Here is a 57,671-nt window from a genome sequence, read left to right as displayed (position 1 = left end):
TGATTTTTCTGAATTATTTTCTGAAGAAAAACTGATGATTTCCAAACTAAAGAAAACATTTTTAATGGTTGCCGGTGCAGCACTTCAAAAATATGGTCCAGAAATAGAAGAACATCAGCAATTATTACTTGCAGCTTCAGATATTTTAATTGAAATTTATATGGCAGAATCTGCTATTTTAAGAACAGAAAAAAACGTAAAACGCACTAGTGAAGAAGCACAATCTGTACAGATTGCCATGTCTAAATTATACTTATATCATGCAGTAGATATTATTGAAGAAAAAGGGAAAGAAAGTATTATTTCTTTTGCCGAAGGTGATGAACAGCGTATGATGTTAATGGGATTAAAACGTTTTACGAAGTACCAAAACTACCCAGATATTGTAGATTTACGTAACGAAATCGCAGAAAAAGTAAAAGCAGAAAATAAATACTGCTTCTAAAAACTCTTGATGTCAAATTGAGTTTGTCGAAGTTTTCAAATTCTTCTTCAAACTCAACTGACTATCATTATATAATAAAAATTTAATCTTACTTTTAGGTTAAAAATTAGTTGTTTGTTGTAAAAACCATCATTTTTTTTGATGGTTTTTTTTATACCCTAAACATTCATAGAATAATTAAAATTATATTAATTTTGAAGTACTTTAGTATTTACAAAACATAATTTATAATGAAAAATAAAATATTTTTTTCTCTTTTTGCTGCATTCATCTTTTTAGGATGTAAAACTCAGATTACCACAATTAAACAACAAACTATAAATAATACTCCTATTAAAGAGCATACCATACAATCTTTATTATGGGTTCAAAATGCTGCAGAATACAAAGCGTTAACTTACCAAGCATATAATTTAGCACAACTTAGATTAGATCAAATTCTTGCCAATAATGATTCTGAAAAGCCAATAGCTATTGTAACAGATATAGACGAAACTCTTTTAGACAACAGTCCGTATTCTGGTAAACAAATTGAGTTAGATGAAAACTACACATCAGATAGATGGGCAGAATGGGTAGCACAGAAAAAAGCAAATGCAATACCAGGAGCACTCGCTTTTTTTAAGTATGCAAAAAGTAAAAATGTAGCTGTATTTTATATTTCTAATAGATCTGCAGCACAGACAAAAGAAACCATCGAAAACCTACAATTAAAGGATTTTCCTTTTGCTGATGAAACTCACGTACTTTTAAAAACCAATAGTAGCGAAAAAGGAACAAGAAGAAGTCACGTAAACAAAACCCATGAAATTGTATTATTATTAGGTGATAATTTGTCTGACTTTTCATCAATATTCGAAAATAGCACTACTGATAAGAGGAATAAAAACACTGATAGTTTACATACTTCTTTTGGGAATAAATATATTGTTTTACCAAACCCAATGTATGGAGATTGGGAAACAAAAGGTATTTATGAAGGAAACTATAATTGGACCGATTCTCAAAAAGACTCTATTCGTCATAAAAAAATCACTTCTTATTAAAGTGATTTTTTTATCAATCATATAAAAAGTGATTTAAGAACCTCCGTTTTAAAATATTAATCAGATACAGAATATCTATTAAACAAACTTCTTTGTATTGCTTTTTTAGCATCACTTAGAAGTTTTTCTATTTCTGGAATTGACTTTTTCTGTATTTCTGCAATTTCCTCTATTTTTAATTTTTGATTTGTAAATAAATAGAAAACAATACGCATCGCAACAGGCATATTGTGCAGTACTAATTCTATATGTGCATTCACCTTATCTTCCCCTAATTGTGTATCTAATTTATCTACCAAATCTTTCTCATCATCTTCTACAAATACATGATCTAAGCTATATTCGTTATCTGAATAAGTAACATCATCTATTTCTTCTAACAGTAATAAATCTCCCTCTCCGTCTATGCTAAATTCTTCTTGCATTTCATCCCAATCTGGTTTAGAATAATCATCAATGTTTTTGAAAAACAATTCATTAAACTCTTCTTCAACAATAACGTCTTCTAATAAATCATTCGTTTTTTTATACAACCATAAATAGAAATCACCTTCATTTTCTACTTCATCAATAGTATCATAAATAGTAATAAAAAGTTGATCTATAATATCATCTGCTTTATATTTTTTTTTAGAAAAGTGACCTTTTTTTATCGCTGTATTTAATCTTTGATTTACATACTTTCTAATTTCAGGTAAAATTTTTAAAACCAATTGATTAAAATCGATTTGTTTTTCTTCCTTTTTTAATTTTACTAAACTTGAAAATGACTTCGTTACAAACAGACGAAATTCGGTTTTGGTTTCGAAATAAGAAATGCTCGTTTTCATAATAAAATACTTTAAAGATATCTCTAAAGATGCGAAAGAAAACCTGGTAATAAAATGATAAAAATCAGTTAACTATCAACTTTAACAATAAAAAAAAACTGTTTTAGGGAGCGATAAATTTGTTCTAATTAAAAGAAATTAAACCTTTAAAACCTCTCTTTATAATTTAATAAACTTTTATTGCATTATAATCCATTTAATATCAATACTTTTGCACGCAATTTGAAAACACACGAATGAAACGTATTAAAGAATATAAAAAACTTTTTAAAGTAGAAGGTCCTATAGATTTAAAAGATTTAAAGAAAGCTTATAGAGGTTTAGTTAAGGAATGGCATCCAGATAAATTTACTGATGACGCTAAAAAGGAGGAAGCAGATCTTATGAGTACTCAAATTATAGATGGGTATCATTTCTTAGTAAGTATAGCTCCAGAAACTAAAGCAGCTAATTTAGATGCTTATAAAACAACTATTACAGAGTTTCAAGTTGCAGACTGGCATCACAAAAGTATGTTATTAGAAGTAACTTTTACAGATGGTAATAAATACGAATACTTTGGTGTTAGTAAAATACTTTTTGGAAAATTTGTAAATGCGAAATCAATGAACAACTTTGGTAAAAGAAATATTTTTAACTCTTTTACTTACAGAAAATCTATGAAAGCTTCTGTAACTGTTTAAAGACTTTCTTTAAAAGATAAATAAAAAAGAGATTACATTTTAATGTAATCTCTTTTTTTATGCTATATTTAAAATACTCTATTCTAAGGCACCTAAATAACGCTCTGCATCTAAAGCTGCCATACAACCTGTACCTGCGGCAGTTACTGCTTGTCTGTATTCTTTATCTTGAATATCTCCAGCTGCAAAGACTCCTGGTAAATTTGTTTTTGTAGATTTCCCTTTGGTAATTAAATACCCAGTTTCATCCATATCTAAAACACCTTTAAACAAATCTGAATTAGGTTTATGACCAATTGCAATAAAAACTCCAGTAACTGCAATATCCGTAGTTTCCTTTGTTTGATTGTTAATTGCTCTTACACCTTCTACTACATTAGAGCCTAAAACCTCATCTATTTCTGTGTTGTATAAAACTTCAATATTTTTAGTTTTATTAACTCTATGTTGCATCGCTTTAGAAGCTCTCATAAAATCTTTACGAACTAAAATAGTAACCTTACTACAAATATTAGATAAGTATGTAGCTTCTTCTGCTGCAGTATCTCCTGCACCAACAACAACTACATCTTGTCCTTTATAGAAAAAACCATCACATGTAGCACAAGCCGAAACTCCACCACCAATTAAACGCTGCTCACTCTCTATCCCTAAATATTTTGCAGTAGCTCCTGTAGAAATAATTATGGTTTCTGCTTCAATATGTTTAGACTCATCCACAATAACTTTATGAATTCCGCCAACTTTGTCACTTAATTCTACACTTGTTACCAAACCAAAACGAACTTCTGTACCAAAACGTTCTGCTTGTTTTTGTAAATCTGTCATCATTGCAGTACCATCTGTACCTTCTGGATATCCCGGAAAATTATCAACCTCGGTTGTAGTTGTTAATTGCCCTCCCATTTGCATTCCTGTATACATTACAGGTTTCATGTCTGCTCTAGCTGCATATATTGCTGCGGTATAACCGGCAGGACCAGAACCAATAATTAAACATTTTATTTTTTCTATTGTATCTGACATTTTAAATTTATTTGATTATGGATAACAAAAATATTCTTTTTTATTCCTTTATAACACGATTGTTTATAAGTTTTAACAATGGAAAAATAAGTTTATAAAATTGAAATATTATTCTGGGAGTAATTTAATAATCCCTAAATTTTCTACACCAACATATATAAAACCATCTAAACCTTGTTCTATAGAACGGACTCTCCCGATATCTTTAAGCATTTTTACTTCTTTAAAAACTTTATTTCCTTTTAAAATACATCTTGTTAAATATTGAAACTTTAAAGAACCAATTAATAAATTACCGTTCCATTTACCATATTTTTTACTGTTGATAAAAGCCATACCACTTGGTGCAATAGAGGGTGTCCAATAATAAATGGGGTTTTCCATATTCGGCAAAGAAGTATTATCTGTAAATTTAGTACCACTATAATTAACACCATAACTCACTTTAGGCCAACCGTAATTCTTACCAATTTTAATAATATTTATTTCATCTCCTCCTTTCGGACCATGTTCGTGAGACCAAATTTCTTTTGTTTCTGGATTCACTTCCATCCCTTGTGGATTTCTATGTCCATAACTATAAATTGCTTTTTTTGCATTATTAACACTTACAAAAGGATTGTCTTTAGGGATAGTACCATCATCATTTAACCGATATATTTTTCCGCCATCTTTTGTAATATCTTGCGGATATTCATCTCTATTTCCTCTATCTCCTACACTAAAATAAACATGGTTTTCTTCATCAAAAGTTATTCTAGAACCAAAATGCTGTCCTCTAGAAGAATTAGGACTTGCTTTGTATAAGACCTGTTTATCTATTAATTGATTGTTTTTTAATTTTGCTCTCATTAAACTGGTATTTCCTCCACTTCCTTTTCCTTCGGATGATGCGTAGGTAAAATAAATCCAATTATTATTTTGATAATTAGGATGCAACTCAATATCTAAAAATCCACCCTGACCTCTCAGGTAAATTTCTGGAACACCTTTTACTTCTGTTTTTACTCCATCTTTAAAATGAATTAGCTTTCCTTCTTTCTCTGTAATTAACATAGCGTTATCCGGTAAAAAAGTAAAACCCCACGGATTTGTTAAATTAGGCACAATTAACTCATACTCTTTACTTTGAGAAAACCCAAATACAATAAAACTAAAATAGACGAAAAAGAAATAAATAGATTGCTTCATTTTTTTAAAAATAAAATTAAATTTTCATTAAATATATAAATATTATTCTATATTTGCACTCGCAAATTGATGTATCAATTTTCGGGGTGTAGCGTAGCCCGGTCATCGCGCCTCGTTTGGGACGAGGAGGTCGCAGGTTCGAATCCTGCCACCCCGACAAAAAGCAGAATATTTTTTAAAATATTCTGCTTTTTTATTTTACAAAAACTACAAATCAAATCGAAAATTGAATCAAGTCTAAAAGTTGTCGAAATTATAACTTCTTACAAAAATCGCCCTCTCAGTTTAAGAAACTCCATCAACAAAGAATACTACTTAAAGACTTAAATTGACATTACAGCAATTTAAATATTTTCTAAATCTTTCTTAAAAAATAACATATATCATATTTGGCATTTATTTTTATAGTTATTTTTGCTGCCTAAATAAAATAATTTTGAAAAAAGCCATTTTAATAATCGTATTTACTTTTATTAGTTTTATTACTACCGCACAAGAAAATCACTTTAAACACTTTAGAGTTAGCCCCGTATTAAGCCATACATATATTCCCACCTCTACATCCGATGGAAATAAAACTGTTATTGTACCTACTATTGGATTGGATTTAGAATATTGGATTAATGAAAAATGGGGAGTGGGTTTACACAATGATTTAGAACTTGAAACTTTTGAAATAGAAAAAGAACATGAACTTTTTGTTGAAAAGGAGTACCCTGTAGTTTTAACTATAGATGCACTTTATAAGTTTCACAAAAATTGGGTCTTAGTACTAGGTACAGGTGTTGAGTTAGAAAAACAAGAGAATCTTTTTATTATAAGAACAGGCCTGGAATATGAAATAGAATTTGGAAATCATTGGGATGTTTCTCCTACCGTCTTATACGATTATCGTGCAAATGATTTAGGTACTTGGGCCATAGGAATCGGTATTGGAAAACGATTTTAATTTTCAATAAAAAACGATAACTTCTTTGTTCATTTTGTTTTTTTGATAAAAAAAACTTTAATCTTAAAGCAATTAGCGAACAAAGTAGATTTATAAAAACAATATTAAAATATCAAAGATTAACATTTAGTACTTTTAACTATCTCTAAAAGGGGCTCATTATATTTCTTTTATCAATTACTTTAAAGGATATTATACTTTTTGTTTGAGATTATTGTTTAACTATCTATCTGTTGAACAAATAAAATACCATTTAAAAAGCATGCTTTTTAAATGGTATTTTATTTTAAAAAATTAAGTGACAAATATTCCCCAAAAAAAGAGGCCGTATAGAAAGAAATAAATCCTGTCGCACTGAAGTTTAACCTTCATAAGAATCTGAAATAAATTCAGAATGACAAGAAACTAACTTTTTAAACAACCTCTTTACTAAAAACTTCTTACATCCTAACGATAACCGTTATTAGAAGGATCTGATGTTAATAAATTTGCATTCAATATTATTTGTGCTTGTGGTATTGGAAGTAACACATGATATGACTGAATATTAGCTGCCGGATTATTCCAACTTCTATGTTCTGTACTTTTAACCACATCTAATAAAATTCCCCATCTAATTAAATCCATTTTTCTATGTCCTTCTGCAGAAAGTTCAAACTTTCTTTCATCATACATTGCTTCTCTAAAAGATGTTTGAGACATTCCACTCCAAGGCTGATCTGGTTCAAAAGCTCTTTTACGAACTTCATTTACATAAGAATACGCAGTTCCTGGACCATTTAATTCATTTTCTGCCTCAGCAGCCATTAAATAAATATCTGCTAAACGAAAAACAATATAATTTTCATGATGGTTCCCTCTTAAAGAGTTCACTTGATCTAAGTTCCAATTTTTTCTGAAATATGGAAACGCTAGTTCAAATCCTAAATACTCGGTTACTACAGTTGCATCATAACGCAAATCTCCATCTTGCCAGTTATTTTTATCTGCTAATTCTGGTAAAGGGACAGACCATCCATAACCCTGCATATCTTCCTCTTGCTCTAACATTACACTTTGAAAGTATTCCCATCTTTTCATTTGTGTACCATTCGTTTTTAAAACAGGTGCTCCAAATTCATCAAAAGCATCATCATTTCTATTTGAAGGCTCATCTCTTATTCGAGGATTATAGTCATCGGTTCTTGTAGTTGAAACCTCATCTGATTTAAAATCGATGATAAAAATGTGTTCGTTATTTATTGAATTAGCAGGATCTGATTGATTAAAAACATCTGCATAATTAGATAATAAAGTATGTGGAGAATTGTTTATAATCTCATCACAAGCATTTTTTGCCAATAACCACTCTTTATCAAATAAATGAAATTTTGCTTTTAAAGCATAAGCCGCCCACTTTGTTGCTCTTCCTAAATCTGAACCAGAATATGTAGATGGCAATAAACTTACCGCTCTTTCTAAATCTGCTTTCATATCTGTTCTAATTAGGTCTTTATCATAACGCCCTAATTCTCCAGCCTCAATTGGGTTTAACATTTCTCTAAAATAAGGAACATCTCCCCATAAATTTGTTAAATGATAAAAAGCCAAAGCTCTTAAAAACAGTAACTCTCCAACCGCCTGATTTCTATTAGCTTCCGTAAGTTTTTCATTACCGTCAATATTTGCTAAAAACTCTGTTGTTCCGTTTACAACTTCATACAATTGAGACCATACACCGTTTCCGTCTGCTACACCTTCTGCAATTAAATAATTGTGTATAGATCCATTTACATTTCTATTAGGACCAACAACATCTGCACCATGCGTGTAATAATCATCTAAACCTCTTTGTGCATATAGGTTATTATTATGGTATATTCTATAAATTCCGTTTACAGCTAATTCTGCCTCTTTGTCATTATTGAAAAAATTTCCAGGAGTAATTGCATCTCTTAAATCTTCTTGTAGAAAATCATCACAAGAAATTAAAGCAAATAAACCTAGTAAGACTAGAACAACTTTATTTTTTAATATATTTTTCATTTTATTATTTTTTTAAAATTCCATTTTTAATCCTAATGTAACAGATTTAGCATAAGGGTAAGTACCAGAAGCAAAACCCTGAGATACTGAACCTAACCCACTACTAGCACTAAAATTACTTGTTTCTGGATCTCCTAATTTAAATTTAGATAATAAAAACAAGTTAGTACCAGTTACATATACATTAAAAGCGCTTAATGTATTTTCTAATCCTATTTTATCTAATGGAAGATTATAATTTAAAGTAGCTGTTTTTAATCTTAAGAATGAACCATCCTCTATATTAACAGTACTATTAGGATTGAATAAACTTGTAGAAGCACCCGCTCTAGGTATATCTGAAGTTTCATTTACCCCTTCTTGCCAACGATTTAACACTCTAGAATCTAAATTTTGCTCTCCTCTTCCGTAATAAGATGCCTGTGTTCTTATATTGAAGATATCATTACCATATTGACCTTGAAAAAAGACATCTAAAGAAAGACCTTTGTAGGTAAATGTATTTCTAAAACCTCCATAAAAATCTGGTTCTGGACTACCAATTATAACAGCATCTTCATCATTCCAGGTAGGGTTATCATCTAAATTTTCAAACCTAGGACCACCGATAAAAGACATTCCTTTTCTACCATCTGCAATTATCTCATCTTCATTTTTATAAGTTCCTAAGTATTTAAGTCCAATAAAAACTGGCATAGACTCTCCAACAATAAGTCTTGCAGAAGTACCACCCTGGTTACCTGTAGATTGTAAATCTAAATAATCTCTACCATCTAACTCTAAAACTTTACTTTTGTTTGTAGATATTGTTAATGTTGAATTCCAAGAAAAATCCTTTTTCTCCACATTAATGGTGTTTAATGAAAATTCAAAACCTTTATTCTCTACAGAACCTACATTTTGCAACTGAGTACCACCTCCTGCTTGTGCAGATAAAGCTTTTGCTAAAAGTAAATCTTCGGTAGTTTTTAAATAGTAATCTGCTTCAAAAGAAATTCTATCCTTTAAAAAACTAACTTCAAAACCAAGATCTAACTGTTTTGTCGTTTCCCATGTTAATCCTTCACTTGGTACAGATCCCAACTGAACACCATTTACAACATTGTCGTTAAAAATATTAATAGTGTTATTATACGTTGCAATAGAATTATAAGAATTTACTCCTTGTTCACCAACAATACCATAACTACCTCTAACTTTTAATTTATCAATTACATCTACATCTTCTAAAAAAGCCTCATCACTTACATTCCAAGCAAGCCCCACAGAAGGAAAAAAGGCATATTTGCTACCTTCTTCAAAAACAGAAGAGCCATCGTATCTACCAACTAAAGTTAAAAGATATTTACTTTTGTAACCATAATCTACCCTACCTAAAAAAGAAGCTAATGTTCTTTGACCATATCCAGAATTTGCATAATAAAGCGTTGCATCACCTAAAGCTAAATTATTAAACAAAACAGCATCATTAGGGAAACCATCTGACTGAGAAACAGTGCTTTCATTCGTATCCTTTTGCCATGTAAACCCACCTAACAACTTAACAGAATGATCTTCTAAACCTAAATCATAGGTAAACGTATTTTCATTTAAAATACTTTTTGCATAATTTGTAGCTATATTAGCATATCCCGTTCCACCATTAGAAATCTGTCTATCAGGTAAAGCTCCCGGAAGATAATCGTTGTATTTTGTATGTGTTATTTCTGCACCAAAAGTAGACTTTAATTTAAAGTTTTCAAACAACTCATACTCAAGATAAGCATTTGTAATAAGCTTGGTAACTAAATCATGATCCACTCTTAAATTAGCATCTGCTACCGGGTTTCTTTCCGTTGAAGAACTTATTGGGTTTACACCTGTATAATCTCCATTTTCATCATAGACAGTTCTAATAGGTAAAACTGAAGAGACAATACTTGAATAATTGACTTTATTATTTTCTTTTTTATAATGTGTTGCATTTAAACGGATACCTGTTTTAAATTTATCTGAAAGCCTTACATCTAAATTCGTTCTAAAAGTAACTCTCTCTAATCCAGAACCTTTTAAAATTCCTTCTTGATCAAAATGATTAACAGAAATATAATAATTAGAATTTTCTGAATTCCCCATTATAGATAAATCTGTATTTCTAACATAACCTGTTTGAGCTGCAATATCTAACCAATCTGTAGTTTCAATTTCACCAGGCTCACTAAACAACAAAGGCAAAGTAGGATCGGTCCCTCCAAAACCATTATTTAAGTTCGGGTTAAATTGCCCTGCCTCATTAATATAATTTACATAATCTTCTCCGTTTAAAAGATCGACCTCATTTGCTACTTGCTGCACACTATAATAATGATTCAGACTAATTCTTGGTTTTCCTTTTGAAATTTCTGTACCATTTTTAGTCGTTACTAAAATAACTCCAGAAGCACCTCTTGTTCCATAAATAGACAATGCAGTAGCATCTTTTAAAACATCTACAGATTTAATATCATTTACATTTAAAGTATTTAAGTTAAAATCTGTACCTACAATAAATCCGTCTATAACATATAATGGGTTATTATTTCCATTAATAGAACTATTACCTCTAATTCTAATTGTAGAACCAGAACCTGGGTCTCCACTATTAGAGGTTACAGAAACTCCTGTTGCTCTACCTTGTAATGCTTGGTCTAATCTTGCAACTGGTTGATTTTCTAATACATCTGCTTTTACAGAAGAAACAGAAGAAACCAGATCTTTCTTTGTAGTAGAACCATATCCTATTATTACTATTTCATTTAATTGTTGAGCATCTTCTTTTAAGACAATATCTATTACGTTTTGATCCGCAACCACAACTTCTTGATTTACAAAACCTACAAATGAGAATTGTAAAATTTCACCTTTAGAAACTTTAATAGAATACTTTCCATCAAAATCAGAATTTGTACCTCTATCTGTCCCTTTTACCAAAATATTAACTCCCGGAAGAGTTAAACTTGTCTCGTCTGATATTGTCCCTGTAATTGTTGTTTGAGCCGTTAAAGACATAAAACTACAAAACAGCAACAACAAAGCACTTAGTTTTAATTTCATTGATTTAATAATTAGTTTATAATTTGGTTTTACCATTACAACGAATGGTTACTTCAAACCTATTAATTATTTAAATTCAGAAATTCTCAAAAACAGGGTAGTATTGTTGCAATTACTCAACAATTAACATAAAATTCTAAATAACTAGTAATTTAAGTTTATAAAAAAAGATGATATCACTAAAATCAGTATTGCTTTAGAGAAGCCCTTTTTACATAGGTAATGCTTAAAAAACATGTATTACCAATAATAATTTAAAAAAATATAGTGTTTATTTTTACTAAAAAAAAAGAGAAGTAATCGATAAAATATTAAAACTAATAATGTTTAGTTTAATATTAAGATAGAACGTAGAAATTTGAATAAAGCTTGTATATATGCTACTTCAAAAGAACATGTTTTTAATAAAATATTTTGCCCTATATTTTTCCGTAAAGCACGAAATAATATAGGGCAAATTATAGAAACCAAAATTGTATTACAATTTAAAAGGCATTAATTACCTAAAATAAAATCTACAGCAGCCATAGAATGAATTTCTGTTGTATCAAAAGTTGGAATTTCTAAATCTTCATCAAAAATCATTAAAGGAAATTCTGTACAACCTAAAACAACTCCTTCTGCACCTCTATCTTCCAAACCTTTAATAACATTAAGCACATAACTTTTAGATGCAGGCTTAACCACGCCATACGTAAGTTCTTCTTCAATAATTCTTTGCAACTCAATAAGTACTTCCTTTTCTTCCGGCACTAAAACATTTATTCCGCTATCAGCTATTCTTTTGGTTATAAAATCACCTTCCATTGTATAAATTGTACCTAAAAAGCCAACATTTTTAACATCTTTTTTAAGAATTGCTTTTGCCGTAGCATCACCAATATGAATGATTGGAAAATCTAATTGACTTTGTACAATATCAAATACTTTATGAGGCGTATTTGCACAAAACATTACAGATTCGGCCCCTCCTTTACGTAAACTAAACGCTCCTTCTGTTAATAAAACAGCTATAGAATCCCATTTATTTTCTTTTTGAAACCTATGAATTTCTGCCTGATTTATTGTGTAAACCGTTAAAGGCGGATTTGTATTATTACCATAATAAGCATTCACAGATTGATTAATTGCAGCATAATATTCAACGGTTGAATGCCAAGAAGTACCTCCTATTAGCCCTAATTTTTTCATATTTTGGTGAGGTAATTTATTGGTTTCGGCTTTACTAGTTACAACCTCCTCTACTGGCTCCTTTATCACAGCTTGCGTATTCATTTTTGAGTTATTACAAGACACAATTAAAAATAAACTACAAACACAAAGTTTCACAAATAACTTTTTAAATTTTAAATTTATTTTTTTTTGATTTTCAATTTTACAAGTATTGAATAGTACCATTTATAAAGTATTTAATATTTCTATATATTTTTAAACACAACCGTTAGTGAAGATATCTACAATCTATTCTTAGGCAATGCGCCCTTCCATCCTTTAGATAATTGCACCGATAAACTTTTTACTACGGCTGCTGCTTCATCATTACCTGCAATATTAACGGATTCATTAGCATCTTTATAATGATCATACAATTCATTAGCTGCAAAATCCCCCTTCTCCTTTTTATCATTATCCCAAGTATACCATTCTATATAATGATATTGTTTAGTTTGCATAGAATAGCCCATATATTCATAACCATCTTTAGAAATACGTTTACGTCTTCTAAATTGAGTGAAAACAGCATCTTTCCACTCCAAATCTGGATTATCAAATACAGGAACCAAACTTGTTCCTTGAAAATAATCTGCTTTATCAACACCTGTTAAATCACATAAAGTAGGAAATATATCTACCAACTCAGAAAGCGCTTCTATACGTTTACCTTCTTTCTGATTTACTCCTTTTATAATCAAAGGAACATGTGTATCAATATAAAAATTTGTCATTTTCCCCCAACCGTTATGGTCTCCTAATTTCCATCCATGATCTCCCCATAAAACAATTACGGTATTTTGATACAACCCTCTTTCCTTTAAACCTTCTACCAATTTCCCGACACAAGCATCAATATAACTTACACTTGCATAATATCCTCTTTTTAAAGAATCTGCATATTTTTCTGGCAATGAAGCATCTTCTGGACGACCAATTTTAGTTGGATTTGTATACGCTCTTAATTCATAATTAGCATTTGCAGACATAACAGGAACATTCTTTGGTAACTTTGGATTTGCAGCAGGAGAAACAGATCCCGCAGGGTATAAATCCCAATATTTTTTTGGAGCTACAAAAGGAAGGTGAGGTCTATAAAAACCAAGACCCAAAAAAAATGGCTCTTTTTTACCCTTAATTCTATCAATTGTTTTTAAGGCTAATTTTGTTTGCATAGCATCAAAATACAAAGAATCTGGTAAATCCGCACTTTCTAATGCAGGCCCTCTATTCCAACCATCTCCATAAACTGCTCTTCCTTTTCTTTGCTCTAGCAAAGCTGCTCTTTTTACCCTTTGATCTTCTAATGCATCTTCTGTATAATAATAGGTTTCTGCATCTCTTTTAGCGTACTCTTTTGTATTATACGGAAAAGGCTTTAAATCTGGTTCATCCCAAGAAATAGAATCTGGCATATAATTATGAAAAATTTTACCAATATTTACAGTATAATATCCTGCTTTATTAAAATACTGAGGCATTGTTACTGCATCAGGATTTATCTCCCTAAACTTATCTCCCAAGTGCCAAACTCTTGTAGAATCTGGTCTATAACCTAACATTGCACTTGCTCTTGAAGATGCACAAACTGCTGATTGAGAATGTGTATTTAGCATTACCATAGATGTTGCAGATAACGCATCTATATTTGGTGTTTTTATTTCTTTGTTTCCATAAGAACCAAGATCAGTTCTTAAATCGTCTATGGATAAAAAAATAATATTTGGTTTTTGTGCTGTTTTTAAACCTTTTTGAGAGTTACTTTTTTGTGAACAAGAAGTAAAAAATACCAAAAGCACAGGTATAAATAGTTTTAAAATTTTCATCTATTATTATGTATTTTTTTTAAAAATAAAATTATTAATTTGCCCTTCCTAACAATTCAATCCATTGATCAGCATAATTAGTATTTCTAATACCATTAGAGTGTGCTTTTCTTCCTTTAGGAACAGCTAAATCAAAAGAATAAATCTGATTTTCAGGAATCTTCATAGTCTCATAACTTTCTTTAATTACTTTTGCCGCAGGTTCCTTTGCATGATAAGTTCCATACCAAAGGTTAGCAGGTGTTACACTTTTTGCTGCATACCAATTTGCTATTTTATTTTTAGCAGAATAATCCCAACCACCAGAAAAATCGATAACTCTAGCAACTAAATGTTCTTTTGCTATAAAAGCAGCCATTCCTCCTCCTTGAGATTGACCCGAAACAGCTATTTTACTCCATTTTGGTTTACCAGCTTCTAAATAAGCATCCCAATTACCAGCTTTATCTGTTTTAGAAAGATAAATTAATAACTTAGTAAGCCTATTTACTATTGCGTCTTGAGGCTCATCATCTATTAATGAAAAATTGCTATCACCATAAATACGCTGCTTTCTAAATTCTGATGTACACTTAGAGTTGTCTGCCAAGTTTTCACCTCTACATATTTGAGCCACAGCAGGTCTATTAATGTAAGATATATTAATAACATGATACCCTTGAGATACAGCTGTTGCAAAAAATCTTTTAGGACCATTTAGAGCTATACCTCCAGTTCCTGGCATAAAAAACAATAGTTTTCCTTGTTTTGCATCTGGATTGTAAACAATTAAATGAGGAGAATCTGCTTCTTTAATAAGAGAATCTGTACTAGAAGGCTTAACTTCTAATACTTTATATTCTTTAGGGAACCCTGAAGGAGATTGAGAAAATGTAAAATTATAGCTAAAGAAAATAAAGGCTAGGGGAATTAAAAAGAACTTCATTATTTATTAATATTAAATTTTAAATAGTTAAACAGATTTTACTTTCTCTAAAAAAATTGATCTGTAATAAAATTCCCCATCAAATTATAAATATACATTTTCACCAACAAAAACACACAATAAGGGAAATTTATTCAACAAACCAATTAATTTATTAAATTTTCATTAGTAATTTTTCGTAAATATAGATAAAAATTACATTATCTATAATCCATTTTAACCTTTATTATAGAAACTTAGTCGGAATAATATTTTATAATGATTGTGAACAAAAAAAACTCCTTTTTATCAAAAAAAGGAGTTTTAATCAATTTAAAAATTATAAATATTTTATTATTCTGCCAACATGTCTTTTGTAACAACTGTTCTAAAACCAATATGATCTGAACCAGAATTAGGCTCCATACCCATTTTTGCTGAAATTCTAAAACTCGCACAATAAGATGCATGACATAAAAAAGAACCACCTTTCATAACATATTCAATTTGATACGGATTACTTGGTGTATACGATTTTTCTGCTCCTGTAGGGTTTGTTAAAACCACGGAAGGATCTAAAGTTTCATAATATTTTACATTAAATAAGTCTGAAGTCATTTCCCAAACATTACCAGCCATATCATACAAACCAATATTATTTGCAGGATAAGATCCTACTGGAGAAATATAATCAAACCCATCTTCAGAAATATTTTCTGTAGGAAATTTACCTTGCCATGTATTCGCATTCGCATCTAAGTCTTCTGCTTTATTTCCCCAAGCAAAGATATTATCTTCAAACTTACCTTGTGCAGCAGACTCCCATTCTGCTTCAGTAGGCAGCCTTCTATTAGCCCATTTGCAATACGCCAAAGCATCTTCTTGTGCAACATGTACAACCGGGAAATTATCTTGCCCTTCAATAGAACTACCTGGACCTTCTGGTTGTTTCCAATTTGCGCCAATTTGCCACTTCCACCATTGTCCGTAATTCGCCATAGAAACGACTCCTTTAGCATGTTTATTAAAAATTAAACTTCCGGGTTGTAAAATTGAATCTGCAGGTTTTTCTGTTCCTGCAGGTAAGTCTTTTTTTATTTCTTCCCAATCTATTGGTCTTTCTGCAACAGTAACATACTTAGTTGCCACTACAAACTCTCTAAATTGTTTATTCGTTACTTCCTTTGCATCGATAAAAAATCCGTCTACTGCTACTTTATGAGCAGGTTTTTCTCGTGGCATCGCATACTGATCTCCTTCTTTAGCTCCCATTAAAAATGTTTTGCTTGAAACCCACACCATACCTTCTGGTGCTTTAACGTCTTGGCTTAAAGCTTTAATTTGTACGGTTTCTTTTTTATCTTTTTCTGATTGTTTTTTATCACAACTACTAAAAAAAGCTGTTGATAATAGTACGGTAACTAATACTGTTTTCAAATTAAAATTCATCAATAATAAATTAAGATTGCACGCAAATATAGATAATCTATTGATGTTTATTCTTTTAATTCTAAATCTCTCAATTTAATTTAACATAAAATTATTGTTTAACAAAACCAAGGATTAGTTAAACAATTGTATATTTGCATAAATATCAAAAGATTATGGCAAAAAAGAAAAATATTACAAAAGACAATTTAATATCTTGGTATATGGAATTTGTCTTAGAAAACAACCACCAACCAAAGTCTGTATATAGTTTTGCAAAAGAAAATAATTTTGATGAAGCTGATTTTTATAAATTCTATAGTTCTTTTGAAACTGTTGAAGAAGCTATCTTTTCTGAATTTTTTAACCACACCATAACTGTTTTAGCTAAAAGTGAAGATTACGAAAACTTTGATGCAAGAAACAAATTACTCAGTTTTTATTTTACTTTTTTCGAAATATTAACAGCGAATAGAAGCTATGTTGTGTATGCGTTAGAAAACAGTAAAAAAGATTTTAAGAAACTAAAATCGCTAAAAAAATTAAGAGAAAGCTACCTCAACTATGTTCAGAATATTGGCATAGAAAAAATAGATTTAAAGCACGAAAAATTAGAAAAAATCCAAGACAAATCAATTAAAGAATCCTCTTGGTTTCATTTATTAGTAACTATGAAGTTTTGGCTAGATGATGTTTCTCCATCCTTTGAAAAAACCGATATTTTTATTGAAAAATCGATTAACGCTCGTTTTGACTTAATGGACATTAAACCTTTACAAAGCATTATCGATTTTGGAAAATTCATTTTAAAAGAAAAAGTAAACTTTAATTAAAAGCCCATGAAAACAATAGATTCTATACCAACTTCTAAAATTCAGAGAGCTTCTAAATTAGTTACTACTGGCGCAAAAATTGGGGTTAATTATCTAAAATATTATGGAGATAAAATAACCAAAACAGAAGACGAAGCAAAAGCACGTTTAAACGAAAATAATGCTGAAGATATTTATGACGGTTTAAAAACCTTAAAAGGAAGCGCTTTAAAAGTTGCTCAGATGTTAAGTATGGAAAAAAGCATCTTACCACAGGCGTATGTAGAAAAGTTTTCTCTCTCTCAGTTCTCTGTACCCCCACTTTCTCCTGCCTTAGTAACCAAAACCTTTAAAAAGTATTTTGGAAAAGATCCTAATGAAATATATGACAAATTCAATACTGTTTCTATAAATGCAGCAAGTATTGGTCAGGTTCATAAAGCAGAAAAGGACGGAAAAGAATTAGCTGTAAAAATTCAATACCCTGGCGTTGCACAAAGTATTGCTTCAGACTTAGCATTGGTAAAACCTATTGCCATTAAAATGTTTAATATTAGAGGAAAAGACTCTGATAAATATTTTAAAGAAGTAGAAAATAAACTAGTCGAAGAAACCAATTACATTTTAGAAGTAGAACAAAGTAAAGAAATAGTAGCTGCCTGCAAACACATTCCTAATCTTAATTTCCCTGAATATTATGCTGATTTATCATCAGATAGGATTATAACCATGGATTGGATGCATGGTGTTCATTTATCTGAATTCTACACAGACAACCAAGAAGTTGCTAATAGACTAGGGCAAGCACTATGGGATTTTTACATGTTTCAGATTCACAAGTTAAAAAAAGTACATGCAGATCCGCATCCTGGAAATTTTTTAATATCACCAGAAAACGAATTAATTGTAATTGATTTTGGTTGTATGAAAACCATTCCAGAAGACTTTTATGTACCTTATTTCGAATTAGCTCAAAAAGAAAATATTGGCAACCCTACGTTTTTTGAAGAAAAATTATTTCAGTTAGAAATATTAAGAGCAGATGATTCCAACGAAGAACTCATATTTTTCAGAGCTATGTTTCATGAAATGCTAAGTTTATTTACACAACCGTTTCACCAAGAAACTTTCGATTTTTCTGATGAAGTTTTCTTCGGTAAACTTTCTGACTTAGGAGCTAAATACGCAAAAAGCACAGAACTAAAAGACATGAACGGAAACAGAGGCTCTAAGCATTTTATTTATATTAATAGAACCTTTTTTGGTTTGTACAATTTAATGCACGATTTAAAAGCAAAAGACATAAAAATTAATAATTTTAAATCGCTATAAAGGCCGTTTTTAATCATAAGAACACCCAAGACTTAGAACAGCTGTTTATAAAATAAAACTTATAAACAGTTACTCTAGTTTTAAATTTGACAACTTTATACTTTATAATTTACACTTTATTTTAAAGTCTACAACCGACCAAGAGATACTTATTAAAACACAAAAGAAAATGGTATCTTTACTATCAATCATATTTATGAAAATAGTATTGAAGACGCACATCCTACATCGACAAAATATAAAGAAGAGTTATATATAAAAGGGAAATTGTTACAAACACGACAGGGTAATCAATTTACCTAAAGGAAATGTTGCTACAATTAATTGTTTAGGCTGTTATTCCAAATTAAAGGAACAATTAGCTTATAAAAAACCTAAAAAAAAGAGACAAAATCTATGAAAATTCTTGTAACAGGTGCAACTGGCTATATAGGCAAACGTTTAATTCCGTTATTACTAAATGATGGACATACCATAATTTGCCCTGTAAGAGATAAAATTAGAGCTGAAAATTATTACAGAAATCAAAAAAACATTCAATTAGTAGAAGCTGATTTTTTAAACATAGACAGCCTCCTTAACATTACAAAAGACATTGACGCTGCTTATTATCTAATTCATTCCATGTCTAATTCTGCCAAAGAATTTCATGACTTAGAAGAAAAATGTGCACTAAATTTTAAACGTTTTTCAGAAACAACAAACATAAAACAAGTTATTTATTTAAGTGGAATAACTAATGACACTAAACTCTCTAAACATTTATTATCTCGTAAAAACGTAGAAATTACACTAGCGTCAAACAAATACGCACTAACCACTTTTAAAGCAGGAATTATTGTTGGCTCCGGGAGTTCTTCTTTTGAGATCATAAGAGACCTAGTAGAGAAATTACCTGCAATGATAGCCCCTAAATGGCTCAATACAAAAACACAACCCTTAGCCATTAGAGATGTTTTAACTTTTTTACACAAAGCATTAGATAAAAAAGAACTATTTAATACTTCTCACGATATTTTTGGTCCGGAAATTCTAACCTACAAAGAAATGTTACTGCAATTCGCAGAAGTTAGAAAACTAAAAAGACACATCTTAACGGTACCCATAATGACGCCAAAACTATCTTCTTATTGGCTCTACTTTGTAACCTCTACTTCTTACAAATTAGCAAGTTCCTTAGTAAACTCTATGGGAGTAGAAGTTATTGGAAACAAAAGTAACATTAATGCCATTTTAGATGTAAACCCAATGTCTTACAAAGAGGCAGTGAAATTAGCCTTTAAAAAAATTGAACAAAATAGCATTATTTCTAGCTGGAAAGATTCCTATATAAGTAGCGGAAAATTAAAAAACTTTGTTCACGAATTTGTGAACGTCCCAGAGTATGGTTGCTTTAAAGATCATAAAGAAAGAGTTATAAGGGATAAAAAAAGAACACTAGACAGGATCTGGGCAATTGGAGGAGAAACAGGCTGGTATTATGGTACTTTTCTATGGAAAATTCGTGGATTTTTAGATCAATTTTTTGGTGGTGCCGGTTTACGATGAGGTAGAAGGCATCCTACAGAATTAAATATCGGTGATGCTCTAGATTTCTGGCGCGTAATTTATGCTGATAAAGAAAAAGGAAAACTCCTACTCTATGCAGAAATGATAATGCCTGGTGAAGCTTGGTTAGAATTTAAAATTGACGAAGGAAAACTACACCAAACAGCAACATTTAGACCTCATGGCTTAGCAGGAAGACTCTATTGGTATGCCGTAATGCCTTTCCATTGGTTTGTTTTTAACGGTATGATTAACAATATTAACAAATAAAATACTACAATAACTTGTAAGTTAAAATCCTTATTAATCCGTATCGTTTATCTAGAACTAGACACATTCATCTCTTTTCTATTCTAAAAACTATTTGATCTTAAATATTTTTATCAAAAAAAAACATATAAATTTAAAACATTAATATTGTTTAATTTATTTGTCAAATCATTAAACATTTATTATATTTGAAATATAAATAACTGTTAATAGGAAATATAGTCCCTAATTACTTTTTTTCAAAAACAGAAAAAAGAAATTTATTTTAATATGTTTATAGTATTTGATTGCTATAAACATATTAAAATAATCAAAAATTAATTCTATGCAGCTATAAGATAAATCTATGCATTAAGCAATTAAACGGCATAGCTATTGAGCATATAATAGAAATGGACTGAAAAGATAGACCACGTTTGAAGCAATAAAAGATCAATTTAACCTAAAAGAACAAGAAGTTATTGATTTAATGCTGAAAGGAATGAAGCCTAAAAGCTTTGTAATGTGGAGAAAAAGGGTTCAGGAAAGAAAAACAAAACATTTAAAGTTAAGAACTTTCCAAAAAGGAAGATTTAAATGTTCAATACAGAAAAATTAAATTATGGAGTTAATCAAAAAAGCATTAGAGTTTGAAACAAGAAAAATGAGATTTCCAACTACAAGTGACCGTGTTTTAGCAGCTAGAGAAGCAAAAGCTTTAATCTTAGACTTAAACGAGGTATATAAAAAGAATAAAGATTCTGAAATTATGGATATCATGAAACGTTTGACCCTTATAAAACAAAGAATAGAGAGACGCTTAAAGGGAAAACCGTTAACTGCATAATAATTACAGATTTCTCTTGTTTTTCTAACTTTTATAATTATATTCACAAATTATAGATTAAAACAGCGAAACAGAGAATGAATTTATTAGAAAGAGCGGAAGAATTTGAACACAGAAAGTTCTCATTTAAAACAACTAGTGATAGAATTGTAGCTTCTAGAGAGGTAAAAGCCTTAATACTAGAGCTAAATGAAGTATATAAAGCAGAAAAAGATCTTGAAATAATGGATCAAATGAAGCGCCTTACAGCAGTTAAACAAAAAATTGAAAAGCGCTTGAAAGGAAGACCTTAAAAGCAAATGAATAAAATTTTAGTTATTGGCGGAAGTAAAGGAATTGGAAAAGCAATTATTGATAGCTTAATTGACGAAAACTCAATTATAAACATCAGTAGAACAGCTCCTTTACTTTCCCACACTAATCTCAATCACTTTACTTGTGATATTCTTACAGATGATTTACCTGAAATAGACACAATAGACACTTTAATCTATTGTCCAGGAAGCATTAACCTAAAACCAATTTCTAGACTACAACTAAATGATTTCAGAGAAGACTTTGAAATTAATGTAATTGGTGCTGTAAAAGCAATTCAACATTATTTACCCTCTTTAAAAAAAGGTAACAAACCTTCCGTATTATTATTTAGCACGGTAGCGGCAAAATTAGGGATGCCTTTTCACGCTAGTGTAGCTGCAGCAAAATCTGCCGTAGAAGGCTTAACAAAATCTTTAGGAGCAGAATTAGCACCATTAATTCGTGTAAACGCCATTGCCCCAACAGTAACAGATACAGAGTTAGCCTCTAAGTTATTGCGCAATGAAAGAATGATCGAAAACATAAAAGAACGACACCCTCTAAAAAAATATTTAGCACCAAAAGAAGTTGCAGACCTAGCTTCTTATTTAATATCCGAAAAAGCAAGTGCTATATCTGGTCAAATTTTTGAATTAGACTGCGGAATTGTCAGTTTTAAAATATAAATAAAATCAGAATTAAATGAATATTTACAATACAGAGATTAATAGTCTCCAGAATACCCCTATTCTTTTGTCAGATTTTAAAGGCAAGTACATTCTATTTGTAAACGTAGCTTCTAAATGCGGATTTACACCACAATACAAAGATTTAGAGGAATTACATAAAACCTATAACGACAAAATAGTTATAATAGGAGTTCCTTGTAATCAGTTCGGAAAACAAGAGCCAGGGTCTTCTTCTGAAATTGAAACGTTTTGTGAAGTAAATTATGGTGTTTCATTTCTAATTACAGAAAAAATTGATGTAAAAGGGAAAAATCAACATCCATTATATACATGGCTAACATCTAAAAAGTTAAATAATAAAAAAAGTTCTACTGTAAAATGGAATTTTCAAAAATATTTAGTCTCACCAGAGGGAGAATTAGTTGATTATTATTTTTCAATTACAAAACCCTTGAGTTCAAAAATAATAAAACACTTAAAATCATAAAGCATGTTCGGTCTATTTAAAAAGAAAAGTGAAATAGAAAAGTTGCAAGAATCTTACAAGAAATTAATGGAAGAAGCTTTTAAACTACAAGCTATTAATAGAACAAATAGCGACAAAAAATATTTAGAAGCCGATAACATCCTAAAAAAAATTGAGTCTTTAAAATCTAAATAATTTATTCTATGAAACAAGTAAAGCTTACACTTTTATTTTTAGTAATCAATTTTGGTGCTTTAGCCATTGGGAGTTGGTTAATGGATAACGGACCACTTTCCGATTGGTATACCAACCTAAACCAAGCTCCTTGGACACCACCTGGTATTGTATTTGGAATTGCTTGGACCTTTATTATGATATGTTTTTCTATCTTTTTAGGTAAACAATTTACAATCAATTACAATTCTAAAATACTTTCCGTTTTTATAATTCAATTTACTCTAAACGTTAGTTGGAACTACATTTTCTTCAACCAACACTTAGTCTTAATTGGTTTGATATCAATTGTATTACTGACAGCTACATTATTTTATTATTTCTTTAAATTAAGTAATAAAACAGGCGGATACAAATATTTACTATTACCATATATGATTTGGCTTTGTATTGCAACTTCATTAAACCTCTACATTTTAATTCATAATTAACATGAAAATATACACATTCCACAGAAAACAGAAATTACCAATTACATTAGAAAAAGCTTGGGAATTTTTATCGAGTCCCAAAAACTTAAAAGTAATTACGCCTACTTATATGAGTTTTGATATTCTTTCTGGTGCAGAAAAACCAATGTTTGCTGGTCAGATTATACAATATATTGTTACCCCAATTCTTGGGATAAAAACAAAATGGGTAACCGAAATTACACACGTAAAAGAAAACGAATACTTTGTAGATGAGCAACGTTTTGGACCTTATGCATTATGGCATCACAAACATTTTATCAAAGAAATTGAAGGCGGTGTAGAAATGGAAGACATTATAGACTACAAAGTTCCTATGGGAATTTTAGGTCAAATTGCACACCCAATATTAGTTAAACCCAAACTTGAAGAAATTTTTGAGTACAGACAAAAAAAATTAATTGAACTTTTTGGACAATACTACCCACCAATTAAATAGAGTTTTTCTAGTTTATAAAAATAAAATAAGGATAATAAATGAAGACAGAGATAAACATTTTTTGGTTTAGAAGAGATTTACGGTTAGATGATAATTGTGGATTATATCATGCATTAAAATCAGGTAAAAAAGTACTTCCAATTTTTATTTTTGATGAAGAAATTTTAAGTAAATTAAAGAAAGATGATGCACGTGTTTCCTTTATTTATAAAGAAATAGCCCATATTCATAAAAGATTAGTCGAAATAGGGAGTGTTTTAGAGGTTTATCACGGAACACCTAAAGAAATTTACAACTCATTATCAGAAAAGCACATCATCGATACCGTATTCACAAATCATGATTATGAACCCTATGCGATAAAAAGAGATTTAGAAATTAAAGAATTTCTAACATCAAAAAACATCAATTTAAAAACGTATAAAGACCAAGTAATTTTTGAAAGAAATGAAATTGTAAAAAAAGATGGGACACCGTATAAAGTTTACACACCCTTTTCTAAAAAATGGCTAGAAGCTTTTCATTTTAAGGGAATTCAATTTTATCCTTCAGAAACACTGTTAGATAATTTAATAAAAAATAAAAACCAACCTATTTTAAAATTAGAAGCAATTGGTTTTATAGAATCTGCTATAAAAGTAGCTTCTTATAAAGTATCATCTCAATTAATTGATACGTATGAAGAAACTAGAAACTTCCCAGCAAAAGACAGTACTTCTAAATTAGGTACTCATTTACGTTTTGGTACTGTGAGTATCCGTAAAATGGTTGACGAAGTATCTAAAAGTAACAACATTACTTTCTTAAAAGAATTAATTTGGCGTGAATTTTTTATGCAGATTTTATGGCATTTCCCACATACCGTTAAAGAGAGTTTTAAACCAAAATACGATAGAATTCTGTGGAGAAATAACGAAGATGAATTTAAAGCATGGTGCAAAGGCGAAACAGGTTACCCTTTAGTAGATGCAGGTATGAAAGAATTAAATCAAACAGGTTTTATGCACAACAGAATTAGAATGTTGGTAGGTAGTTTTCTTTGCAAACATTTATTGATAGATTGGCGATGGGGAGAAGCCTATTTTGCAGAAAAATTACACGATTACGAACAAGCCAGCAACATAGGTAACTGGCAATGGGTTGCAGGTACCGGAGTGGATGCCTCGCCTTACTTTAGAATATTTAACCCAACTACTCAAATTAAAAAATTCGATAAGGACTTAAACTATATTAAAAAATGGGTTCCAGACTTTCAAGAACTCACCTATCCAGTGCCAATTGTAGAGCATAAATCTGCTAGAGAGCGTTGCTTAACCACCTATAAAAAAGCATTAGTAGATTTTTAACCCACAATACATATACAGGCCGTAAATTTTAAAAGTAAAAAGAAGGCAACAAAAAAAATAAATTAGCGTTTTTAAAATATAAAATATGAAAATGATCATTCAATTTTCTTTTATTTTATGTAAAATTATTCTTGTTTTAAAGGCTTCAATGTAAATTGAAGCTTTTTTATTAAAAAAAAGTGAAATTTTATTTGGTAGATACTAATAATTGCCTTTAATTTGCGCTCTCAAAATAAAAGCCGATGTAGCTCAGCTGGCTAGAGCAGCTGATTTGTAATCAGCAGGTCGTGGGTTCGAGTCCCTCCATCGGCTCAATTTATTAAAAAGTCTCAAAAATAATTTTTTGAGACTTTTTTTATGTAAAACACTAAAAATCAGTCTGAATAATAATTTAATTTTTATTTAAAAAATTGTAGCTAATTAAAAAAAGCTCTATTATTTTAAAATAGAAGCTATTTAAGATTAAATAAATCCTAAGTATTTGTAAATTCTTTATTATTTTAGACAATTAATTATCTTAATCATAATTATATGCTCATTATTGGAATTGCCGGAGGTACAGGAAGTGGAAAAACTACGGTTGTAAATCAAATAATTAAACAACTACCTACAGGTGAGGTTTGTGTAATTTCTCAAGATTCATACTATAACGAAACCGTAAACTTATCTTATGAAGAAAGATCTAAAATAAATTTTGATCACCCAAGAGCTATCGATTTTGATTTAATTGTTAAGCATCTAAAAAAATTAAGATCAGGAAAAACAATAGAACAGCCTGTTTATTCTTTCGTAACACACAACAGAACTACAGACACTATTAAAACACACCCTAGAAAGGTGGTTATTGTAGAAGGTATTTTAATATTAAATAATGAAGCATTAAGAGATTTATTTGATATAAAAATATTTGTACATGCAGATACAGACGAACGCTTAATTAGAAGAATTAGAAGAGATATTACAGAAAGAGGAAGAGACATTGACGAAGTTTTAAACAGGTATCAAGATACTTTAAAACCAATGCACCTTCAATTTATTGAGCCAACTAAAAATTTTGCAGATATTATTATTCCTAATAATAAACACAACACCGTAGCAATTGATGTTGTTAGAACCGTAATTAACGATCGCTTATAATCTAGTATGACTTTTAACAAATTTAAAAATAACAAGGCAGTAAAGATTCTAACAAATGTTTTTGTTTTAATCTTAATTCCATTTTTAATTTGGATGTTCTTTTTTGATGAAAATTCTTATTTAGCACATAGAAAATTCGATAATGAGATTAAAGACTTAGAAAGTACAATTTCATTTTATCAAAAGAAAATAGCAGAAGACAAAGCCACTATAAAAAAATTACAAGACTCTATTCAATTAGAACGTTTTGCAAGAGAAAAGTATTTAATGAAAAAAGAAAATGAAGAAATTTATTTAATAGAATTTGATACCATAAAATAAAAAATGAAAAATTCTCTTTTTGATGATTTTCTAAAAACTACACCCGCTGCTTGGAAAAATAAAATTCAAGTAGACTTAAAAGGTGCAGATTATAATGACACGTTGTTATGGAAAACTCAAGAAGGTATTGTTGTAAAGCCATTTTACACACAAGAAGATAGATCTAGTCTTAAAATAGAAACTCCCAAGAAAGGGTTTAATATTTGTGAAACTATTTTTGTTGATGATGAAAAAATAGCAAACTCACTAGCTATAGATGCTTTAAAAAGAGGTGCAAACTCAGTTCAATTTATTGCATATAAGAACTTCGATTATAGAATACTACTTCTTAATATTGATGTAAAATCTATTTTCATTTACTTTCAGTTTCATTTTTTAGAAGACACCTTTCAGTTAGAAGTTTCTAAATTTATAAATTCTGAAAAAACATATTTTCAAACAGATATAATAAGGAACTTAGCCGAAACAGGTAATTGGTTTTTTAATTTAAAAGAAGATTTTATAAAGCTAGAGAGAATTCAGAAAAATACTACAAATTGCATTGCTATTTCTGGAGATCTATATCAAAATTGCGGAGCAACAATTACACAACAACTAGCATATACACTAGCGCATGCAAATGAATATCTAAATAAGTTTGGAGATACTGTCGCAGAAAAATTAAGTTTTTCTTTTTCTGTAGGAAGCAATTATTTCTTTGAGATTGCAAAATTAAGAGCTTTTAGAATTTTATGGTCTGCACTTATAAAAGAATATGAAATTAGGGATTTAGAAGCTCATATTTTTGTACAACCAAGTTTAAGAAACAAAACCATTTATGATTATAATGTAAATTTATTAAGAACAACATCAGAATGTATGAGCGCTATTTTAGGTGGATCAAATACAATTTCTAATGTTTCTTACGATGCCATTTATCATAAATCTAACGAATTCGGAAATCGTATTTCTAGAAATCAATTATTAATACTACAACAAGAAAGCTACTTGACAGAAGCTCAGGGTTTTGCCGAAGGTGCTTATTATATCGAATCAATAACACAACAATTAGCAGAGAATGCATTAACTATTTTTAAGCAAATAGAAAAAAGTGGCGGTTTTTTAAAACAATTAAAGGACGGCATCATTCAGAAAAAAATTAAAGAAAGTGCTTTAAAAGAAGAAAATAGTTTCATCCAAAAAGAAATTATACTTTTAGGTACAAATTTGCAACAAAATAAAGAAGATAAAATGCAACAAGAGTTAGAGTTGTACCCTTTTGTTAAGCAAAGAAACATAAAAACACTAGTCCCCCCATTAACTAGAAAACGGCTTTCAGAATCATTAGAAAAGGATCGGTTACATTCTGAAAAAAGTATAGAACAAAATAAAAATGGATAAAAACAGAGAAATTCTACTTAAACAGAAAAAACAAAATGAGCTAAAACTTGAGATTCAACAATTAAAAAAGAAACTTCCTACACTTATAATCGGATTTATTTTTTTTGTTGCAGTCAGTCTTTATTTTCTAGAAGACAAGTTTTATCATTTGTTTGGGAACAGTGTTAACTTTATATTTAGCGCCGTTATGCTATTGTGCGTATTCTCTTTAGCTTTTATCTTAAAGAGTTATATTCAAATTAAGAAAAGACAAAAAAAAGTAAAAAACATTGGAGTTGAATTATATAAATTAATGAAACTAGACGAGGGTAGCCCTAAAAATGAGTAGAAAAAATTTACAAAATATAAAACTCAAAAACACAGACCTTAAAATAAAACCTTCTTTTAATCAAGAAGGTTTTGCTGCTGGTATTGCTCCTAATTTACGAGGTCCCTATGCGACTATGTACGTTAGAAGACCTTGGACAATTAGACAGTATGCTGGATTTTCTACGGCAGAAGAAAGCAATGCTTTTTATCTAAAAAACTTAGAAGCAGGTCAGAAAGGATTGTCTGTTGCTTTTGACTTAGCAACTCATAGAGGCTATGACTCCGATCATGAGCGAGTACAAGGTGATGTTGGTAAAGCCGGTGTTGCTATAGACTCTGTAGAAGATATGAAGACTTTATTTAACAAAATTCCGTTAGATAAAATGTCTGTTTCTATGACTATGAATGGAGCTGTTTTACCCATTTTAGCTTTTTATATTGTTGCCGCAGAAGAACAAGGTGTTTCTTTAGAGCAACTTTCTGGTACTATCCAGAATGATATTCTAAAGGAATTTATGGTTAGAAATACATATATCTACCCTCCTGCTCCATCCATGAAAATTATTGCTGATATTTTTAAATTTACAAGTAGTAAAATGCCGAAATTTAATTCCATATCTATTTCAGGTTACCACATGCAAGAAGCTGGTGCTACAGCAGAAATTGAATTGGCATATACTTTAGCAGACGGTTTAGAATATATACGGAAAGGAATTGAAGCAGGCATGGAAATAGATGTTTTTGCTCCAAGACTTTCTTTCTTTTGGGCAATTGGCATGAATCATTTTACAGAAATTGCAAAATTACGAACTGCAAGAATGTTATGGGCAAAAATTGTAAAACAGTTTAACCCTAAGAACCCAAAATCTTTAGCTTTAAGAACACATTGCCAAACAAGTGGTTGGTCTTTAACAGCACAAGATCCTTTTAACAACGTAGCAAGAACAACCATAGAAGCTATGGCTGCTGCTTTTGGCGGCACGCAAAGTTTACACACTAATGCTTTGGATGAAGCCATTGCTTTACCTACAGATTTTTCTGCAAGAATAGCTAGAAATACACAAATACACTTACAACAAGAAACATATATAACCAAAACGGTAGATCCTTGGGCAGGAAGTTATCATGTAGAAAAGTTAACCGAAGATTTAGCAAATAAAGCTTGGGAGCTTATTAGCGAGGTAGAAAAACTTGGTGGCATGACAAAAGCCATTGAAAAAGGAATTCCTAAAATGCGTATTGAAGAAGCTGCAGCTATTAAACAAGCAAAAATAGACAATGAAATAGACGTAATTGTAGGAGTTAATAAATATCAGCTAAAAAAAGAAGAACCTTTACAAATCCTAGAGGTTGATAATGAAGCTGTACGAAACTCTCAAATTAAAAGATTAAATCAATTAAAAAGTACACGAAATAATACAGCTGTTAAAACATCTTTAGATGCATTAACAGAAGCTGCAAAATCTGGAAAAGAAAACCTACTCGACCTAGCTGTAAAAGCCGCTAAAAATAGAGCCACTTTAGGTGAGATTTCTGATGCTTTAGAACTTGTTTTCGGGAGACACAAAGCAATTCACAAAACAATTTCTGGCGTATATAGCAAAGAAATAAAAGACGACAAACTCTATAAGAGAGCAGCAGATCTATCTGATAAATTTGCAGAACTAGATGGGCGACGCCCAAGAATTATGATTGCTAAATTAGGGCAAGATGGCCACGATAGAGGTGCAAAAGTTGTAGCAACTGCCTACGCAGATTTAGGTTTTGATGTAGACATTGGTCCTTTATTTCAAACACCACAAGAAGCTACAAAGCAAGCGATAGAAAATGATGTCCATATTTTAGGAATCTCTTCTTTAGCTGCAGGACACAAAACTTTAGTACCACAAGTTATAGCCGAATTAAAAAAATACGGACGAGAAGACATTATGGTAATTGTTGGCGGTGTTGTACCTGTACAAGACTACCCTTTTTTATTAGAAGCTGGTGCTGCTGGTATTTTTGGTCCTGGAACAAAAATCGCACAAGCCGCTATTGATTTACTAACTATTTTAATTGATAGTACGGACGAGTAAAAAAACATTTTTTACATAAATAAGTTTTCTTTATTTGAAACATTTTCTTTCGGAATCTCATTAAAGAATTCTGCTGCTTCGGTGCTAGATGCTCCTCCATAAGAAGCTAAAAAAGTACCTTTAGCATCATCTTTTGTTACAACGATATATAATATAGACATATCTGCAGGATTACTCATTCCTTCAAAACGATGTTCTGCTACAATAAAAATTTCAGTAGGCTTGTACTTACTTTTTGTATTGTTATCAATTAACACTCCATCTACTACTCTATAATTATTGGTATACCCTTTTTCTTGGTATTTTTTTATTATTTCTAATTCATTTTTTTCGTTATTCATTTTATATATAATTTAGGTTAATCACAAAATAAAAGAAATTACATAGAAAAGAGTACTGCAAACCATTTAGATTTTAACTCAAATCAAAAACTCTAATGGACTCTTTTTTCCACGATACGAGTTAATCTAATAGCAATACAATCTTGATCTTTGTAAAAAACATAAACTATGGCAATCTTAGGAAATATTATAAAAGGAATTATCAATTTAACTGATACACTTTCATCAGAAACAAACCACGTCGAAGCTCAAAAAGAAGTTTTACAAAACTTACTTGAAACAGCCAAAGAAACTCAATTTGGTGAAGCTTATAATTTTGAATCCATCCTATTAAGTGATGATTTACAAACCTCCTTTGCTAATAAAGTTCCTTTTTTTGATTATAATTCACTGAACGAAAAGTGGTGGTACAAAATTCATAATGGAGAGGAAAATGTAACTTGGGTCGGAAGTCCATCTTATTTTGCTTTAAGCTCCGGTACCACCGGAAAAAAGAGTAAAAGAATTCCTGTTACGGATGAAATGATTGCTGCCATAAAAAGTTCTGGAATAAAACAAGTTACTTCTTTAAATAACTTTGATTTACCTGTAGATTTCTTCGAGAAAGATATTATGATGTTAGGAAGCTCTACAGATTTAGATGAGAAAGACGATCACTTTGAAGGAGAAATAAGTGGAATTAGTGCTAGTAATATTCCTTTTTGGTTTAAAGGTTATTACAAACCCGGAGAAGAAATTGCCAAGATTGAAGATTGGGACGAGCGCGTGCAACATATTGCAGAAAATGCTAAATCATGGGATATTGGTGCTTTAAGCGGAATACCTTCTTGGATAGAATTAATGATGCAAAAAGTGATTGATTTTCATCATTTAGAAAACATACATGAAATTTGGCCAAATCTTCAAGTGTACACTTCCGGTGGTGTTGCTTTTGGTCCTTATGAAAAAAGTTTTAAAGCCTTATTAGGAAAACCCGTTACGGTTATAGACACTTATTTGGCTTCCGAAGGATACATTGCTACACAAGTAAGACCAGAAACCGATGCAATGCAGCTAAATACCGAGAATGGTATTTATTTTGAATTTGTTCCTATGAATCCAGATTATATAAATGAAGATGGATCTATCAAACAAAATGCACCTTCTTTAACTTTAGAACAGGTTGAAACAGGCACCGATTACATTTTAATTATAAGTACCGTGAGTGGAGCTTGGCGTTATTTAATAGGTGATACCATTAAATTTACAGATGTAGAAAAGGCTGAAATTAAGATTACAGGACGTACTAAATTCTTCTTAAATACTGTTGGATCTCAATTATCCGTTAATAAAATGGATGATGCTATTAAACATATAGAAGAAAAATTCTCTACAACCATTACAGAATATACCATTTGTGCAAAGCGATTTGAAGATGGTGAATTTTATCATTCTTGGTATTTAGGCTCCGATTTAAAAGGTGACAATGATAAAATTGCAACAGCGTTAGATGATTTTCTAAAAGAAGCAAATAATAATTATAAAGTTGCAAGAAGCAAAGCATTAAAAGGTGTCAAGGTTACCGTAATTCCTGTTGAAACATTTCATGACTGGAATGACAATAACAAGAAAAAAGGTGGACAAGTAAAAATGGAACGTGTAATGAAAGAAGAAAAGTTTGCCGATTGGGAAAAGTTTGTTCATAAAGCATAATTCATAAAAAACTAAAATTAACTTTTAAACTTAATAAAATGAAAACTTCAGATATTATTATAAAATCTTTAGAGAATGAAGGCGTAGAATATATTTTTGGCTTACCTGGCGAAGAAAATTTAGACCTTTTAGAATCCATCAGGAAATCTGATAAAATAAAATTAATACTTACGAGACACGAACAAGGAGCAGGCTTTATGGCAGCAACTTATGGCAGACTTACAGGAAAACCTGGAGTTTGCATGTCTACATTAGGCCCTGGTGCAACCAATTTAATGACGCCTGCAGCTTATGCACAATTGGGCGCAATGCCAATGGTAATGCTTACAGGACAAAAACCAATAAAAGAAAGCAAACAAGGTAAATTTCAAATTGTAGACATTTTAGAGATGATGCAACCACTTACAAAGTTTTCTAAACAAATAACCTATGGTAAAAATGCAAGTGCAATCATTAGAGAAGCCTTTAGAGTTTCTCAAGAAGAAAGACCAGGCGCTGTGCATATAGAAATTCCGGAAGACGTATGTAAAGAAATCGTTGAAAATCCGCAATATTTTGATGTAAATAGCGCTAAAATTCCATCAGCAAATACAAGTTCCATCTTAGAAGCAAAAGAGATGATTCTTTCAGCCAAAAAACCTTTATTATTAATTGGCGCTGGAGCAAATAGAAAAAGAGCCAGTGAAGCTTTAACTAATTTCGTAGATCAATTAGGAATTCCTTTTTTTAACACACAAATGGGGAAAGGAATTATTGACGAAAGGAATCCGCTTTATTTAGGAACTGCTGCACTTTCTTCAAACGATTTTTTACACGAAGCAATAGAAGCTGCAGATTTGATTATAAATGTTGGTCATGATACTATAGAAAAACCTCCATTTGTTATGAATCCTGATGACAAAAGAAAAGTGATTCATATTAACTTTTTTGCAGCAGAAGTTCATGAGGTTTATTTTCCACAGTTAAATGTAATTGGAGATATTGCAACAAGTATTCATCAATTAACAAAAGAGTTAAAATCGAATGCGAAAAAATGGAATCTTGACTTTTTCTTAAAAGTGAAAGACAATGTATTATGTCATCTCTCTAAATACAAAGATGACAATCGCTTTCCAATGCTACCTCAACGTTTGGTAGAAATTACAAGAAACATTTTACAAAAAGATGGAATTGTTACGCTAGACAACGGAATTTATAAAATATGGTTTGCTAGAAACTACCCCGCTTATGCTCAAAACACTTTACTATTAGACAACGCTTTGGCAACAATGGGCGCAGGTTTTCCTTCAGCAATGATGGCAAAAGAATTACACCCCCATAAAAAAGTTATTTCTATTAACGGTGATGGTGGTTTTATGATGAATTCTCAGGAATTAGAAACTGCCGTTCGAATGGATTTAGATTTGGTTATCATTATTTTGAATGATAACGCTTACGGAATGATAGAATGGAAACAAGAAGGAGAAGGATTCCCTAAATTTGGACTAGAATATAAAAACCCAGATTTTGTAAAATATGCAGAAAGTTTTGGAGCTATTGGACACAGACCTACATCCTCATCAGAGTTCGAAGAAACTTTAACAAAAACATTAAATTTAAAAGGAGTACATGTAATTGATTTAGCCGTAGATTATTCATTAAATCATGAAATATTAAATGTATTACTAAGTGAAAATTCTAAAAAATAAAATTATGAAAACAATCACCACTATAAACCCTGCCACAGAGGAAGAAATTACAACTTATAACAGAATTTCAGAAAAAACAACTAAAGAAAAAGTTACAAAAGCAAACGATGCTTATAAATCTTGGAAAAAAACAAGTTTAGAAGAACGCTCTAAGTTGATATACAAACTGGCTGATATCTTTGATAATAACAAAGAGAAATACGCACAATTAGCTACCCAAGAAATGGGAAAAGTAATTGAACAATCTCGTAAAGAAATAGAAAAATGTGCTCTAATCTGTAGGTATTATGCAGATAACATCACGGAATTATTAGCCGATAAAATAGTAGAAACAGAAGCAAGTAAAAGTTATGTAACGTTTCAGCCCTTAGGAGTTACTTTAGCCATAATGCCATGGAATTTTCCTTTTTACCAAGTTATTCGTTTTGCGGCACCAGCAGTAATGACAGGAAATACAGGTGTTTTAAAACACGCGTCTAACGTACAAGGTTGTGCCTTTGCTTTAGAAGAAGCCTTTGCAGAAGCAGGTTTTCCCGAAGGAGTTTTTACAAACTTAAATGTAGCGTCAGATGCTATAGAAGCAATCATAGAAGATAATAATATTGTTGCTGTAACCTTAACAGGAAGTGAACCAGCAGGACGTTCTGTTGCTAAAACTGCAGGAGAAAACTTAAAAAAGACCGTTTTAGAATTAGGTGGAAGTGATGCTTATATCGTTCTGGAAGACGTAGATTTAGAAAAAGCTACAGATTTAGCAACATTTGGACGGTTACAAAATAACGGACAAACTTGTATTGCTGCAAAACGTTTTATTGTTTTAGAAGAAATTTATGATGATTTCTTAAAACTATTCACAAAAAAAATGAAAGCCGCAAAAATGGGTATTCCAACAGACGAAGACGTTTATTACGGCCCTATGGCACGTATAGATTTACGTAATGAAATTCATGAGCAGGTAGAAAAAACTATTAAACAAGGTGGAAATTTAATTTTAGGAGGGAAAATTCCTGATAAAAAAGGAGCTTATTATCCTGCAACAATTTTAGCAGATCTAAAACCTGGTATGACAGCTTTTGATGAAGAACTTTTTGGACCTGTAGCTTCTGTAATAAAAGCAAAAAGTGAAGAGGAAGCCATAGAGCTTGCAAATAATTCCGCTTTTGGTTTGGGTTCTGGTGTACTTACGTCTAACTCTAAAAGAGGAGAAAAAATTGCTTTGCAATTAGAAGCAGGAAATAGCTTTGTAAACAAACTAGTTACTTCGGATCCAAGATTACCTTTTGGTGGTATTAAAAATAGTGGTTATGGTAGAGAACTTTCTAGCTACGGAATTAGAGAATTTGTAAACACAAAGTCTATTTGGATAGATTAATTCTTCGAAGATTTAAAACATAGTAAAAACCATCACAAATTAGTGATGGTTTTTACTTTTGCCTTAAGAATACTTATTTTATATTCTCTAAATTTTCTTCTAATTTATTTCGATCATCCACTAAAACCATAATTTCTTCTGGAGATAAATAGTATCTTTTAATACGATTTTTATATGCTTCTGAAATATCAGCATGATTTAAAATAAAATTCTTTGTTTTTATAATATACGATTCCATTTTGTGCTTTACAGCAAATCCATCTGCGGCTCTTTCTGCTTCAACAATATGATTATCTGAAAACAAGTATTTAAGTCCGAACCAAATTAAATTCAACTTGCTTCTATTTTGATAATCCATAATATGCCCTAACTCGTGACCAATCCAACCAATAAAAATATCTTTAGGAATATCTCGTGTAGAAAATTCCTTATCAGAAATTTTAAATTTTTCACTAATCAAAATTAAAAATTTTCTGTTTTTTTTCAATTTAAAGAAACTATCAAAAGTAGGTCTTGCCTGCATGGTAGATTTTTTAATATCCTTTTTAAATTTAAACTCAATATGTATCTTTTTTAACTGCGGATAGTAATTTAGCGCAGTTTCTACTTCATCTTTTATGGTTTTAGGAATTACATGATATTTAGGCATAAACTTTATGATTTTTTTAAAACTTTAATACATAAATATACCCATATCTAGAAGTCCATTTGTGCTTTTATGCTTAAATTTGTAGCTCTTTTAAAAAAGCATTTCAGAAGGATGAAAAAAATTATTAGTATTCTCTACTCGACTCGTTTAATGGCCGTTTTATTTATCCTTTTTGCAGTTGCAATGGGAGTTGCAACATTTATAGAAAACGATTTTGGCACACAAACCTCTAAAGCACTCGTTTATAACACCTGGTGGTTTGAACTAATTATGGTGTTCTTTGTGATTAATTTCTTTGGAAACATTTTTAGATACAGATTGTATAAAAAAGAAAAATGGGCTGTTTTAATGTTTCATTTAGCCTTTCTATTAATTCTTATTGGTGCGGGAGCAACTCGCTATATTGGTTTTGAAGGCATTATGTTAATTAAAGAAGGGGAATCTACCAATAAATTCTTATCTGAAACGACTTACTTAAATGCAATCGTAGATAATAATAAAGTGCAAAAGCCAGAAATAAACAAACCAATGTTGTTATCTGCTTGGGGTAAAAACTCTTGGTCTTACTCAGATTACTTTAAAACAGAAGACACAGAACAAGATTTTAGTTTTGAGCTTGTTGAATATATTCCTTGGGCCGAAAGAAAATTAGTTGAGGATGAAAATGGCGTTGATCATTTGTTTTTTGTAGAATCTTCGGAAGGAGGTCGTCATGAACACTGGATTCAAAAAGGAACAATTCAAAACATTCACGGAGTATTGGTTGGTTTCAATGCAGAAAGTGATAATCCATCTATAAACTTTATAGAAGAAAATGGAAACTTAAAAATGGTTTCTAAGGATGATGGTGATTGGTTTAGAATGGCAGACCAGAAAAAAGGTAATATTGTAAAAGACTCTCTGCAAAATTTTCAATATTTAACATTACACAATGTTTCCGGATTACAGTTTGTAATTCCTAAACCAGCAGAAAAAGGTATAATGAAAACAACTAGTGGTCCAAAAGACGATAAAAAACTAGATGTTGTTGTTGTAGATATTAAAAGTAATGGCAAAACTGAAAGAGTAGAATTAACAGGAGGTAAATATAACTCTCAAGGCTCTAAAGAAGTTACTGTTGGAGGATTGAACTTTAGATTATTATATGGTGCAAAGATTTTAGAAACACCTTTTTTAGTAAAACTAAATGATTTCCAATTAGAAAAATACCCAGGATCTGAAAGTGCTGCGTCTTATGCCAGTGAAGTAACCGTAATAGACGGTGATGAATCTTTTGATTATAGAATTTTCATGAATCACATTTTAGACCATAAAGGCTATAAATTCTTCCAATCTAGTTACGACTTATCTGGACCAGTAGAAGAGACACATCTATCTGTAAATCATGATTTTGTAGGAACGTTTATTACATACTTAGGGTATTCTTTCTTGTACACTGGTTTAATCTGTATTCTATTCGCAAAACATACGAGGTTTAATTACCTAAAAGAATCTTTAAAGAAAATTAGAAAGAAAAAACTTACCCTGTCTATTGTAGCAACATTATTACTTTCTAGTTTTAGTTTTACCCAAGAGACAGCACACGCACCGCATGAACCAAATCAAATTACAAACCAACAAATAGACTCTATATTACAAGCTAATTTAGTGGATGTCCATCATGCTGAAAGCTTTAATAAGTTGGTTATTCAAGATGCTGGAGGTAGAATGAAGCCGGCACACACATTTGCTTCTGAATTGGTTAGAAAAGTAAGCAAGTCAGAAACTTTTAAAGGAATGCAACCTAGCCAGGTTTTACTATCTATTATAGAAAACCCAAGACTTTGGTTTGAAGTGCCTATTGTATATTTAGAAAAAGGAAACTCAAAAATTAGAGAGGTTTTAAGTTTACCAGTAACTACTACACACGCTCGTTTATCTGATTTTATTACCCCAACTGGTGCTTATAAAATAAAAGATGACGTAGCAGAAGCACAGAAGAAGAATATAAAAAATAAATATGAAAACGATTTAATTAAAATTGATAAACGTGTAGGTTTATTATACAGTGCTATTGGAGGTGGTATTTTACGTATTTACCCAATACCAAATGATGATAATAATACTTGGGTTTCTCAACCAGAAACTTCCTCTGCAGGTTTTAAAGCTACGGATTCAGTATTTGTTAGACAATCGTTACCTGTTTATATTCAACTTTTACAAGAAGCTAAAAAATCTAATGATTATACTAAAGCAGATCAAATTTTAGATGGTATTAAAAAGTTTCAGAAGAAATTTGGAACTGAAGTATACCCTTCTCAAAATAGAATTGACCTAGAAATAACCTATAATAAATGGGAAATCTTTACAAAGACTTCTTTATTTTATTTAATTTTAGGATTGTTATTAATATTTATTGAGATATTAAAAATATTCTATTATAAATCTAAAGTACTAGGTTATATTGTTAAAGGACTGATTGTATTAACCGTTTTAAGCTTCCTATTTCATACGTTTGGGTTAGCCTCTAGATGGTATATAAGTGGTAACGCACCTTGGAGTAATGCCTATGAATCAATTATTTACGTTGCTTGGGCAACCATGTTATTTGGTTTGTTTTTAGGAAAAAAATCTACTTTAACCATTGGTGCAACTACTTTTTTAGCCGCAATTATTCTATTTTTTGCACATCAAAATTGGTTAGATCCTGCAATTGCTAACTTACAACCTGTTTTAAATTCTTGGTGGTTAATGGTGCATGTGTCTATTATTGTAGCTAGTTATGGTCCTTTCTCTTTAGCAATGATTTTGGGTATTATTTCTTTAATTCTTATCGTATTTACTACCGAGAAAAACAAGAAAAGAATGGATATCAATATTAAAGAGTTAACCATTATTAACGAAATGGCCATTAGTGTTGGTTTGGTTATGTTAACTATTGGTAACTTTTTAGGAGGTATGTGGGCCAACGAAAGCTGGGGACGTTATTGGGGTTGGGATCCAAAAGAAACTTGGGCTCTAATTTCTATTATGGTATATGCTTTTGTTTTACACATGCGTTTAATACCAGGTTTACGTAGTAGGTTGGCGTTTAATTTTGCTTCTGCTTTTTCTTATTTAGCTATAATGATGACTTATTTTGGAGTAAACTTCTATTTATCTGGTTTGCATTCTTATGCAAGTGGAGACAAAGCTGTAACACCTAGAGAGGCTTATATTTATATTGGCGCATTAGTTTTACTAACAGTTTTAGCATCCTTTAAATACAAGAAATACTTTAAAAAGTAACAGATAATTTATCAAGAAAATGTACTTTTGCAACTGATTTAATAACAATAAAAAACAATATGTTTCATAAAAATATAAAATTAATTTTAGCTGGTTTAATATCAGCTTGGGCAGTGTATCAATTTACTTTAGGTAATATAATGAACGGAATTTCTATCTTACTTTTGGCAGGAATTTTTGTATTATTCTATTTTAAAAACGAATTTATTTTACTTGCTTTTTTACAATTGCGTAAGCAAAATTTTGAAGGAACTAAAAAATGGTTGGGATATATTAAAAATCCAGAAGCGGCATTAATTCTTAAGCAACAAGGTTATTTTAATTATTTACATGGTATTATATTAAGTCAGACTAATATTACACAAGCAGAAAAATTTCTACGTAAAGCTGTAAAAATAGGTTTACCTATGGATCATGATTTAGCAATGGCTAAATTACAGTTAGCAGGTATTGCAATGACAAAAAGACGCAAACGTGAAGCAACTAACTTAATGGCTGAAGCTAAAAAATTAGACAAACACGGTATGTTAAAAGACCAAATGAAGATGATGAAAGATCAGATGAAAAAAATCTAATCCTTTCATTTTACTGATATAAAGAAATCCGCTGTTTAGCGGATTTTTTTATGACTTATAATTATTACAGTTATAAGATATTGCAATGACAAAAAAATACAAACGTAAGGAAACTAACTTAATTACTTAAACTAAAAAATTAAACAGATGCGGTTTGCTAAAAGACCAAATCAAGATGATGAAAGATCATGTAAAAAAAATCTAACACTTACATTTTACTGATAAAAAAAATCCGCTGTTTAGCGGATTTTTTATGACTTTTATATACTTTAAAGGCTTTGGATATACTTTAAGCAGCAAGAAAACTTGTCTAACCCTGGTTTGAGCCTTTCGTCAAGCTCAATACAAACGATTTGTTTAAGCTCTTTTTATTTCAATTTTATAGGATAAAAAAGCGAATAGTGAAAGCAAGAAATAGCTTTAAAAAAGATAATCAATACTTCTACTACAAGCTAAACCTTAACTACTTTAACCTAGTTAAACTTAAGTCATTATTATACTTTACAATAAATAAACCTTTGTTTTCTGTGACACCACCAGACTTGTCGGTATAATCAAACTTACTTTCTATTCTAAAAGAAGCACCTTCTTTAAACGTGTCTTTTAAATCATTCCCAGAAGCCAGTCGAATTAAAACATCATAAGTAATATCGAAACCTTTGGTTGCAGAAAATGAAGGCAATGCATTGTTTTTTCGTGAATACTGATTATTAAATTGTTGTGTTGAAATTGAAGCTTCACTTACATACTCATCACTTACATACGTTAAATTAACTTTTGCCAATTTTAAATTTGCAATTTTATCAAAAGCATCCCCTTTGTTATAGGTAAATAATTGAACGTTTGTATTATCTGGTAAACTAATTAAACTATTTATAGCACCTGCCACTAAAATAGTGTTATCAGAAGTTAAAACAACCCAATTATTCTGATTTGGTTTTAAGATTTCTAAAAAACGATTTTTAGCAATATATCCTTTTAAAGGTTTTAAAACATGAACAACAGCAATAGAATCATGCGATTGTAACGACTCTTTTATTGCAGCATTAGAGATATTTGATTCATATCCACCGTCTCCTACTAAAATTAAATTTCCGCTTGTAAAATTATCTTTTATATAGGTAGTTAATTCATCTCTAAAAACTTTTTTCTCTGGAGATGTTTTAATCAATTTTGAAGCAGTAAATTTAGATTGCTTGGTAGAATAAAAAGGAAAAACAACAGGTACATTTAACCTATTCGCCACCAATTCTGCCTCTTCCGAGTACAAAGGACCAATTACCACATCATTCTTATTCAGGTTGTTTTCAGACAAAATTGTTTTAATCTTTGCACTATTACTTCCTGTATCAAAGACATTTAATTCGATGTTAATTCCTTGACTCCTTAATGAGTCTACGGCAATTTGTGCACCTAAATAAAAGTCTGTAACCATATCTGCCAATTTGCTCTTCTGAAAAATATCTTTTGATGTAGAAGAACTATATTCATCAGCTCTAAAAGGTAGTAACAACGCCGCTTTTAAATGAATTTTAGTATCAATTACATCTTCATAGATATTGTTTTCGATAACAACTTCTCCTTCTTCAATGGCTTTTATTTTAATAATCTGCCCCACTTTTAAACCCTCTGATAAAACAGGATTAAGTGTTGTCAACTCTTCTTGAGTCACATTATAAAAACGAGTTAAACTATAAAAGGTATCTCCTTTTTTAACTTCATAAACAACAAAGTTCTTTTTAAGTTCGTCTATAAGCTCCTCTTTTTTTTCTTTTAAAGCAGCTTCTTTGTCTTTAGCACCGGTTGCAACATCTTCTACCGTATTATCTTGGGTAGAAGTTGTTGCTTTTATTTTTTTATTAGGGATTACAATAACAGAATTTACTGCTGGCTTGCTTCCCACATCTGGGTTTAATCGCAGTAAATCTTTGGTATTCATATTAAACCTCTGAGCAATACCGCTCATTGTTTCCCCTTCTTTTACTTTATACTGAACGTATTTATTTTGTTGACCGCAAGAAACGGTAAACGTTAAAATACATAGAAATACAATAAACTTTACATGTTTCATATACATTACTCCCATTCTATAGTTGCGGGTGGTTTAGAGCTAATATCATAAACAACTCTATTTACACCTTTTACTTGATTTATTATTTTATTAGATGTTTTTTGCAAAAATTCATAAGGTAAATTTACCCAATCTGCCGTCATTCCATCTGTACTTTCTACAGCTCTTAAGGCTACTACTTTTTCATAAGTTCTTTCATCTCCCATAACTCCTACAGAATTTACCGGAAGTAACATAGCACCTGCTTGCCAAACTTTATCATACAAACCGTCTTCTTTTAAACCGTTTATAAAAATAGCATCTACTTCTTGCAAAATTCTTACTTTTTCTGCCGTAATATCTCCTAAAATACGAATTCCTAAACCTGGTCCAGGAAATGGATGACGACCTAATAATTCTGGATCTATCCCCATAGAAGCACCTACTCTTCTTACTTCGTCTTTAAAAATCATTTTTAAAGGTTCTACAATTTTTAATTTCATAAAATCTGGTAAACCTCCCACATTATGATGACTTTTAATAGTTGCAGATGGACCTCCATTTACAGAAACTGACTCAATAACATCTGGATAAATAGTTCCTTGTGCTAGCCAAGTAACATCTTTAATTTTATGTGCTTCATCATCAAAAACTTCTATAAAAGCATTACCTATTGCTTTACGTTTTTGCTCTGGATCTGTTAAACCTTCTAGGGCTTTCAAAAAACGTGCCGATGCATCCACACCTTTAACGTTTAATCCCATACCTTCGTATCTCTTCAATACTGTTTCGAACTCATTTTTACGTAAAAGTCCGTTATTTACAAAAATACAGTATACGTTTTTACCAATTGCTTTGTTTAACAAAACCGCTGCTACAGAAGAATCTACACCTCCAGAAAGTCCTAAAACTACTTTATCGTTACCAACTTTTTCTCTAATTGCTGCTACTGTACTTTCTACAAAAGAATCTGGTGTCCATGTTTGTGCAACACCTGCAATTTTAACTAAAAAGTTTTCTAATAGTTGTTTACCATCTTTTGAGTGGTATACTTCTGGATGAAACTGTATAGCATACGTTTCTTCTCCTTTAATTTTATAAGCCGCATTTTCTACGTCTTTAGTACTCGCCAATAATTCTCCGTTGGTTGGTAATTCTTTAATTGTGTCTGAATGACTCATCCAAACTTGGCTACCTGCAGAAATGTTCTCAAAAAAAGTTTCATCACTTTTTATAAATGATAAATTTGCTCTACCATATTCTCTCGTATTAGAAGGAGCTACTTGTCCGCCTGCAAAATGCGCTAAATATTGCGCACCATAACAAACTGCTAAAACAGGTTTTTTTCCTCTAATTTCTGATAAATCTGGGTGTAAAACATTTTCTCCTCTTACAGAATTTGGGCTACCTGACAAGATAACTGCTTTAAACTCTGATTGATTTTTTGGTGGATGGTTATAAGGATGAATTTCACAATAAATGTTTAATTCTCTTACTCTTCTCGCAATTAGCTGTGTGTATTGCGATCCGAAATCTAAAATAAGTACGTTGTGTTGTTGCATGCGCAAAAATAATATATTGATTTGAAATTAAAGCAAAGGACGCAAAGAATTTTCGCTAAGATTTCAAAGAAAATATAATTGCAATTACTTATTAATATATCTTGCTAAATATTAAAAATAAAGCATAAAAAAAACTCAAGAAATTTATGTTCTTGAGTTTTCTTTTATAAATATTTTACAATATTTCTTATCTATTGTAAAAACAAACTATCATTTAATATGTTTGCTTGTAACCTTAATTTTTTAAAACTTATAAACGATTGCATTTATATTCATTCCTGCACCAACAGAAGCAAAAATAACAACATCTCCTTTATTTACTTCTTGATTTTCAATTTCTCCTTTTAAAACCAAATCTAAAAGTGTAGGTACAGTTGCTACAGAGCTATTACCTAATTTAGTAATACTTAAAGGCATTACACCTTCTGGAACTTTCTTTTTAAACTGTCTAAAGAAGCGTTTCATAATTGCTTCGTCCATTTTTTCATTGGCCTGATGAATGAAAATCTTTTTAACGTCATCTATTTCTACACCAGCTTTATCTAAAGCGAATTTCATAGCTACAGGAACATGAACCAAAGCAAATTCATAAATTTTTCTTCCTAGCATTTTTATATATTGTACGTCTTGGTCTACTTCTTTGTTAAAAGAACTGCCATAATGTAAATAATAAGCTTCTTCGTTTGCAAAAGTTTGGGTTGCATGACTCAAAATACCAGCATCAGTTTCTTCTGTAGCTTCTAAGATACAAGCTCCAGCTCCATCACTAAAAATCATAGAATCTCTATCGTACTTATCTACTACTCTAGATAATGTTTCGGCACCAATTACCAAACATTTTTTAGCCATACCAGCTTTTATAAATGCGTGCGCTTGTATGGTAGCTTCTATCCAACCTGGGCAACCAAAAAGAATGTCATAGGCTACACAATTAGGGTTTTTTATACCTAATTTATGTTTTACTCTTGTAGATAAACTTGGTAATAAATCACTCTGACTTCCCCCTGCTTTAACTTCTCCAAAATTATGCGCTATAATAACATAATCTAACTCTTCTTGATCGATGTTAGCATCTTCTATTGCTTTTTGAGCCGCAAAAAATGCTAAATCAGACGATGTATATTCTGGTTTTGCATATCTTCTTTCTTCAATACCAGTAATTGCCTTAAATTTTTCTATAATTACATCGTTCTCAGAATTAAAAGGCGAACCATCTTCATTTAAAAAGTGTTCGTTTAAAAAATCTTTGTTTTCTTTAGTTATAGAAGGAATAAAAGCTCCGGTTCCTGTTATTTTTGATGAAATCATAATTGATATTAAATATTATTTTACTTAAAAAATATTAGCCCTCTAAAGTACGAATTTCACTATTAATAGAATTAAAAAACCTTACAAAAAATGATATTCAAAACTACTTTTTGAAAAAAAATATAAATAGAGAAAAATTACGTTTATGTTATTGGTATACGCCCATTTTTAACTCCATAACAGTAGCAATAGACCTCGCTCTGTTTTTCATATTATGTGCCCTTTCTCCTTCAAAATTGTCATCAATAGTTTTAAAAAAATACGACATCCAAATGGTAAAATGCTCTTTTTTAAAAGCAACAAAAACATTTTTATCTACATGTTTTTTCATCACATTATTCGCATACGTATTGGTATCAAAAAGAATGTCATTCCAAAAGTCAGAAATTACCTCTAAATGTTCTTCTAAATGGTTTTGCGCAACAATATCCTCAAAAAAAGGAATCATTTTTTTATCTGTTAATAACAAGTCGTAAAACTTTGTGATGATATTTTTTATATCTTTTCTTGATGAAATATCTGGTTTCATATTTTATTTTTTAGAGCACCTAAAGGATTCTTTAAATATTACAAGTGTTTACAAGGTTGCTGTTTGCTTGCGTTAGGGATTGAAATGACATCCTTTTTACTTTTTTAAGTAAAAAGATAAAATGTAAAGCCCGTTAAAACGCCCAAAAGATATTATAAATACTTGCTATCAAAAGAAAAAGGCAATAATGAAAGTAGCGATTCTGTAACGACAACCTCACCTACTTCTCCCATAAAAAGGACTTGAAATGGTGATTTTTGATTGATTTCGTATTCAGACAATGTTTGCCTACAAGCACCACAAGGTCCAATTGGCTTGTTTACGTTGGTTATTGTAGAACTTGCCGTAATTGCTAATTTTATAATTTTCATATCTGGATATTCAGAACCTGCTTTCCAAATGGCAACTCTTTCTGCACACATACCAGAAGGATATGCAGCACTTTCTTGATTGTTTCCTAAAACAATTTCGCCATTGTCTAATAATAAAGCGGCACCAACATGAAACTTAGAATATGGAGCATACGCTTTCTTTCTAGCTTCTATAGCTTTCTGCATTAAAAGAGTATCTTCTGCAGATAATTCTGAAATATCATTATAGACTGTTGCTGATGTTGAAACTTCAATTTTTCTCATAAAAATCTATTCGTCAAAAAAAGCAGCCTTATTTGACTGCTTTTAAATATTGTTATAAACTTACTAAAAATAAATGACTTTTAATAATCATCAAAAACTTCTCCTAAATCAAATGATAATGAAAATCGTAAAGAGTTTTCTAATGGATTATTTACATCTGAAGAGTTAATTAAATAAGACAAATCTACATTTAAAGCATTGGTTTTAAACCCACCACCTAAGGTAAAATATTGTCTATTTCCTTTATCTTGACTTTCATGAAAATAACCACCTCTTAAAGCAAAAGCATTGTTGTATAAATATTCTGCACCAAAAGCATAGGTGAATTCTTGGATTTCTTCGCTAAATCCTCCTGGAGCGTCTCCAAAAGATTGAAAAATTCCACTTACCCAACCAACATTATCATCTTCTCCTTCTACAATATTACCATCCGTATCTCTAATTGGTGGAGTAGGCACTAATAATTTTGTAAACTCTACGTTGGTAGAAATGGTATTGTAATCATCTAATATAAAATCGAATCCACCACCTAATTTTAAGTTGGTAGGTATAAAATCCTCGCTTCCTGGGCTATAAGAAACCTTCGGACCAATATTAGCAATGTTAAAACCTAATCTATAACGTCCATTAAAATCCCCGTAGTTTTCTTCGAAAGATTGGTAATATCCAGAGATATCCACAGCAAAAGAATTTATAGGTCTTAAGGTACTATTTGTACCGTTAAAAGTTAAATTAGATCTTACATACTTTAATCCAACACCCATAGAAAATGTTTCACTTAATTTTAAAGAATAGGCTCCTGTAAAAGCTAATTCATTAGGGTTAATAGAACCATTATCACTCCCGTCTGAGTTTGTTAAATCTATCTGACCTAAAGAAAAATATTTTAAATCTGCACCCCAAGCTGCATTTTCACTAAAACGATTCATATAAGAAGCACTACCAGTAAAAATATCGTCGGTTAAATTACGTAACCAAGGCGAATACGTAATACCTGCTTTTACCTGTCTATTACTAAACGTCATTTTTGCAGCGTTATGAAAAAGAGAAAAAGCATCTGCAGAAGTTGCCACACCTACATCTCCCATACCACCTGCTCTAGCATCTGGTGTTATTAATAAAAATGGTACTGCAGTAGTAATACCTCCAATATTATCTGTGTTTATTTCTGTTTGCGCACTTGTTTTCATAGACACAAACGCACATACTATAAAAAAGATTCCTAATTTTTTCATTTGATTTCTTTATTCTTATTTTAATTTGACAAATATCTAATTTTTATTGAAGTATTACTAATTTTTCATACTTCTCTGAAATAAGGTTACTTGAGGTGGCTTTTACTTTTAATTTATAAACATACACTCCTTTTCCAATTTTATTTCCAAAATCGTCTAAACCATTCCAAGAAACACTTCTTACCAACGTTTCCGCATTGGGTATATTTTGGTTGATCGTTTTTACTAATTTACCTGAAACCGTAAAAATCTGCACTTGTACATCTAAACTCTCGTTTGGTTTGTTATGGTTAAACCAAAACTCGGTATAATTAACAAACGGGTTCGGATAGTTTAGTACATTTTCTAAATTTAATACAGCATCACTAACAACCACAAAGTTTAACGTTAATTCAGATGAATTATTATAAGTGTCCCAAGCTTTTATTTTTAAAGTATGTGGTCCTACTTCTAAATCCCTTAATTTATAGGTAACTTTTCCTTTTGTAAAATCGTCTAATTCAGTTTCATAAAAGTCATTTAAGATAATTGGGTTGGTAGTATCTCCATCTAAAACTCCTACAATGTCGTGATCTACTGCGGTAATAGAAGTATTAATTCCGCTTGCATCGACTAAGACAGCCACTAAATTAGGAGATGCATTGGTGTTTCCTCCATCAATAAAAGACTCATCATTCATATAAAGTTTTATTTCTGGACCAACAGTATCATCGGGTGCATTATCATTAATTCCCCCAACAATTACATCGAAATTAGCACCTGCTTTATCTAAAACTCCATTTTCCGCATAAAAACTTATTTTCCCTTTTCCGTAAGCGATTTTCACATCTTTAGGCACCACAAAATCGAATTTAAAAACACCATTTGTTACGGTAGACTTCCCTCTAAACAACTTACTATCTTGCGTATCAAAAGGCACTTTACTTCCGTTTCCATCATTTGCTAAAGTACTTTTCTCTATTACTTTATCATACACAACAGTAGATAAAGAACCATTAAAATCGGTTAAAACAGCATCTAATTCATCCACCACAACACCTTCAAAACTCACCTTAGACAATGCCTTTAAAGTATCTATAGAACTTGTTATGTCTTTTTCATTCATTTTAGTTATACGAACACTTGGTTTAGGGATGGCAAGTTTCATTGCTGGATCTCCAAATGAAAATATAAAGAATTTCTGAGAGCTAGAAGACCTATTCTTAGCAACCGTTAACACCTCTGAAATAGATAAATTTTCAGGAATATTTGGATCTTCATACTCTAATAAAACTTTTATTAAATCTTCATTAAATGTTTGTCCGGTGCTAATATAAACCTCTCTAGTTGTGGTAATCATACTTGCGGCACCTCCACTGGTATTCCATAAAGTAAGCTCGCCTGCAGTAATTCTATTCGGATTATCGAATCTAGAAAAATCGCAAGTAATTGTTATTAAAAGAGGTAATGTATTAGGGTTGTTAAAACCCTGTATTTGAGCTTTATCTAAAATCTTTTCTTCTGCAAAACCATCTTCTCCTCCATGACCAAAATAATCAAATATTAAGGTTCCTTTTTCGATGGCATTGGTAATGGCTTCATTTACTTCTGGGTAACGTTCTCCACCCGATGAGTTTTCTTGCACAAAAGCATCCGCATAAATTTTATTGATGTTAAAACTAGGTTTATTCGTTTTTATAGACTCTGCAATTCTATCTAAACCTGGCTGCAAAGATGCATCACTAGAAGGGTTATCTATATCATCTGCCAACATGGTAATCGTATTACGCCAATCGCCTAAAGAACTTTTATCATAATAAGACAAAATTTTATTTACCACATCTTTGGCTTGCGTTAAAGTAGAAACCGGAATTCTACTTGAGGCTACATCGATAGTATGGTTTAATCGTGTAGGAGTTTCTATAGTATATATGGTAGGATTCATGGTTCCCTCATGCTCATCTAACATTACATAAAAATCATCCGTTACCCAAGAAGTAGCTAAGTTAAAACTAATATCAGATAGTTTTATAGGTACAATATTATTATTTCCTGTAATTCTATCTTTATAATCATAAGAAGCATCCCCAAAAAAGCATACATACTTTAGTTTATTTTCTTCTGATGCATCAGGATTGTATAAGTGCTTTAGAAAATCTCTAATTCCGGTGATATCTTTTGCCCCAGAAGAAAACTCATTATAAATATCATCTAAAATAATTACTTTGGTTATAAGTCCAGAATTTTCTTGATGATAATCTGCCAATCTTTGGGCTTCACTAGAAAGTTCTGTATTGGTAATTACAACATAATTAAGATCTTTTAAAGCATGTAGGTTCTGATTTGCAATGCGTCCGTTTTGCAATGCTTTGGGTGTGTAGTAATCATTTGGATTCAACACTTGATATTCCGCTAACGTACCTCCATCAGCAATAAAAGTAAAACTAGTATCAGTACTATTATTCTGAATTATTTTAGGAGATACATGGTCTGAAACCTCCCAAACTTGAAAAATAGTTGAATTATTTTCAATTCGATACTCCACAGCACCTGCTGAATTTGCTTGTTCAAAACTTCTAAAAGAAAATTGGTTTGCAGCTGCAATCAGTTCTTTTTTACCTACAATTTCTATATAATCTAAAAAAGCAGTTGCAGATGGGTTTCCGTTATTATTATAGCTAATAGAAACCTCTAAAAAATCTGCTGAATTTACAATATTCCCTGTTCTTTCAGAAGTGTATGCTCTAACGGTAGTATTTGCTGGCGAAAAATTAAGACTATAAAGGTCTTGTCCGTTCACATTTACTGCCATTGAAGAAGAAGAGATAGACGTAGAAACACCTCTAACTGCAACTGATATATTTGCTCCAGAAACCGCATTGGGAAAAGGTATTTTAAAATTCTGTGTATTTTCTATATTAAAATCTGTATTGGAAAACCATTGAGTACCTGCAGCAATTAAATTTCTTTCCTCCTTTTCATAAAAAGTATAATCGTCAAAAATGGTAATTTGTTTGGTAGCAGTAGTTGTTATTGGTGCCTTATCCTGAATCCGTTTACCATCGTCATTAGACACTGTGATAAAGTAATATGCTTCATCCGAATAAATATTTTGCCTATGTTTAGCTGTACTATTTGTTGCATCTACCTCCCAATCATGTGGTCCTTGTGCATAAAAAAGGATATAATCATTCGCACCAAAAGAACCATCATCTTCTCCTTCTACATAAATGGCATTTTCTTGTAAATCTTGAAATCTGTCATCAGAATTTAAAACAGGTAACATGGCGCCACCATTTCCATAAATACTTATTTTCTTTGGATTTAAGCCATTTGTAGAGATTCCTATTTGTTGTAATAGGCTTCTATCTATTTTAAAAACGCCAGTAGTATCCACAGAAAATTTAAACCAATCTCCTGTAGAAAGCACAGAATTAGTGGTCTGAGCAGAAATTACTTGAACTAAAAAAATAAAAAAAAGGAGTAAATATTGTTTTTTCATAATAGTATTCAAATAACGCAAATAATTTAGAGATATTTTAAGTCTTACAAAGATAAATTATACTAAATTTAAAAAGCAAGCGTTTAATTAAATGTGGCAATAAAAATGCAGCGTTAAATTTTCTCTTTTACTTGTATGAATGTAGAATTATTGTAAATTGCATCGCTATAATAAAAACCTTAAACTAATTTTTAATTAGGAAATGAGAAACGTATTAAAAATATCTTTAGTTGTACTATCAGCCTTAAGCTTGGCTAGTTGCAGTAAATCAACTTCAGGAAAATCGACACTTACAGGATTGCCATTTAACAATGCTAAGTATGGTAACTATATAAGAGGAAGTGAAACTGCCGGACAAGAAATTCCTTTAGGAATGGTTGCTATAGAAGGTGGTTCATTTACAATGGGGCAAGTACAAGATGACGTTATGTTTGATTGGAATACAACTCCTAAAAAAATGCATATTCGTTCATTTTATATGGATGAAACCGAAGTAACTAATTCTGAGTACTTTTTATATGTACAGAATACAAAAGACGTTTTTCCTCCTTCAGAAGAAAAATACAAACATATTTATAACTCCGTTTTACCAGATACTTTAGTTTGGAGAAAGAGTTTAGGTAATACAGATATTTTATCTGAAAATTACTTAAGACACCCGGCTTATTCAGATTATCCTGTAGTTGGTGTTAGTTGGTTACAAGCTAACCAATACTGTAAATGGCGTACCAATGCCGTTAACTTAAAGAAGTTAATAGATAAAGGATATGTTAAAAATATTTTTGAAAACGATAGTATTAGAAACTTTTTTGATACCGATGTTTTCTTAGCTGATTCTGATAATCTTTTTGATGGAGATTCTACAATCTACAGAAGAGGGATTAGAACAGGTGGTTCTGCTAAAGGAGGTAGAGATGCTTTTCAGGGTAGAAAAATTACACAAGCAGACGGTGTTTTAAGTCAGAAATACAGATTGCCTACAGAAGCAGAATGGGAATTTGCTGCTAAAGCGAATATTGAAAATAGAGAATACAACAATATTAGAGGTAGAAAAAAATATGCTTGGGATGGTAAATATTCTAGAGAAACCAGCAAAAGACATAAAGGAGACCAAATGGCTAACTTTAAACAAGGAAAAGGTAACTATAGTGGTTTGTCTGGTTGGAGTTCTGATGGATCTGACATTCCTATTAAAGTAAAATCGTATCCACCAAATGCATTCGGACTGTATGACATGTCTGGAAACGTTGCTGAATGGGTATCTGATGTGTACAGACCTATTATAGACAGTGAAGCAAACGATTTTAATTATTTTAGAGGTAATATTTTCACCAAAAAGATGATTGATAAAGATGGTAAAGTTGTTATTGTGAATAGCAATAGTAATGCAGAAGTAGAATATGATACTTTACCGAATGGCATAATAACTCCAAAACAATTACCTGGAACTATTAAATACATTCCTATTACTAAAGATGATGCTACTTTAAGAAGAAACTTTTCTGTTTCAGACAATACTGATATAGGTGATGGTGATTTAAACTCTTCTAGATTCTATGAAGATGAACAAGATCAGTTTGGTTCTAAACCAAGCATGTACAACTCTCCTAAGAATCCAACGAAGGAAGTAGATCCAGAAACGGGTGAAGAGATTTCAGTAAATGATGACAAAAAAAGAACTACTTTAATTAGTAATAGAACAAGAGTATACAAAGGTGGTGCTTGGTCTGATAGAGAATACTGGTTAGACCCGGCTCAAAGAAGATATTTGCCAGAATATATGGCAACAAACTTTATTGGTTTTAGATGTGTTACAGACAAAGTAGGCCCTATGTCTTCATCTAAAAATAAGAAAGCAAGAAACTCAGCGAGATAATACACTATTTATAAAAGAACACAACCTCACTGTATGTATTACAGTGAGGTTTTTTTATTTTTAAAAGATGAAAATCGAAGACATTTACCAATTATTCACCCAACATTTTCTTGTAGACACGGATACTAGAACTATTAGAAAAAACACTATTTTCTTCGCCCTAAAAGGCGATAATTTTAATGGAAATGCATTTGCAGAAGAAGCTTTAAAGCAAGGCGCATCTTATGCCATAATAGATGAAGAAAAATATAATAAACATCCTCATACTATTTTGGTTGATGATGTTTTAGAAACACTACAAGCATTAGCACAATACCACAGACAAGAACTCGCTATTCCTATAATTGGTCTTACAGGTAGTAATGGTAAAACAACGACCAAAGAGTTGATAAACGCCGTATTATCTACAAAATATAAAACGAGTGCCACCAAAGGAAATCTAAACAATCATATTGGAGTACCTCTTACTCTACTCTCCATGACGCCTGAAACTGAAATAGGCATTGTAGAAATGGGCGCAAATCATAAAAAAGAGATTGCATTTCTGTGTACTATTTGTAAACCTGATTTTGGTTATATCACCAATTTCGGAAAAGCACATTTAGAAGGTTTTGGCGGAATTGAAGGAGTTATAACTGCTAAGAGTGAATTATACGCCTATTTAAAAGAGCATAATAAGACTGTCTTTATAAACCCACAAGATCCGATACAAGTGGACAAGACAAAGAGCATAGAATCTATTCCGTTTCTAGAAACTTTGCAATTTATGGAGGTAAATCCGTTTGTAAAATTAGCTTTAAATTCTAACGAAATACAAAGTAACCTAATCGGGAAATACAATTACACAAACATCGCTGTTGCTTGTACCATTGGAAATCACTTTAAGGTTTCTAATCAAGATATAAAAGCTGGAATAGAAAACTATACCCCAGAAAACAATCGTTCGCAAATCATTAAAAAAACAACGAATACCATTATTTTAGATGCTTATAATGCGAATCCTACAAGCATGAAAGCTGCCTTAGAAAATTTTGAAGATATTAAAGCTGAAAGTAAAACCGTTATTTTGGGTGATATGTTCGAGTTGGGAAAAACGAGCTTAGAAGAACATCAAAATATAGTAAACTTTGTAGAGAGCCTGCACTTTAACAATTGTTTTTTTGTTGGCGCAAATTTTCATCAAACCAAAACAAAGAACTCGTTGTTTAAAACGTTTGAAGACTTATTAAGCTACCTAAAAAACAATCCTCTTAAACATCAATCAATTCTGATTAAGGGTTCAAGAGGAATGCGTTTAGAAAGACTGTTAGATGCTATTAGTTGATATTATTGCCAAAAAAACATAAGATTGCTTCGATTTTGGAAACAACAATCGAGACCACAACATTATTCCAAATAATTATAATTTAAAATCAAATGTCTGCCATTTCTCGATAAAAATATTATATCGGACACTACTATTATTTGATATTATTTCTATGATATTCTAATAAGTTATCAATAGGTCTCTGTATGACATCAGTAATAACTAAATTGTTTTTTACAGCCATTTCTTCTAAAATATCTCTAAAGTAATGCGCTATAGAACCAATAAAGTAAATTGGTGTTTCTGCAGTTTTGTTGTAAGGCAAAATTCTATATTTAAAAAACTCTTGAAAACCTGCTGTAATAATTTCTTTAATATATTTTTCTTCTTTAAAATCGAACATAAACTTTGCAAAAGATGCTAAATACATATTCGGGTTTGGTTCTCTATATAAATTTTTCTTAATATAGTCTGGATCAAGATCAAACTCTTCTTTAAATTTCTCAGCAATTTCTACTGGCATATTGTTATAGAAATAATCGATAATCAATTTTTTACCAAAGTAATTACCACTTGCTTCATCCATTAAAATATATCCTAGAGAAGGTACTAACATTTCCATGTTTTTACCATCATAATAACAACTATTAGATCCCGTACCCAAAATACAAACTAAAGCTGGTTCATTACCTGTTGCCGCGTAAACAGCCGCTAACATATCTTCTGAAATAACTATTTTTGCATTCACAAAGATAGACTCTAAGATAGTTTTTAAAATCTGAATAGGCTTAGGAGTACCACAACCCGCTCCATAAAAATGAATCTCTTCTACATCGTCTTTAACATTAATTAATTGAAACATGTTAATGATTCTGTTATAAAGTTCTTCTGCTGGAACTATAGCAGGATTTAAACCAAGTGTCCTTGTTCTAAACGCCTCTTCCTTATTTTTATTTATAGCAATCCAGTCTGCTTTTGTAGAACCTCCATCTGCAATTAAAATCATAATTATATTGTTTTACTCAAAGATATTACAACTAAAATTGATATACAATAAGAAATCAATATTCAATCGTTTTCGTATTAAATATTTTATTTTGATTGAGTATAACATTTATGAAACACGTTAAATTATTGTAAATTTGTTCTAAAATAATGATATGATCTTTTTTAAAAAGAAAGAAATTCCTTTAATCGATTTTTTTCCAGATGGCTTTATAGATATCCATTCACATTTACTGCCAGGAATTGATGATGGAGCAAAAAATATAGAAACCTCTATAGCATTAATAAATAAGATGCGATCTTATGGTATTAAAAACATCATCACAACACCTCATGTGTTGGGAGATCTTTATCAAAACTCTTCGGATACTATAAAAGACAAACTTAGAGAAGTACAAGAAGAGTTACAAAGAAGAAATATTACAGATGTTTACATACAAGCAGCTGCAGAATACATGATGGATGAACAGTTTTCTGAATTATTAGAAAAGAATGACATTCTTACATTAAAAGACAATTATGTTTTGGTAGAAATGTCTTATTTCAGTGCGCCAATTAATCTTTATGAAATTCTCTTTGAAATACAAGTTAAAGGATACAAACCCGTTTTAGCGCACCCTGAGCGCTATAGTTTTCTTCACAATGACTTTACCCATTATTATAAATTAAAAAAAGCAGGTTGTTTGTTTCAGTTAAATTTATTATCCCTTACAGAGCAATATGGAAAAGGAGTGCAAAAAGTATGTGAAAAAATATTAAAAGAAAATTTATATGATTTTGTTGGTACCGATACACATCATAAGAACCATTTAGAACTTCTAAAAAAGATAGGAACTAAAAAGAATTTAGAAAAAATTAAGCATCTCTTAAGTAACAATAAAAAATTCATATAATAAAAAAGCATCCAATTGGATGCTTTTTTTGTGAATCTATATATAGATTATTATTAAAATTTTAATTCAGTATGACAAAGTCAGACCACTTTTTTAGCTTAAAATTCTTTTATACCAAGGTTTTTTAACGGTTTCTACATAAGCGTTTCCATAACCGTAACCATATCCGTAACCATAGCCATAACCTCTTGTCATGTCTGTATCATTTAAAACAATAGCCATATTTGGTAATTTCTTTTCATTGTATAACGTCTGCGCAACATTTAACATGCGTTTATCTAAATAATTAGCTCTAGAAACATATAAGAACATATCTGCATACTTAGAGACCAACAAGGTATCTGTTACTAAATTTACAGGTGCAGTATCTACAATAATATAATCATAGTCATTTTTAACCTCTTCAAATAACTCTTTTACCTTAGAATGCAATAATAATTCAGCAGGGTTTGGCGGAATAACACCAGATGCGATAATATCTAATCCTTTAATTTCTGGAATAGAAAACTTGATATCATCTAAAGAAATTTTTTCGTTTGTAATAAAATTGGTAATTCCTTTGCGTTCTGGTATCCCTAAATATTCTGTAACTTTAGGAGCCCTAAGGTCCAATCCTATTAATAATACCTTTTTATTAGAAAGTGAAAGTGCCGCTGCAAGATTAATGGAGATAAAAGATTTCCCTTCTCCACTGGTAGTGGAAGTAATAAAAATTGTTTTGCCTTCATTACTTTCTTTAGTAGGCAACATAAAATCTAAATTGGTTCGTATCAAACGAAAGGCCTCTGCTGTACTTGTTCTTGCATCGTTTCCAATAACAACTTTCTCATTAGTTTCAGAATGTGGTACATCTCCTATGAAAGGCACCGTAGTTAATTCTTCTATATCTTTTCGAGTGTGTATTTTGGTATCTAAAAGGTCTTTAACATAAATAATTATAAAAGGAATTATTACACCTAGTAATAACGCTGCTAAAAAGATTATTTTCCTTTTTGGAGAAACTGGGATTCCGTTACTATATGCTACATCTATAATTTTAGCATTTGGCACCGTAACCGCCAGAGAGATGGCAGTTTCTTCCTTCTTTTTTAATAAATAAGAATACAAACCAGAAATAATTTCTTGTTCTCTTTCTATATCAATATAACCTCTTTCTAAATCAGGAATTGCAGATACTTTAGCGTTTACTTTATTGGCTTCTTTAGTAATTTGAGCATACTGTGTTTCTAAGGAGGCAATTAAATTTGAAATGCTATTTCTTAAATTGATTTTTAAAGAATTAATTTCTTTTTGGTATTGTATAATTTGAGGATTTTTATCACCTGCATTTACACTTAAGCGATTCTTATACACCACTAACTCATTATAGGCTTTTATAGAATTTGAAATAGAACCTTCAGAAAACCCTAAATTTTGTGGTAAAGTTTCGTCGATATTAGACTGATTTTTTATATTACTTAAAACACCTTCTGCAATATTTAATTGTGTTTTTATATTTATTAACTTTTCATTATTTAAAGAAGCTGTTTGCAAAGCTAACTCTCCTTCGGCAGAAAGTCCCGTAATCTTATTATCTGTTTTAAAATTCTTTACTCTATCTTGTATCTCATTTAAATCTT

General features: G+C 30.8%; 47 protein-coding genes, 2 tRNA genes and 2 pseudogenes (2 of these 51 running past the window's edge). 31 read left to right on the top strand and 20 right to left on the bottom strand.

What is annotated here, in order from left to right; translation table 11 throughout:
- Both H0I27_RS04955 and H0I27_RS04950 read left to right on the top strand, forming a co-directional pair.
- On the top strand, window positions 1–445 hold the 3' end of the coding sequence (locus H0I27_RS04955; protein ID WP_218732777.1) for an acyl-CoA dehydrogenase family protein. The gene continues 1,352 nt to the left of window position 1, outside the view; 445 of the gene's 1,797 nt are visible here — the last part of the coding sequence; its start codon lies off the left edge, out of view; its stop codon occupies window positions 443–445.
- Between the two features lie 230 nt (window positions 446–675).
- The gene (locus H0I27_RS04950; protein ID WP_218732776.1) at window positions 676–1,491 is read left to right on the top strand and encodes a 5'-nucleotidase, lipoprotein e(P4) family; all 816 of its coding nucleotides are present in this window, start codon (window positions 676–678) and stop codon (window positions 1,489–1,491) included.
- A gap of 56 nt (window positions 1,492–1,547) precedes the next feature.
- On the opposite strand, the gene H0I27_RS04945 is transcribed toward H0I27_RS04950, so the two are convergent.
- Entirely contained in the window at window positions 1,548–2,321 is a 774-nt protein-coding gene (locus H0I27_RS04945) for an RNA polymerase sigma factor (RefSeq protein WP_218732775.1), read from the bottom strand.
- A gap of 236 nt (window positions 2,322–2,557) precedes the next feature.
- On the opposite strand from H0I27_RS04945, the gene H0I27_RS04940 reads away from it, so the two are divergent.
- A complete protein-coding gene (locus H0I27_RS04940) occupies window positions 2,558–3,004 on the top strand; it encodes a KTSC domain-containing protein (RefSeq protein ID WP_165732937.1) in 447 nt (148 codons plus the stop codon).
- 78 nt (window positions 3,005–3,082) lie between these two features.
- On the opposite strand, the gene trxB is transcribed toward H0I27_RS04940, so the two are convergent.
- Complete coding sequence (trxB, locus tag H0I27_RS04935; protein WP_218732774.1) at window positions 3,083–4,030, bottom strand: thioredoxin-disulfide reductase; 948 nt, start codon at window positions 4,028–4,030, stop codon at window positions 3,083–3,085.
- Window positions 4,031–4,138: 108 nt separating this feature from the next.
- Entirely contained in the window at window positions 4,139–5,221 is a 1,083-nt protein-coding gene (locus tag H0I27_RS04930) for a PQQ-dependent sugar dehydrogenase (RefSeq protein ID WP_218732773.1), read from the bottom strand.
- Between the two features lie 82 nt (window positions 5,222–5,303).
- On the opposite strand from H0I27_RS04930, the gene H0I27_RS04925 reads away from it, so the two are divergent.
- Window positions 5,304–5,378, top strand: a tRNA-Pro gene (locus H0I27_RS04925).
- Between the two features lie 279 nt (window positions 5,379–5,657).
- Window positions 5,658–6,170 (top strand): hypothetical protein, encoded by a 513-nt coding sequence (locus H0I27_RS04920; RefSeq protein ID WP_218732772.1) that lies wholly within the window; start codon window positions 5,658–5,660, stop codon window positions 6,168–6,170.
- A 447-nt stretch (window positions 6,171–6,617) separates the two neighbouring features.
- Here the strand turns inward: H0I27_RS04920 and H0I27_RS04915 are convergent, their stop codons facing one another.
- The 6 genes from H0I27_RS04915 to H0I27_RS04890 all read right to left on the bottom strand — a co-directional run bounded on the left by H0I27_RS04915 (window position 6,618) and on the right by H0I27_RS04890 (window position 16,658).
- Window positions 6,618–8,195 (bottom strand): RagB/SusD family nutrient uptake outer membrane protein, encoded by a 1,578-nt coding sequence (locus tag H0I27_RS04915; protein ID WP_218732771.1) that lies wholly within the window; start codon window positions 8,193–8,195, stop codon window positions 6,618–6,620.
- Between the two features lie 12 nt (window positions 8,196–8,207).
- Window positions 8,208–11,267: a TonB-dependent receptor gene (locus H0I27_RS04910; RefSeq protein WP_218732770.1), complete on the bottom strand. Its 3,060-nt coding sequence runs from the start codon at window positions 11,265–11,267 to the stop codon at window positions 8,208–8,210.
- Window positions 11,268–11,762: 495 nt separating this feature from the next.
- The gene (locus H0I27_RS04905) at window positions 11,763–12,542 is read right to left on the bottom strand and encodes an aspartate/glutamate racemase family protein (RefSeq protein ID WP_218732769.1); all 780 of its coding nucleotides are present in this window, start codon (window positions 12,540–12,542) and stop codon (window positions 11,763–11,765) included.
- Window positions 12,543–12,721: 179 nt separating this feature from the next.
- Window positions 12,722–14,305, bottom strand: a complete 1,584-nt coding sequence (locus H0I27_RS04900; protein WP_218732768.1) for a sulfatase — start codon at window positions 14,303–14,305, stop codon at window positions 12,722–12,724.
- Between the two features lie 34 nt (window positions 14,306–14,339).
- Window positions 14,340–15,230, bottom strand: a complete 891-nt coding sequence (locus tag H0I27_RS04895) for a hypothetical protein (RefSeq protein WP_218732767.1) — start codon at window positions 15,228–15,230, stop codon at window positions 14,340–14,342.
- A gap of 333 nt (window positions 15,231–15,563) precedes the next feature.
- Window positions 15,564–16,658, bottom strand: a complete 1,095-nt coding sequence (locus H0I27_RS04890) for a formylglycine-generating enzyme family protein (RefSeq protein ID WP_218732766.1) — start codon at window positions 16,656–16,658, stop codon at window positions 15,564–15,566.
- A 155-nt stretch (window positions 16,659–16,813) separates the two neighbouring features.
- Here H0I27_RS04890 and H0I27_RS04885 point away from each other — a divergent pair, with 155 nt between their 5' ends.
- The 18 genes and pseudogenes from H0I27_RS04885 to scpA all read left to right on the top strand — a co-directional run bounded on the left by H0I27_RS04885 (window position 16,814) and on the right by scpA (window position 30,588).
- Window positions 16,814–17,470 carry a TetR family transcriptional regulator C-terminal domain-containing protein gene (locus H0I27_RS04885; RefSeq protein WP_218732765.1) on the top strand — a complete coding sequence of 219 codons (657 nt, stop codon included), beginning with the start codon at window positions 16,814–16,816 and terminating at the stop codon, window positions 17,468–17,470.
- Window positions 17,471–17,476: 6 nt separating this feature from the next.
- Window positions 17,477–18,781, top strand: a complete 1,305-nt coding sequence (locus H0I27_RS04880) for an AarF/ABC1/UbiB kinase family protein (protein WP_218732764.1) — start codon at window positions 17,477–17,479, stop codon at window positions 18,779–18,781.
- 396 nt (window positions 18,782–19,177) lie between these two features.
- Window positions 19,178–20,599: pseudogene (locus tag H0I27_RS04875) on the top strand (SDR family oxidoreductase).
- A 350-nt stretch (window positions 20,600–20,949) separates the two neighbouring features.
- Window positions 20,950–21,197: pseudogene (locus H0I27_RS04870) on the top strand (TIGR03643 family protein).
- 3 nt (window positions 21,198–21,200) lie between these two features.
- Complete coding sequence (locus H0I27_RS04865) at window positions 21,201–21,425, top strand: hypothetical protein (RefSeq protein WP_165732956.1); 225 nt, start codon at window positions 21,201–21,203, stop codon at window positions 21,423–21,425.
- 77 nt (window positions 21,426–21,502) lie between these two features.
- Window positions 21,503–21,718, top strand: a complete 216-nt coding sequence (locus H0I27_RS04860) for a hypothetical protein (RefSeq protein WP_068448590.1) — start codon at window positions 21,503–21,505, stop codon at window positions 21,716–21,718.
- Between the two features lie 6 nt (window positions 21,719–21,724).
- Window positions 21,725–22,408, top strand: a complete 684-nt coding sequence (locus tag H0I27_RS04855; protein WP_218732763.1) for an SDR family NAD(P)-dependent oxidoreductase — start codon at window positions 21,725–21,727, stop codon at window positions 22,406–22,408.
- Between the two features lie 16 nt (window positions 22,409–22,424).
- Window positions 22,425–22,898, top strand: coding sequence for a glutathione peroxidase (locus H0I27_RS04850; protein WP_218732762.1), 474 nt, complete (start codon window positions 22,425–22,427; stop codon window positions 22,896–22,898).
- Window positions 22,899–22,901: 3 nt separating this feature from the next.
- Entirely contained in the window at window positions 22,902–23,072 is a 171-nt protein-coding gene (locus tag H0I27_RS04845; RefSeq protein WP_218732761.1) for a Lacal_2735 family protein, read from the top strand.
- An 8-nt stretch (window positions 23,073–23,080) separates the two neighbouring features.
- Entirely contained in the window at window positions 23,081–23,542 is a 462-nt protein-coding gene (locus H0I27_RS04840) for a TspO/MBR family protein (RefSeq protein ID WP_218732760.1), read from the top strand.
- A 1-nt stretch (window position 23,543) separates the two neighbouring features.
- On the top strand, window positions 23,544–24,020 hold the full coding sequence (locus H0I27_RS04835; RefSeq protein WP_218732759.1) for an SRPBCC family protein: 477 nt from the start codon (window positions 23,544–23,546) through the stop codon (window positions 24,018–24,020).
- A 38-nt stretch (window positions 24,021–24,058) separates the two neighbouring features.
- Entirely contained in the window at window positions 24,059–25,366 is a 1,308-nt protein-coding gene (locus H0I27_RS04830; RefSeq protein WP_218732758.1) for a deoxyribodipyrimidine photo-lyase, read from the top strand.
- 238 nt (window positions 25,367–25,604) lie between these two features.
- A tRNA-Thr gene (locus H0I27_RS04825) sits at window positions 25,605–25,678 on the top strand.
- Between the two features lie 219 nt (window positions 25,679–25,897).
- Window positions 25,898–26,503 carry a uridine kinase gene (gene udk, locus H0I27_RS04820; protein ID WP_218732757.1) on the top strand — a complete coding sequence of 202 codons (606 nt, stop codon included), beginning with the start codon at window positions 25,898–25,900 and terminating at the stop codon, window positions 26,501–26,503.
- A gap of 6 nt (window positions 26,504–26,509) precedes the next feature.
- Entirely contained in the window at window positions 26,510–26,824 is a 315-nt protein-coding gene (locus tag H0I27_RS04815) for a septum formation initiator family protein (protein WP_218732756.1), read from the top strand.
- A 3-nt stretch (window positions 26,825–26,827) separates the two neighbouring features.
- A complete protein-coding gene (locus H0I27_RS04810) occupies window positions 26,828–28,204 on the top strand; it encodes a methylmalonyl-CoA mutase subunit beta (protein ID WP_218732755.1) in 1,377 nt (458 codons plus the stop codon).
- Window positions 28,197–28,532, top strand: a complete 336-nt coding sequence (locus tag H0I27_RS04805; protein ID WP_218732754.1) for a hypothetical protein — start codon at window positions 28,197–28,199, stop codon at window positions 28,530–28,532. The genes H0I27_RS04810 and H0I27_RS04805 overlap by 8 nt, the downstream gene beginning before the upstream one ends.
- Window positions 28,525–30,588, top strand: a complete 2,064-nt coding sequence (gene scpA / locus H0I27_RS04800; RefSeq protein WP_218732753.1) for a methylmalonyl-CoA mutase — start codon at window positions 28,525–28,527, stop codon at window positions 30,586–30,588. The genes H0I27_RS04805 and scpA overlap by 8 nt, the downstream gene beginning before the upstream one ends.
- An 11-nt stretch (window positions 30,589–30,599) precedes the next feature.
- On the opposite strand, the gene H0I27_RS04795 is transcribed toward scpA, so the two are convergent.
- Window positions 30,600–30,929: a hypothetical protein gene (locus tag H0I27_RS04795; protein WP_218732752.1), complete on the bottom strand. Its 330-nt coding sequence runs from the start codon at window positions 30,927–30,929 to the stop codon at window positions 30,600–30,602.
- Between the two features lie 168 nt (window positions 30,930–31,097).
- Here H0I27_RS04795 and H0I27_RS04790 point away from each other — a divergent pair, with 168 nt between their 5' ends.
- Genes H0I27_RS04790 through H0I27_RS04780 form a run of 3 tightly spaced genes read left to right on the top strand, consistent with a single transcriptional unit; the run spans window position 31,098 to window position 35,681 of the window.
- Complete coding sequence (locus tag H0I27_RS04790; RefSeq protein WP_218732751.1) at window positions 31,098–32,621, top strand: GH3 auxin-responsive promoter family protein; 1,524 nt, start codon at window positions 31,098–31,100, stop codon at window positions 32,619–32,621.
- Window positions 32,622–32,659: 38 nt separating this feature from the next.
- Window positions 32,660–34,309: an acetolactate synthase large subunit gene (locus tag H0I27_RS04785; RefSeq protein WP_218732750.1), complete on the top strand. Its 1,650-nt coding sequence runs from the start codon at window positions 32,660–32,662 to the stop codon at window positions 34,307–34,309.
- Between the two features lie 4 nt (window positions 34,310–34,313).
- Complete coding sequence (locus H0I27_RS04780) at window positions 34,314–35,681, top strand: NAD-dependent succinate-semialdehyde dehydrogenase (RefSeq protein WP_218732749.1); 1,368 nt, start codon at window positions 34,314–34,316, stop codon at window positions 35,679–35,681.
- 73 nt (window positions 35,682–35,754) lie between these two features.
- Here the strand turns inward: H0I27_RS04780 and H0I27_RS04775 are convergent, their stop codons facing one another.
- Complete coding sequence (locus H0I27_RS04775; RefSeq protein ID WP_218732748.1) at window positions 35,755–36,330, bottom strand: hypothetical protein; 576 nt, start codon at window positions 36,328–36,330, stop codon at window positions 35,755–35,757.
- Between the two features lie 111 nt (window positions 36,331–36,441).
- On the opposite strand from H0I27_RS04775, the gene ccsA reads away from it, so the two are divergent.
- The gene (ccsA, locus tag H0I27_RS04770) at window positions 36,442–39,597 is read left to right on the top strand and encodes a cytochrome c biogenesis protein CcsA (protein ID WP_218732747.1); all 3,156 of its coding nucleotides are present in this window, start codon (window positions 36,442–36,444) and stop codon (window positions 39,595–39,597) included.
- Between the two features lie 59 nt (window positions 39,598–39,656).
- The gene (locus tag H0I27_RS04765; RefSeq protein WP_218732746.1) at window positions 39,657–40,172 is read left to right on the top strand and encodes a DUF2892 domain-containing protein; all 516 of its coding nucleotides are present in this window, start codon (window positions 39,657–39,659) and stop codon (window positions 40,170–40,172) included.
- 463 nt (window positions 40,173–40,635) lie between these two features.
- Here the strand turns inward: H0I27_RS04765 and H0I27_RS04760 are convergent, their stop codons facing one another.
- From H0I27_RS04760 to porU, 7 genes are all read right to left on the bottom strand, one after another.
- Window positions 40,636–42,243, bottom strand: coding sequence for a LysM peptidoglycan-binding domain-containing protein (locus H0I27_RS04760; protein ID WP_254713144.1), 1,608 nt, complete (start codon window positions 42,241–42,243; stop codon window positions 40,636–40,638).
- Between the two features lie 5 nt (window positions 42,244–42,248).
- Window positions 42,249–43,784, bottom strand: coding sequence for a glutamine-hydrolyzing GMP synthase (gene guaA / locus H0I27_RS04755; protein WP_218732744.1), 1,536 nt, complete (start codon window positions 43,782–43,784; stop codon window positions 42,249–42,251).
- Between the two features lie 243 nt (window positions 43,785–44,027).
- Window positions 44,028–45,092 (bottom strand): 3-oxoacyl-ACP synthase III family protein, encoded by a 1,065-nt coding sequence (locus tag H0I27_RS04750; RefSeq protein ID WP_218732743.1) that lies wholly within the window; start codon window positions 45,090–45,092, stop codon window positions 44,028–44,030.
- Window positions 45,093–45,240: 148 nt separating this feature from the next.
- Window positions 45,241–45,621, bottom strand: coding sequence for a group III truncated hemoglobin (locus tag H0I27_RS04745; RefSeq protein WP_218732742.1), 381 nt, complete (start codon window positions 45,619–45,621; stop codon window positions 45,241–45,243).
- Between the two features lie 152 nt (window positions 45,622–45,773).
- The gene (locus tag H0I27_RS04740) at window positions 45,774–46,256 is read right to left on the bottom strand and encodes a cytidine deaminase (protein WP_208888576.1); all 483 of its coding nucleotides are present in this window, start codon (window positions 46,254–46,256) and stop codon (window positions 45,774–45,776) included.
- Window positions 46,257–46,336: 80 nt separating this feature from the next.
- Entirely contained in the window at window positions 46,337–47,491 is a 1,155-nt protein-coding gene (gene porV / locus H0I27_RS04735; protein ID WP_218732741.1) for a type IX secretion system outer membrane channel protein PorV, read from the bottom strand.
- Between the two features lie 43 nt (window positions 47,492–47,534).
- A complete protein-coding gene (gene porU / locus H0I27_RS04730; protein WP_218732740.1) occupies window positions 47,535–50,972 on the bottom strand; it encodes a type IX secretion system sortase PorU in 3,438 nt (1,145 codons plus the stop codon).
- 202 nt (window positions 50,973–51,174) lie between these two features.
- Here porU and gldJ point away from each other — a divergent pair, with 202 nt between their 5' ends.
- Window positions 51,175–52,848 carry a gliding motility lipoprotein GldJ gene (gene gldJ / locus H0I27_RS04725; RefSeq protein WP_218732739.1) on the top strand — a complete coding sequence of 558 codons (1,674 nt, stop codon included), beginning with the start codon at window positions 51,175–51,177 and terminating at the stop codon, window positions 52,846–52,848.
- A gap of 67 nt (window positions 52,849–52,915) precedes the next feature.
- Window positions 52,916–54,172: a UDP-N-acetylmuramoyl-tripeptide--D-alanyl-D-alanine ligase gene (gene murF / locus H0I27_RS04720; protein WP_218732738.1), complete on the top strand. Its 1,257-nt coding sequence runs from the start codon at window positions 52,916–52,918 to the stop codon at window positions 54,170–54,172.
- Window positions 54,173–54,308: 136 nt separating this feature from the next.
- Here murF and H0I27_RS04715 read toward each other — a convergent pair whose 3' ends face one another.
- A complete protein-coding gene (locus H0I27_RS04715; RefSeq protein WP_218732737.1) occupies window positions 54,309–55,160 on the bottom strand; it encodes an N-acetylglucosamine kinase in 852 nt (283 codons plus the stop codon).
- A 154-nt stretch (window positions 55,161–55,314) separates the two neighbouring features.
- Between H0I27_RS04715 and H0I27_RS04710 the strand changes: the two genes are divergently transcribed.
- Entirely contained in the window at window positions 55,315–56,052 is a 738-nt protein-coding gene (locus H0I27_RS04710) for a tyrosine-protein phosphatase (protein ID WP_218732736.1), read from the top strand.
- 93 nt (window positions 56,053–56,145) lie between these two features.
- On the opposite strand, the gene H0I27_RS04705 is transcribed toward H0I27_RS04710, so the two are convergent.
- On the bottom strand, window positions 56,146–57,671 hold the 3' portion of the coding sequence (locus H0I27_RS04705) for a polysaccharide biosynthesis tyrosine autokinase (protein WP_218732735.1). It continues 865 nt past the right edge of the window; 1,526 of the gene's 2,391 nt are visible here — the last part of the coding sequence; its start codon lies off the right edge, out of view; its stop codon occupies window positions 56,146–56,148.

Source organism: Polaribacter sp. HaHaR_3_91, assembly GCF_019278525.1.
In the GTDB taxonomy this organism is placed as follows: domain Bacteria; phylum Bacteroidota; class Bacteroidia; order Flavobacteriales; family Flavobacteriaceae; genus Polaribacter.
This window is presented reverse-complemented; position numbering and strand designations above follow the sequence as displayed.

Bases quoted from the DNA above. Each gene is read 5' to 3' on its own strand.
- H0I27_RS04900 (WP_218732768.1), bottom strand. From the start codon at position 14,305: ATGAAAATTTTAAAACTATTTATACCTGTGCTTTTGGTATTTTTTACT.
- H0I27_RS04905 (WP_218732769.1), bottom strand. From the start codon at position 12,542: ATGAATACGCAAGCTGTGATAAAGGAGCCAGTAGAGGAGGTTGTAACT.
- H0I27_RS04885 (WP_218732765.1), top strand. From the start codon at position 16,814: ATGGCAAAAAAGAAAAATATTACAAAAGACAATTTAATATCTTGGTAT.
- H0I27_RS04805 (WP_218732754.1), top strand. From the start codon at position 28,197: ATGGATAAAAACAGAGAAATTCTACTTAAACAGAAAAAACAAAATGAG.
- gldJ (WP_218732739.1), top strand. From the start codon at position 51,175: ATGAGAAACGTATTAAAAATATCTTTAGTTGTACTATCAGCCTTAAGC.
- ccsA (WP_218732747.1), top strand. From the start codon at position 36,442: ATGAAAAAAATTATTAGTATTCTCTACTCGACTCGTTTAATGGCCGTT.
- H0I27_RS04835 (WP_218732759.1), top strand. From the start codon at position 23,544: ATGAAAATATACACATTCCACAGAAAACAGAAATTACCAATTACATTA.
- H0I27_RS04830 (WP_218732758.1), top strand. From the start codon at position 24,059: ATGAAGACAGAGATAAACATTTTTTGGTTTAGAAGAGATTTACGGTTA.
- H0I27_RS04760 (WP_254713144.1), bottom strand. From the start codon at position 42,243: ATGAAACATGTAAAGTTTATTGTATTTCTATGTATTTTAACGTTTACC.
- H0I27_RS04860 (WP_068448590.1), top strand. From the start codon at position 21,503: ATGAATTTATTAGAAAGAGCGGAAGAATTTGAACACAGAAAGTTCTCA.
- scpA (WP_218732753.1), top strand. From the start codon at position 28,525: ATGAGTAGAAAAAATTTACAAAATATAAAACTCAAAAACACAGACCTT.
- porV (WP_218732741.1), bottom strand. From the start codon at position 47,491: ATGAAAAAATTAGGAATCTTTTTTATAGTATGTGCGTTTGTGTCTATG.
- H0I27_RS04940 (WP_165732937.1), top strand. From the start codon at position 2,558: ATGAAACGTATTAAAGAATATAAAAAACTTTTTAAAGTAGAAGGTCCT.
- H0I27_RS04775 (WP_218732748.1), bottom strand. From the start codon at position 36,330: ATGCCTAAATATCATGTAATTCCTAAAACCATAAAAGATGAAGTAGAA.
- H0I27_RS04845 (WP_218732761.1), top strand. From the start codon at position 22,902: ATGTTCGGTCTATTTAAAAAGAAAAGTGAAATAGAAAAGTTGCAAGAA.
- H0I27_RS04915 (WP_218732771.1), bottom strand. From the start codon at position 8,195: ATGAAAAATATATTAAAAAATAAAGTTGTTCTAGTCTTACTAGGTTTA.
- H0I27_RS04865 (WP_165732956.1), top strand. From the start codon at position 21,201: ATGGAGTTAATCAAAAAAGCATTAGAGTTTGAAACAAGAAAAATGAGA.
- H0I27_RS04880 (WP_218732764.1), top strand. From the start codon at position 17,477: ATGAAAACAATAGATTCTATACCAACTTCTAAAATTCAGAGAGCTTCT.
- H0I27_RS04930 (WP_218732773.1), bottom strand. From the start codon at position 5,221: ATGAAGCAATCTATTTATTTCTTTTTCGTCTATTTTAGTTTTATTGTA.
- H0I27_RS04840 (WP_218732760.1), top strand. From the start codon at position 23,081: ATGAAACAAGTAAAGCTTACACTTTTATTTTTAGTAATCAATTTTGGT.
- murF (WP_218732738.1), top strand. From the start codon at position 52,916: ATGAAAATCGAAGACATTTACCAATTATTCACCCAACATTTTCTTGTA.
- H0I27_RS04890 (WP_218732766.1), bottom strand. From the start codon at position 16,658: ATGAATTTTAATTTGAAAACAGTATTAGTTACCGTACTATTATCAACA.
- H0I27_RS04715 (WP_218732737.1), bottom strand. From the start codon at position 55,160: ATGATTTTAATTGCAGATGGAGGTTCTACAAAAGCAGACTGGATTGCT.
- H0I27_RS04850 (WP_218732762.1), top strand. From the start codon at position 22,425: ATGAATATTTACAATACAGAGATTAATAGTCTCCAGAATACCCCTATT.
- H0I27_RS04750 (WP_218732743.1), bottom strand. From the start codon at position 45,092: ATGATTTCATCAAAAATAACAGGAACCGGAGCTTTTATTCCTTCTATA.
- H0I27_RS04895 (WP_218732767.1), bottom strand. From the start codon at position 15,230: ATGAAGTTCTTTTTAATTCCCCTAGCCTTTATTTTCTTTAGCTATAAT.
- H0I27_RS04780 (WP_218732749.1), top strand. From the start codon at position 34,314: ATGAAAACAATCACCACTATAAACCCTGCCACAGAGGAAGAAATTACA.
- H0I27_RS04745 (WP_218732742.1), bottom strand. From the start codon at position 45,621: ATGAAACCAGATATTTCATCAAGAAAAGATATAAAAAATATCATCACA.
- H0I27_RS04785 (WP_218732750.1), top strand. From the start codon at position 32,660: ATGAAAACTTCAGATATTATTATAAAATCTTTAGAGAATGAAGGCGTA.
- H0I27_RS04795 (WP_218732752.1), bottom strand. From the start codon at position 30,929: ATGAATAACGAAAAAAATGAATTAGAAATAATAAAAAAATACCAAGAA.
- udk (WP_218732757.1), top strand. From the start codon at position 25,898: ATGCTCATTATTGGAATTGCCGGAGGTACAGGAAGTGGAAAAACTACG.
- H0I27_RS04950 (WP_218732776.1), top strand. From the start codon at position 676: ATGAAAAATAAAATATTTTTTTCTCTTTTTGCTGCATTCATCTTTTTA.
- H0I27_RS04740 (WP_208888576.1), bottom strand. From the start codon at position 46,256: ATGAGAAAAATTGAAGTTTCAACATCAGCAACAGTCTATAATGATATT.
- H0I27_RS04910 (WP_218732770.1), bottom strand. From the start codon at position 11,267: ATGAAATTAAAACTAAGTGCTTTGTTGTTGCTGTTTTGTAGTTTTATG.
- H0I27_RS04945 (WP_218732775.1), bottom strand. From the start codon at position 2,321: ATGAAAACGAGCATTTCTTATTTCGAAACCAAAACCGAATTTCGTCTG.
- trxB (WP_218732774.1), bottom strand. From the start codon at position 4,030: ATGTCAGATACAATAGAAAAAATAAAATGTTTAATTATTGGTTCTGGT.
- H0I27_RS04855 (WP_218732763.1), top strand. From the start codon at position 21,725: ATGAATAAAATTTTAGTTATTGGCGGAAGTAAAGGAATTGGAAAAGCA.
- H0I27_RS04710 (WP_218732736.1), top strand. From the start codon at position 55,315: ATGATCTTTTTTAAAAAGAAAGAAATTCCTTTAATCGATTTTTTTCCA.
- H0I27_RS04790 (WP_218732751.1), top strand. From the start codon at position 31,098: ATGGCAATCTTAGGAAATATTATAAAAGGAATTATCAATTTAACTGAT.
- porU (WP_218732740.1), bottom strand. From the start codon at position 50,972: ATGAAAAAACAATATTTACTCCTTTTTTTTATTTTTTTAGTTCAAGTA.
- guaA (WP_218732744.1), bottom strand. From the start codon at position 43,784: ATGCAACAACACAACGTACTTATTTTAGATTTCGGATCGCAATACACA.
- H0I27_RS04815 (WP_218732756.1), top strand. From the start codon at position 26,510: ATGACTTTTAACAAATTTAAAAATAACAAGGCAGTAAAGATTCTAACA.
- H0I27_RS04765 (WP_218732746.1), top strand. From the start codon at position 39,657: ATGTTTCATAAAAATATAAAATTAATTTTAGCTGGTTTAATATCAGCT.
- H0I27_RS04810 (WP_218732755.1), top strand. From the start codon at position 26,828: ATGAAAAATTCTCTTTTTGATGATTTTCTAAAAACTACACCCGCTGCT.